Here is a 57,671-nt window from a genome sequence, read left to right as displayed (position 1 = left end):
CTGCCTGTATTGATTTACCCTTAAATAATAATGAAAGTGTGAAGCAAATCAGCATCGCCCTTGAGGGTGCCGCCGATGCAATTCAATATTTTCTTTGGTGTGAAAGAATGAGCCTATTTAAAAAATCGCCTAAAAAGGGAGATAATCAAGGTGCATTGAAAGATTTTGTGAGTGGCGAAAAACTTGCCTATTTTCGACCGCACTTTTCTTCCCCGCCCAGAATTTTAAACGCGAATAAAATGCCTAAACTTTATTGGTTTTCAGATTCACAAGCAGAGGTTGAAATTAATGGCACCGTATATGCCGTATTAATTGCAGAGGGCGATTTAAAATTGACTGGCAAAGGGAGGATTAGTGGTGCAGTGATTACCAGCGGGAATTTAACTTTAGATGGCGTAACTTTAGCTTATGGGAAAAAGACGGTGGTTGCTTTAGTGCAACAATATAGTCAGTGGCAGTTAGCAGAAAAAAGTTGGAGTGATTTTAATGTTCAGGATGAATAAAGGAATGTCTTTTATTACATTGTTATTTTCTTTAACTTTATTTAGCGTTTTATTTCTTGTTTTTAATCAATGGACGGCAAGCCAAAGAAAAAGTGCGGTGAAAACTTATCAAGATTTTCAGGCAATACAGATTGCGGAGAATCAAGCTCAACGCCAATTTTTAGGGTTAGCTTGTGAACAATTGATACAACAAAATGGCTTAACTTTTCGTATTCAATGTGAAAATGAACGTATTATTGTGCGTTATCCTACGAGTGAAATTTTGATAAAAACTCAGTAAAATGGTGTTGTTTTTTCTAGGTTAAATCATCAAAAGGTCGCCATTGTGTTCATTGTTTATTATTCCAATCAGCTTGAAAAACAAAAAGAAATTCTTTCTTCATTATTCAAATCTTTACCGCCTGAAGATCCTTTTCAACAAGATATTATCTTGGTACAAAGCCCTAATATGGCGCAATGGCTACAAATTGAACTTGCCAAAGAAACAGGTATTTCAGCAAACCTAAAATTTCCTATGCCAGCCAGTTTTATTTGGCAACTTTATGCACAAAATTTACCCGCAACGGCATTAGAGAACCCTTTTGATAAAGATTCAATGACATGGCGTTTAATGCGCTTAATCCCAATTTTTCTTGAGAAAGAAAATTTTTCGCCTCTACGCAATTATTTATCATCTTCGCCACATTCTGAACAATATAAACTTTATCAACTCAGCAGTAAAATAGCCGACTTATTTGACCAATATTTAGTTTATCGACCTGAATGGATTTTTGCTTGGGAAAAAGGCGAAGATGAACAAATCACTGATCAAATACAAAAACAACAACCTAACCTAAACGCAACTTTGTTTGCGCAAATTCAAGGCAATACAAAATGGCACGGTGAGTTATGGCGCGCGTTGGTCGTCGATGTTAAATCAGATGTTAATGAAGCCACCCATCGAGCAGCTTTGCATAATCAATTCTTAGCCTTGCTTGCCGATAAAAAAGCACCGAAAAAATTACCTTCACGCATATTTATTTTTGGTATTCCTGCGCTTCCAACTGCTTATCTTAATATTTTGCAAGCGATATCCTCTGAAGTGGATATTCATTTATTTTTTAATAATCCTTGCCAAGAATATTGGGGAGATATTAGCGATTTACGCCTTGATTATTTGCGTTCTCGCAAACGTTATCAACTCAATAAACAAGATGAAAATCAACCGCTCTTTTCCGAGGATCAACTTTCTCAACTAGAAAACGCTCAGTTTGACGTCACTTATCAAAAAGAAAACCTTCAACTAGGCAATCTATTACTGGCGGCTTGGGGAAAAATGGGGCGAGATTTTCTCTATACATTGGTGAGAGATGAAGAACATATTCCAACTTATCCCGTCAATGCCTATCAAGAAATTGAGTCGAACAGTTTACTCGGACAATTGCAGTCTCAAATTCTGCATTTAGAAAATAAACCGTTAAATATCGCAAAAAATGACCGCACTTTAACCCTACATTCTTGCCACAGCGCTATGCGGGAAGTAGAAGTATTGCACGATTATTTACTGGATTTATTCAATCAAGATCCTAGCCTTACGCCAAAAGATGTCGTTGTTATGATGGCAGATATTAACCAATACACACCCTATATTCAGGCAGTTTTCGGGCAAAAAAATGGGGATGCACCACAAATTCCATTTTCACTTTCGGATAATAAACTTTCAGAAAGCGATGCGTTGGTCTCAAGTTACTTAACTTTATTAGGCTTAAAAGAAAGCAATTTTAGTGCAGAGGATGTTTTAGCATTGTTGGATATTCCTGCGATGCGAGAGCGATTTAATATTTCCCTTGCTGATTTACCATTAGTTCGAGAATGGGTGGCGGATTCAGGGATTCGTGTCGGTTTGCAAAAAAATCAAGATGGCATCAATTTCAATTCTTGGCAGGCTGGATTAGAACGAATGATTTTAGGCTATGCGATGCGTGAAGAACAGGGCATTTGGCAAGATAGTCTGGGCTTAAACAGCAGTTATGGCTTAAAGGGCGAGCTCGCTGGAAATTTATCTCATTTTTTCACCGCACTTTCCGCGCTGCATGAAACGCTGCAACAAGCACATTCCATCGAAAAATGGCAAGAAATTTTAACCGCACTTTTATCGGATTTCTTCGTGCGAAATGAAGACACAAGCGACATGATTTTCTATATTCAAGAGAAAATTAATGAATTAGCTGAGCATCTAAAAACGCTCCATTTTACTGAAAAATTACAAGCAGAAGTGATCGCCGATGTCATCACAATGAAATTGGAAGATGCACCAAATAGCCTCAAATTCCTTGCAGGAAAAGTAAACTTCTGCACCTTATTACCAATGCGTTCAGTGCCATTCAAAGTGGTTTGTTTACTTGGAATGAATGATGCGGATTACCCAAGAACACAAACACCAAACAGTTTTGATTTAATGCAATATCATTATCAAAAAGGCGATCGTGTTCGCCGTGACGATGATCGCTATTTGTTCTTAGAGGCCTTATTGGCAGCACGTGATTATTGCTATATCAGCTATGTTGGCCGTTCCATTACAGATAATCAACCGAAAGAACCTTCTGTATTGGTAAGCCAACTGTTGGATTATATTAATCAAGGGCAAAAGGAAAATGTCCTTACTGTCATTGAACATCCAATGACCGCATTTAGCCCAGATAATTTCAAATATAACGAAAAATTTACCCGCTCTTTTGCGACAAAATGGTTGCCAATAGCGCAATTTGACGCGAGTTCCAACAATTCAGAATTTGCCGTCACTATGACAGAAAACCCAGAAAAAATCGAAGAAGTTGAACTGGATTCTTTAGTCAGCTTTGTGGAAAATCCAGTGAAATTTTTCTTTGAAAAACAACTTGGTGTTTATTTCCGCGATAAAGATGAACGCATTGCTGACAGTGAAAACTTCACTTTAAGTGGGTTAGATAATTATTCTCTCAATAATGACTTAATTTACCTTGATGAACAAAATTTTGCTGATTATTTTAGACAAGCAGAAGTAAAAGGCGTGTTACCGCACGCAGAGTTTGGAAAGGTTTATGCTGAAAATATTCGCGACAATGTTTTAGAATTTAAAGAGAAAATAGCCGATCTTGGTGAGCCTAAACAGGCTTCTATAGATTTTAATATTGCCGTAGATTGGCAAAACGAAAATCAAAAAATCCGTTTATTTGGTTATATGGAGGCTTTATTTGGCGATGATTCACAAGTCATTCACTGGCATTTTGCTAAATACAAAGATCGTTATTGTATTCGTCCTTGGATTTATTATTTAATTCAATGTGTTACACAAGAAAAGGCGGTACCAGCAAAATTAATTACGCAAGATAAGGTTCTCGAATTACCGCCTATTGAGCGTGAAGTTGCGCTTGCTCAATTACAAACTTATGTAAAAGATTATTTACAAAGTCAAATTGAAATCCAATTGGTGCCAACCATAAGAAATATTAATGATTTTATTGTAGACGATGAAAGTGCGGTAGATTTTGACAACGTTTTTGAAAAACTTCAGGCATTAACTGAAAGTAATGGTTTCGGTTCAAAAGCCGATCCATATTGGTCACGAGTATTAGCGCAGACCTCAAGATTTAAACAACCTGAAAATATTGCAAAATTATTAAAACAAACAAAAGCTTGGTTTGGCTTATTATTCGCACAAAAGAAGACAAGAAAGGCACAAAGCTAATCGTCAAATAACCTATTTTTTAGTAGAATAACACCCTTTTATGGAGAATTATCTATGCACTGTCCATTTTGTGATACAGAAGAAACTAAAGTCATTGATAGCCGTTTAGTATCTGATGGTTATCAAGTTCGCCGCCGCCGTGAGTGCGGTCATTGTCACGAACGTTTTACTACTTTTGAAATGGCAGAATTAATTATACCGAAAATTATCAAAACTGATGGTACACGTGAGCCATTCAATGAAGATAAATTGCGCAGCGGTATTCAACACGCCTTAGAAAAACGTCCTGTAAGTGCAGATGATGTAGAAAAAGCAATTAATCACATAATTCTTCAACTGCGTGCAACTGGAGAACGTGAAGTGCCAAGTAAGTTAGTGGGTAAACTTGCGATGAATGAATTAAAAAAACTCGATAAAGTGGCTTATATTCGTTTTGCATCAGTCTATTTAAGTTTTGATGATATTGATCAATTCACTATCGAAATTGAAAAATTAAAGGATTAATTATGCTTGAATTTTCCTCACAAGATTGCGTATTTATGCAACGTGCCTTAGATTTAGCCGCCAAAGGACAATATACCACTACACCGAACCCATCGGTGGGATGCGTATTGGTTAAAAATGGTGAAATTGTGGGGGAGGGCTTTCATTTTAAGGCAGGACAACCTCATGCTGAACGTGTTGCCTTAGCTCAAGCAGGAGAAAATGCGAAAGGTGCGACAGCTTATGTTACGCTTGAGCCTTGTTCTCACTATGGGAGAACACCGCCTTGTGCATTAGGATTAATTGAGGCGGGCGTAGTGAAAGTCATTGCGGCTATGCAAGATCCAAATCCTCAAGTCGCAGGAAAAGGTTTGAAAATGTTGTCTGATGCCGGTATCGAAAGTGCGGTGAATTTATTAAACGATCAAGCGGAAAAAATAAATAAAGGTTTTTTAAAACGAATGCGTCAAGGAATGCCTTTTGTTCAACTCAAACTCGCCATGAGTTTAGATGGACGAACTGCAATGGCAAGTGGAGAAAGTAAATGGATTACGGGCCCAGATGCTCGTTCGGACGTACAAAAAATGCGAGCAAAATCATCCGCACTTTTATCTACTTCCACAACAGTCATTGCAGATGATCCAAGCCTTAATATACGCTGGGACGAATTTCCTGAAAATCTTAAAACAGAATATAAAAAAGAAGGGCTTCGCCAGCCTGTGCGAGTCATTTTAGATTCACAACATCGCATTCAGCCGACTCATAAACTTTTTTTAACCCATTCTCCCGTTTGGTTAGTCTCTAGTGAGCCACGAGATTTAACAGGCTTTCCTGATTTTTGTGAACAAATTATTCTTCCGAAAGAAAATTTACTAAAAGAATTAATGCGAGAACTGGGAAAACGACAAATCAATACCCTTTGGGTAGAAGCTGGAGCAAATTTAGCGGGCAGTTTAATTGATGCGAAATTAGTGGATGAATTGATTATTTACATTGCGCCAAAATTACTTGGAGACAATGCTCGTGGTTTATGCCAATTACCGAATTTAACTAAACTTGCCGATGCACCATTATGGCAACTCAATGAATTAGAACAAATCGGTGACGATATAAAATTAACTTACACACCGAAAGGAGTCTAAATGCTTAAAAAACTTTTCCATTCCGCACTTTGGGGCTTGGCTGCTGCGGGCGTGATTTTGTTTGCGGTTCCAAGACTGAATAACAGCAATATCTTCACTTCAGACGATATTGTATCGTTCAAAAATGCCGTGCGTATTGCCTCTCCAGCAGTAGTGAATGTTTATAACCGCTCTTTTTCTTCCGCCAGCATTAATGATAATGATCAGCTACAAGTGAATAACTTAGGTTCTGGTGTGATTATGAGTAAAGATGGCTATATTCTGACGAATAAACACGTCATCCAAAATGCAGATCAAATTGTAGTAGCGTTGCAAAACGGAAATATTTTTGAGGTCAGTCTTGTTGGTTCAGATGATCTCACTGATCTCGCTGTTCTTAAAATTCGTGCAAATAATCTTTCAACTATTCCACAAAATTCAGCGCGTCAAGCTCACGTCGGCGATGTGGTATTAGCAATCGGTAATCCCTACAACTTAGGACAAAGCGTGTCTCAAGGAATCATTAGCGCAATCGGTCGTAATGCGGTAGGCGATTCGGTGGGCAGACAAAATTTTATTCAAACTGATGCTTCAATTAACCGCGGAAACTCAGGCGGTGCCTTAATTAACTCTGCTGGGGAATTGGTTGGAATTAGCACGCTAAGTATTGGCAAAACCGCCAATGAAATCGCAGAAGGACTAAATTTTGCCATTCCAATAGATATTGCAAATGATGTACTACGTAAAATTATGCGTGATGGACGTGTGATTCGAGGTTATTTTGGTGTACAAAGTGATATTAGTTCAAGTAGTGAAGAAGGCATAGTTATCACAGACGTAAGCCCGAACAGCCCAGCTGCGAAATCAGGTATTCAAGTTGGCGATGTGATTTTGAAATTAAATAATCAAGAAGGGATTTCAGCCCGAGAAATGATGCAAATTATCGCAAATACAAAACCTAATTCAAAAGTTCTCGTCACCATTCTCCGATTAGGCAAAATCTTACAAATTCCAGTTGTTATTGAAGAATTTCCAGTAAATTAAAAATAGCGGTCTATTTTGACCGCTGTTTTCATTATATTTAATACTTTCTTTTCAATTTGAAAATTTATTTGTTCTAACCCCTTTTCTGACATTTCGGGCAAAAGAAACTATTACGCTGTCCAATAATTAAACTTTCAATTTTTCCACCGCACTTTGGACAAGGTTTATCTTTATTGCCATATACCAATAATTCTTGTGCAAAATAACCTGGGCGACCATCGGGCTGTAAAAAATCTTTAAGTGTTGTTCCACCTTGAATAATGGCTTTTCTCAAAACATCTTTAATCGTGTTCACTAAAGAGAAACATTGATTGCGCGTCAAATTTTTAGCGAGTTTAAGGGGATGAATGCCACAAATAAACAAACTTTCATTCGCATAAATATTTCCAACGCCCACTACCACAGCGTTATCCATCAAGAAAGTTTTAAGTGCGGTAGATTTTTGACGAGATTTTTTGAATAAATATTCTGCATTAAATTCATCAGAAAGTGGTTCAGGGCCTAACTTTAAGAAAAGATGAAAGTCATCTAGATTCTCCGTCCACAACCAAGCACCGAAACGGCGAGGATCGTTATAGCGTAATAACTTGCCATTATTCACTACAATATCAATATGATCATGTTTATCTATTGCACTATCCTGTGGCACAATTCGCACCGAACCTGACATGCCCAAATGCCCGATGATATAGCCTTTTTCCGTGTGAATAATCAAATATTTTGCTCGACGAGTGAGATCGACAATTTTTACATTTTTTAGCGTTATCAATTCCTCTGATACAGCCCAGCGCAATTTAGGTTGGCGCACGACAACTTTCTCAATCGTAAAATTCTTAAGATAAGGGCTAATACCACGTAGTGCAGTTTCGACTTCAGGAAGTTCCGGCATAATTTTCAACTTAGTAAGTAGATAGAATAATGATATAAAGTGCGGTTAGTTTTACCATTTTTTATATTCTTTGAAAATTAAAATGATGAATATTTCAAAAATATAGGTAGTTATCTAATGGATAAAATTTATATATCTCGTTTGATCTATGCTAAAAGATTTTTATTTTACAGAATAACCGCCTGTTTTCAGATACAAGCGGTTATTTTTTGTGTTAATTGACTAACTAATTAATTAATTAATTAATCAATGGGTGGTGTGTAAGTGCCATTTTTGATGTCGTCTTTAATACGATTTGCTTCTGTTAGTACTTGAGTTAATAACGCTTTAACATTTTCCAATGTTGCAATCGGGCTTAGGGTAGTCATTTTCAGTGATTGTTTGTCGCCTACTTTAGTCACGCCAATATTCGCTTCTCCTCGAGCAAAGAGTTCATCTGCCACGTTTTGGTTTAGTGCATCAATAAATTCAGCTGGATAGTCTTTTGGTACGACACGGAATAACACCGATGCAAACTGACTTGGCACAAGCATTTCTAAGGCAGGAGTATCGTTGATGTATTGCTCGACTTCTTTGGTCAGTTTTACGCCGTGATCGATCATTGAAGCGTAAAGATCTTCGCCCAATGCTTCAAGGGTAAACCATAATTTTAATGCGTCGAAACGACGTGTGGTTTGTAATGATTTCGCCACTAAGTTTGGCACGCCGTGAGCTTCATCATATTCCGAATTGAGATAATCCGCTTTGTAATCGATAAAGCGATAGTTCGCAGGATCTTTCAACAAGAACGCCCCACACGAGATCGTTTGGAAGAAGTGTTTGTGGAAATCAAGCGTGATGGAATCAGTTAATTCAATACCATCTAAGAAATAGCGATAATCTTTGGAAAGCAATAATGCGCCACCCCAAGCGGCATCAACGTGTAACCACGCTTGATATTCATCGGCAAGTTTGCGGATGGCTTTTAAATCATCAATCGCTCCTGCATCGGTCGTCCCCGCGGTTGCCACGATACAAGCGGCGATTTTACCTTCAGCTTTCAATTGGGCAAGCGTTTGTTTAAGTGCAATAAGATCCATTTGTGCATTGGCATTTGATGGCACGGTCACGACTGATTGGAACCCCATGCCCATCATTGCCATATTTTTTTGTACAGAGAAATGAGCGTTTTCTGAACAAATCACTTTCACTTTTTGCATCGCTTCTGCTGGAATACCATCACGTTGTACTGACCATTCAGAGCCGTCTTCGTTTTTCCAGTGGTTTGCAATCGCCCAATCGCGTGCCAACAATACGCCCATTAAGTTAGATTGCGTGCCACCAGAAGTGAACACGCCTGATGTGCCTTCGCCATAGCCTGCTTTTTGGCGTAGCCAGTTGATCAAATGCTCCTCCATAATTGAACCTGCTGGGCTTTGATCCCAAGAATCCATTGATTGGTTGGTCGCATTAATCAGTACTTCCGCAATTTGGCTTGTTACCATCGTTGGGCAATGTAAATGGGCAAGTGAGTGTGGATGATGTACTTTAAGGCTTGGATTAAGGAAAATTTCTACCAAATGATCGAGTGATTTCTGTACACCCATACCCTCTTTCGTCGGATTAAAACCGCTTATTAAGGCTCGCATTTGTTTGATTGAACCGCCCGTGTACATTTTTTCATTTTTCAGCCAAGCAGAGACTGCTTGCACCGCATTATGCATCGCTGTTTCATAATCGTTAATGGCTTCGTTATCGTTGCAAAACAAAGCTTGTTTGTGTTGTTTGAGGTTTGACATAATTATTCCTAGATATGAATTACACCCAATTTTCTGTACGTAATGCTATAACTCGCTCAAATTCTCTTAAATTGTTACTAACCAGAATTAACCCTTCACTACGAGCATGAGCAGCTATATGAATATCATTTTCGCCAATCAATTTCCCTTGTTTAGAGAGTTCAGCTTTAATATTGCCGAAATGAGCTGCATGCTTTGGTTGGTAATCTAAAATGGTGAGGCGTGATAAGAAATCTTCAATAACCGCAATGTTTCTTTCGGGATATTCGCTTTTTTCAGCTCCATAATAGAGTTCAGCCACAGTAATGCTACTCACGCACATTTTTCCTGCATTTTGATTAAAGCGAGAAAGAATTTCCAATGGCCTACGCTTAATCACGTAAATCACAATGTTAGTATCAAGCATATATTTCAACACTATAAAGCCTCACGCTCTGGTTGAAATGCAATTTCTCGTTCATTCATAAAATCATCGCTAACTGCTTGATCATTCAAGAAAAAACTATCCCAAGATTGGTTGAGAGGCGATAAAATCCGATCACTGCCCGATACACGAACCGATAATTTTTTGATTTCTTCAGAAAAGCGAACTTCAGCGGGCAAACGCACAGCTTGACTTCGATTAGTCATAAAAACAGAGGCTTCAATCATAGTTATTCCTTATGCTTAATTGTATATAGCATAAGTATATCCCAGTTTTATACAGTTGAGTAGAAAAAAGGTGGGATTTCCCTACCATTTTGAATTTACAAGCGGTCAAAATTCGCAAAACATTTGCAAAATCAGACCGCTTTTAATTAACTACGCACCACTTTCAATGCGTCTACAACAGATTGTTTGAAGCGTTTGATGAACTCTTCGCACTCGACTTGGTTGATGTTTACCGCACAAAGCACGCGAACCACGTTGCCACCGCGTCCGCCACGTTCGAGCAAGAGTTTGTTTTTGAAGCAAGCTTTTTGGATTGCTGCCGCTAATTCACAATCGCGCGGGTAAGCCCCTGTCGCATCTTTCGATTGGCGTTCGTCTACAATATCGATCCCCATCATTAAGCCACGACCACGTACGTTGCCGATGCACGGATATTCTTTGCTTAATTCGCGTAATGCGTTGGTTAAGTATTCGCCACGCTCTTGGGCATTTTGTGCGAGGTTTTCATCACGCATAATTTTAAGTGAAGCGTAACCTGTCGCCATCGCTAATTGATTGCCACGAAATGTACCTGTATGTCCTGCAGGTTGCCAAGCATCAAATTCTTTACGAATAGCTAATACAGCTAATGGTAAGCTGCCACCAACTGCTTTTGACATCACAATAATATCAGGCTCAATGCCTGCGTGTTCAAAGGCGAACATTCTTCCAGAACGGCAGAAACCAGCTTGCACTTCATCGACGATCATTAAAATGCCGTGTTTTTGGGTTACTTCACGTACTTTTTGTAAGAAGCTTATTGGTGCTGAAACAACGCCGCCTTCTCCTTGGATTGCTTCTAAAATTACTGCAGCTGGTTTTACTACGCCACTTTCTACATCTTCGATGAAGTTTTCAAAGTATTGTTCAACTGCTTTCGCACCCGCTTCGCCACCAATGCCAAATGGGCAGCGGTATTCGTGTGGATATGGCATAAATTGTACGCCAGGCATTAAATTTTCAACGGCATTTTTTGCACTAAGATTACCCGTTAAGGCTAATGCCCCTTGGGTCATACCGTGAAAACCGCCAGAGAAAGCAATGATATTGCCACGCCCTGTGTAAGTTTTGGCTAATTTGATGGCTGCTTCATTTGCATCTGCACCAGAAGGGCCTGTGAATTGTAAGATATATTTATCTTTCGGGAAGAATGACAATAATTCTTCACTAAACGCATCTTTAAGTGGAGTGGTTAAATCTAAAGTGTGTAACGGCAATCCGCTATCTAATACGTCTTTAATGGCTTGCATTAATATAGGATGATTATGTCCTAATGCAAGGGTTCCTGCGCCTGCTAAAAAGTCTAGGTATTCATTACCTTCAACATCAGTAACCCAACAGCCTTGTGCTTTTGCATAGGCAAAAGGTAATTTGCGAGGATAACTACGTACGTTGGATTCCATTACATCTTGGCGATCTAAAAAATGTTGGTTTGAAGCAAGAATTGCTTGTACAGGGGTAATCATTGTCATTTTTGATTAAAACCTTCTAAAAGAGGTGAAAAAAATAAGTCGGGTGCCTTGCGATAAATTTACTGTTTATAAAACAGACACATAGGGCATTTGACTCGCTACTTATTAAAAAAAGCGTTTCAGCTTTTTTGTTTTTACCCTAGTTTGCCCATTGGACGGGCTAGGTTGGAAACAGGTTTTGATGTAGGGTTACGTCAAAACGGGGACAATTGTATATTTTTTTTGCAATATGAAAAGCAAATTTAGCTTCTTACGAGTCAAACGGCTAAATAAAAAGCAAACGTTTGTGATAAGAACAAATAAAAAACCCGAGTTTCTACTCGGGTTTAAAATAATTAAATCAATATTATTTGATTTTTGCTTCTTTATAGATAACGTGTTTACGCACTACTGGATCAAATTTTTTGATTTCCATTTTTTCAGGCATATTACGTTTGTTTTTATCAGTTGTGTAGAAGTGACCGGTCTCTGCAGTAGAAACTAAACGGATTTTCTCACGAGCACCTTTAGCTGCCATTTTTTAGCTCCTTAGATTTTTTCGCCACGAGCACGGATTTCAGCTAATACTGCATCAATGCCTTTTTTATCAATGATACGCATACCTTTCGCAGTTAAACGTAAGGTTACGAAACGGTTTTCACTTTCAACCCAAAAACGGTGAGTGTGAAGGTTTGGAAGAAAACGACGACGTGCCGCATTCATTGCGTGTGAGCGGTTATTACCCACAGCTGGACGCTTGCCTGTTACTTGACAAACTCTAGACATAATAATCTCCAATAATTAAATATAAGCTCGAGCTTACGGTTCGGATTGTTTAAAGCTGGTTAAACCTAGCTTGCTACCTCGTCAGGTCGCACTAATCCGACCCGCTTACTATATTAAAGGTCGCAAATTATACTGACTTTGTTTTCATTTCTCAAGTGTAAATGCGATTTTCCTGAATGTAATCGGTAAAAAAATGGTCAATATTATAAAAATTTATAATAAACAATTCTCCGCGAAAGAATAACAATCGCTTTTCCCTACAATTAAATGATCAAGCACGCGAATTTCCATTAGTTCAGCCGCATCTTGAATTTTTTTAGTAATAAGTTGATCCGAATAACTCGGCTCCGTTATACCTGAAGGATGATTATGTGCCAAAATTAAAGCTGCCGCATTACAATAGAGCGCTTCTTTAATAATTTCTCGCGGATAAACCGCTGATACATTAATTGTACCTAAAAATAACCGCTCTTTTTTAATCAAACGATGTTGATTATCTAAAAATAAAACCATAAATACTTCTCTTTCCTCGTGTTGCAATTCAGTGAGTAAAAAAAGTTTTACCGTTTCAGGATCATTAATAATCGGCGTACTTAACATATCTTGCTTTAAATAACGCTTAGTCATTTCCGTAATCGCTTGCAGTTGAATAAATTGCGTAATACCTAAGCCTTTTACAGAACAGAAAGCTTTTTTATCTGCGGAAAGTAAAGCGTGCAAGGAGCCAAAATGCGTTAATACATTTTTAGAAAGTGACATAACAGGGCAGCCTTTGATACCAGTACGTAAAAAAATCGCAAGTAGTTCATAATCACTTAATGCTTTTGCTCCGAATGCCAGCAATTTTTCCCGTGGCATTAATTCATCATTGTTTTCCATATATTTATAAAAGAAAAATAAGAAAGATTTTGACCGCACTTTTTAGGTTTGACGAGCAAGTGATTCAAAATCTGCGATGCATATCGTAAAAATAGCGTTGGGCATTCAATAAAATTAAAGTAAAATAACGAAATTGTGGCTAAGTACTAACAAAGGTTGAAACATGAAATTAAACGGAAAGCATATTGTAGTTGGCATAACTGGCGGTATTGCAGCCTATAAAACAATAGAGTTGATTCGTTTGTTACGCAAAGCAGAAGCCGAAGTACGTGTAGTATTAACCCCAGCTGCAGCAGAATTTGTTACATCTTTGACACTTCAAGCCATTTCTGGCAATGCTGTATCGCAATCTTTACTTGATCCACAAGCAGAGCTGGCAATGGGTCATATTGAACTTGCCAAATGGGCTGATGCCATTATTATTGCTCCAGCTAGTGCAGACTTTATTGCCCGTCTTACTATCGGGATGGCGAATGATTTACTTTCAACAATTTGTCTTGCAACTGATACGCCAATTTTTCTTGCGCCAGCAATGAATCAGCAGATGTATTACCAATCCATTACTCAACAAAATTTAACGACTCTTCAAACACGTGGGATTATGCTTATTGGCCCCAATAGTGGTTTTCAAGCTTGCGGCGATATGGGGAAAGGGCGTATGTCAGAACCAGAGGAAATTTTTACCGCACTTTCTGACTTTTTCTCTCAAAAACAAGATCTACAAGGATTAAATGTCGCTATTACAGCAGGCCCAACGCGTGAGGCAATCGATCCTGTTCGTTATATTTCTAACCATAGTTCAGGGAAAATGGGATTTGCAATTGCTGAAGCATTTGCCGAACGTGGGGCGAACGTCACGCTGATTTCAGGGCCAGTGAATTTAACAACACCAAAAAATGTAAATAGAATTAATGTCATCTCAGCACAAGAAATGTGGCAAGCCTCTCTTGAAAGTGCGGTAAAAAATCAAATTTTTATTGGTTGTGCGGCTGTTGCTGATTACAGAGTATCTGAAGTTGCAGAACAAAAAATCAAAAAATCTGGCGATGAAATATCTATCAAATTAATTAAAAATCCCGATATTATCTCAGATGTAGGACATTTAAAAACACATCGTCCCTTTACTGTTGGATTTGCGGCTGAAACCCAAAATGTTGATGATTATGCAAAAGATAAACTTGAACGCAAAAATCTTGATATGATTTGTGCCAACGATGTATCTGGCGGACAAGTTTTTAACGCGGATGAAAATGCCTTGCAGCTTTTTTGGAAAAATGGTCATAAAAAATTATCGCTAAAATCAAAAGTAGAACTTGCCACTGATTTAGTCAATGAAATCATCGAACGCTATCAAAAAACCTTATAATTCCAACCGCACTTTTACCTAAAAATGAATTTCAAACGGAGTATTAAATGAAAAAAATTGACGTAAAAATTTTAGATTCTCGCATTGGAAATGAATTTCCTTTGCCAACTTACGCAACTGAAGGTTCGGCAGGCCTTGATTTACGAGCATTGATCGATGAAAGTTTTGAAATTCAACCAGGCGAAACCAAATTAATTCCGACAGGGCTATCAATTTATATTGCGGATCCCAATTTAGCTGCCGTGATTTTGCCTCGCTCGGGTCTTGGCCATAAACACTGCATTGTGTTAGGAAACCTTGTGGGATTAATTGACTCCGATTATCAAGGACCATTAATGGTATCAATGTGGAACCGTGGAAATGAACCATTCAAAATTGAAGTCGGCGATCGTATTGCTCAACTTGTTTTCGTGCCAGTAGTGCAAGCTGAATTTAATATTGTAGAAGATTTTCAACAAACCGAACGTGGAGAAGGCGGTTTCGGTCATTCAGGTAAATAATAATTTATGGTAGAAGAACAATTATCTTTATCAGGCGTAGAAGAAATTGCGCCTAAAATTGAAACACCGAAAATTGAAAAAAGAACGGTAAAAGAACGTCGTCAGCAAGTGCTTACAGTATTGATACATATGCTTCATTCTGAACGTGGAATGGAAAGAATGACAACCGCTCGTCTAGCAAAAGAAGTTGGTGTGTCGGAAGCTGCGTTATATCGTTATTTTCCAAGTAAAACAAAAATGTTTGAAGCACTAATTGAACATATTGAAAGTACTTTGCTGAGCCGAATTACAGCGTCAATGCGTAACGAAACTCAAACAATGAATCGCATTCACGACATTTTACAAACAATTTTGGATTTTGCTCGAAAAAATCCCGGCTTAACACGTGTTCTAACAGGTCACGCGTTAATGTTTGAAGAAGCGCAATTACAAGCACGTGTGGCACAATTTTTCGATCGTCTTGAGATGCAGTTTGTCAATATTTTGCAAATGCGTAAATTACGTGAAGGGCGTGCTTTCAACGTGGATGAACGTATAATTGCCTCACATTTAGTGACACTCTGCGAAGGACAATTTATGCGCTATGTTCGTACAAATTTCCGTCTGAATTCAAGTCAGTCTTTTGAACAACAATGGCGTTTTATCGAGCCACTTTTTGCCTAATTGACTTTACCGAGTAAATATATGATTATTCCTTGGCAAGAACTAGAAGCAGAAACATTAGATAATATCGTAGAAAGCGTGATTTTACGCGAAGGAACCGATTACGGTATAGAAGAACTTTCACTCAACCAGAAAAAACAACTTTTACTGACTCAAATTCGCAATGGAATTGCGTTGATTGTATGGTCTGAATTACATGAATCCATTGACATCAAAAATAAAACGGAATTTTTGAAACAGGAATGTAAGGAGCAAGAATGTCAAATGAATTAACCGAAATTGATGAAGTTGTAACCTCCTCTCAAGAAGAGGCAACTCAACGAGATCCCGTTTTAGATTGGTTTCTTACTCACTGCCATTTGCATAAATATCCTGCAAAATCAACTTTAATTCATGCTGGGGAAGATGCGACCACGCTGTATTATGTAATTAAAGGTTCTGTAATGGTATCTTCAAAAGATGATGAAGGCAAAGAGATGATCCTCACTTACTTAGGTGCAGGACAATTTTTTGGCGAAGCGGGATTATTTGATGAAGGTTCAAAACGATCAGCTTGGGTAAAAACAAAAACAACATGTGAAATTGCTGAAATTTCCTATAAGAAATATCGCCAGTTGATTCAGGCAAACCCTGAAATCTTAATGTTTCTCACTGCACAATTGGCAAGACGTTTGCAAAATACATCACGTCAAGTCACGAATTTGGCATTTTTAGACGTCGCAGGTCGCATCGCTCAAACTTTAATGAACTTAGCTAAACAGCCTGAAGCAATGACGCATCCTGATGGTATGCAAATCAAAATTACACGCCAAGAAATAGGGCAAATGGTGGGGTGTTCACGAGAAACTGTGGGGCGCATTATTAAGATGTTGGAGGATCAGAATCTTATCCACGCTCATGGAAAAACAATCGTTGTATATGGCGCAAGATAATTTTTCATCATAATTTATTCAAAATAAAACCATCCGAAATTAATTTGGGTGGTTTTTGTTTAATTGGAAATAATATTCAAAACATTAATTGACAATTAATATAAAGGATTTTATCATTGCCCCACTTCTTACGGATATTGTAGGAAGACAGGATTGGTCTCCTGATATAGTGGCTTTAAAGGTTTAAACCTTATTGCATAGTTTTATGCTGCAAAAGCTAGAACACCGAGATGCATTTTTTTATCTATGGTGGGCTGGGTAGAAATCCCGCAGGGATGCGTGCAGTAAGCCACTTGCTGTTAAGACCAATTCTGCTTAGTTCCACCACCCTTCTTTCAAATTCCCTAGCCTTTTCTAGCTTACCTTAATTAATCTTTTTTCTTTCTAGTAAAACTAATACTTCATAGTGAGATGTTTGCGGAAACATATCAAAAAGTTGAATTTTCAATGGCTTATAACAAGTTAGATGCTGTAAATCTTTACCCATTGTCATGGCATTACAGCTGGAATACAAGATAAAGTGCGGTTGAATTTGGTTGAGAAATTCACTTAATTCCTTTCCAATTCCACGACGTGGCGGATTTACAATCACAAGATCTGGCTTATTTTCATTTTTATTTTCAATCACGCTTGCTGCATCTAGAGATTGGAAATTTACATGTTCTAAACCTAATATTTTCGCAGAATTACTGGCTGCCAAAATAGCAGAGGAAGAAATTTCAATTCCTGTTAATTTAATGGGTTTTCCCCATTTTTCCTGCAACGCTTTAGCACAATGTAAGCCAAATCCCCCTACGCCACAAAATAAATCCCACAGGTTATAAATAGGGAATTCAGCTACCCATTGTTGAGCGGTTGCATATAAACCTGCAGCCACTTTAGGGTTAGTTTGAAAGAAGCCTTGTGGACGAATAAAGAGTGGAATACCGTTAAAATTTTCAGGCAAAAATTGTTGTTCTGTCAGAAAAATTTCTTGTTCGCCCTCTAAAATAGCCGCGTGCTGTGGTTGTAAATTAATACTAATCACTTCTAAGTGCGGTAATTTTTTCAATAATTTGGGCAATTCTCGACGAATTAATGGCAATTTATTTTCTGTACGTAACACAAAACGCAACATCAATTTTTCCGTCGCAATACTTTCTGTCAGCAAAATATATTTAAGCTCGCCTTTTTGTTTAGCAATGTTATAAGGTACTAAACCTGCACGACCAATAAAATCTTTGAGAATTGAAAAAATTGCTGAAAAATGTGTAGGATAAAGAGGACAATCACACAAATCAATCGCACTTTGTGGATCATTAGGATTTTTTAAAATGCCAAGTATCGGGCGTTCAACACTACCACTCACAACCATTTTAGCTTTATTACGAAAGCCTTGTTCATTAGATTGAAAAGGAGCTACCCATTGAGCTTCATCGTAATTAATAGAAATCAGTTGCTGCTTTAAATGATATTGTTTTTCAGTTAGCTGCTGACTATAAGGTATTTCAAGCCATTGGCAAGAACGACATTCATTTTGTTGATAGTATCGACAATCAATCATTTTTTTGCTGCCTGAATGTCTAACCAACGATGTTGAATATCAGCTAATTTTTGATAATTAAGTTTCCAACGTTGATCTGAAATTAAGTCGTTCCAACTAATCACTCTACGTTTGAATAAACTTTGTAAGCGAGCTTGACGAGCCATAAAGTGCGGTTGATTTTTAGCCAGTTTTAGGTTATCCACCACTTGAATTACGCCCTCACGTTCATTACACAGTAATAAAAGATCGCAACCTGCATTGAGTGCTTTTTTACTACGCTCTACAAAATTCCCCATTACTCCCGCGCCTTTCATTCCTAGATCATCGGAAAAAATTGTACCTTGGAAATTTAATTTCTTGCGTAAAATTTCTTTCAACCAATATTTTGAACCACTTGCAGGCTGACTATCACATTGCGAATAAATCACGTGAGCAGGCATAATCGCATCGAGTTTATTTTGTGAAATCAACTGTTGGAAAGGTTGGAGATCGCCACTAAAAATTTCGTCTTTTGTACGATCATCATAAGGTGTTTCTAAGTGAGAATCGGCTAATACATGACCATGACCGGGAAAATGTTTACCTGTAGATGCCATACCTGCTTGATGCATACCATCAATAAAAGCGGTGGCTAAATTTACCGCACTTTTTACATCAGATGAAAAACTGCGATCACCAATCGCTCGACATTCATGCCCCAAATCCAACACAGGAGCAAAACTCAAGTCAATATCCAAGGCAATCATTTCTGCTGCCATTTGCCAACCTGCTTCTTTAGCAAAACTCACTTGTTCAGTTGCTGACAGTGTTTCTTGAAAAGCCTGCATTGAAGGCAACATTGTAAATCCATCACGGAAACGTTGAACTCGTCCACCTTCTTGATCCACCGTAATTAATAAAGGCTTTTTCACTCGTTGGCGAACAGAACGAATTAATTCTTGAATTTGTTCTCTGTTTTCAAAATTTCGAGTAAATAAAATTAATCCTGCAACAAGAGGGTGAGAAAGTAACTCAACTTCCTCTTGTTCCAACTCTTTTCCGTTTAAATCAATTAACAACGAGCTCATAAATTATTTTAAATAAAGGCGATAATTTTTACTTTCTACAGTAGGTTTAGTTAAATCAATTGATTTTTGCTCTTGTGGTTTTAGCAAAAATTGAGCGGAATAGCTTTCTTGCTGATTTTCCCAAATTTGGGTTACCCCTAAATGATCGTACCAATACAAATGGTAACTTATATTCAAAAGTTGCTGACTTTTATTTTTTATAACCGCTGATTTTTGAGTCGTTTCAACTTGAATCAAAGGCGAAAGAGACGACGTAATATTCAAAATCGGCTTTGTTGAATAAGTTAAGTTTTGTTCTGAACTTGAACAAGCCACGAGCATAAAGCTCGCTAAAATTAGAAAATATTTTTTCATTATTTCGCTAACATTCTACCTAAAGGTTCTCCACCAACTAAATGCATATGTAAATGGAATACTTCTTGCCCACCATGTTTATTACAATTCACAATTAGGCGGTAACCATCTTCCGCAACACCTTCTTCTTTAGCGAGTTTAGCTGCTACGCTAAATAATCGACCTAGCGCTACTTCATCTTGCTCCGTCACATCATTCACTGTTGGGATTACTTTATTTGGAATAATCAAAATATGTGTTTTAGCTTGAGGGGAAATATCACGAAATGCAGTGACTAATTCATCTTGATAGACGATATTTGCCGGAATTTCTTTACGGATAATTTTACTAAAAATTGTTTCTTCTGCCATTGTTTGCTCCCTATAAAAAAGTGCGGCGAATTAATCTGTCCATAATTGTTGCTTATTTAGTCTAACTTTTAAGGACAGAGCAAATCAATCGCACTTTTTGTTTTACAATGAATTTAATTATGCAAAGTGTCGAACTTCTCCATTGCCCACTACATTTTCTACACAACGTGCACAAAGTGTTGGATGTTCTGGGCTTACCCCAATTTTGTCAGAATAATGCCAGCAACGAGGGCATTTTTCTGCGTTAGAACGTGTTACGCTTACTGCAATACCCTCTAATTCGCTGTCCGCTAAATCAGCAGGTTTTTCCGATAAAGATTTTACATCTACTTTTGAGGTAATTAATACAAAACGTAATTCATTGCCTAATTGTGCTAATAATGCACGATATTCGTCATTAGCATAAACGGTCACTTCTGCTTCTAAACCGCCGCCTATTTCTTTATTGTTACGAGAAATTTCTAATACACGGTTTACTTCTGAACGAACTTTAATCAGTTGTTGCCAGTAAGCATCATCTAATTTTTCATCCTCGCCTAAACCAAATAAGCCTTGATAGAATTCTTCAGTAAATACGAATTCCGCACGAGCACTTTCAGTTTGTGGCAAGTGTTGCCAAATTTCATCGGCAGTGAAAGATAAGATCGGTGCCATCCAACGAACTAATGCTTCAGCAATATGCCATAACGCAGTTTGGCAACTACGACGCGCAAGGCTGTCTGCTTTGGTTGTATATTGACGGTCTTTGATAATATCTAAATAGAATGACCCCATTTCTACCGAACAGAAACGCATTAAACGTTGTACCACAGTGTGGAATTGATAGTTATCGTATGCATCTTTAATTTCATTTTGTGCATCTAATGCACAAGCTACCGCCCAACGATCTAGGCTAATCATTTCTTCTGGTTTGACTAAATCACGTTTTGGATCAAAACCATTCAAGTTTGCTAATAAGAAGCGCGCGGTGTTACGAATACGACGATAGCTATCCGCTGCACGTTTTAAGATCTCATCAGAAACGGTCATTTCACCCGTATAATCAGTAGAAGCAACCCATAAACGTAAAATGTCGCCACCGAATTTATCCATTACTTCTTGTGGTGTCACGATGTTACCGATAGATTTTGACATCTTACGGCCTTGACCATCCACAGTGAAACCGTGAGTTAATACTTGCTTGTATGGTGCTTTGCTGTCTGTTGCAGTAGAAAGCATTAAAGAAGACATAAACCAGCCACGGTGTTGGTCGGAACCTTCCAAATACATATCAATATTTTGACCATTAAATTCTGGGCGATTTGCAACAACAGAAGAATAGGTTGATCCTGAGTCGAACCATACGTCAAGGGTATCTGGCACTTTGCGATAGGTTTCTGCGTCCGCACCTAATAATTCTTTTTCGTCTAAATCCCACCACGCTTGAATACCCGCTCTTTCTACACGTTTCGCCACTTCTTCAAGTAGATCCAAGGTACGCGGATGAAGTTCTTCGGTTTCTTTATGCACGAACAAGGTCATCGGCACACCCCAAGTACGTTGGCGTGAAATACACCAGTCTGGGCGGTTTTCAACCATTTTCTCGATACGTGCTTGACCCCAATCTGGAATCCAGCGAACTTGTTTGATTTCGCCTAATGCTTGTTGGCGTAAACCTTGCGTTTCCATGCCGATAAACCATTGCGGTGTTGCACGGAAAATAATTGGCGTTTTGTGACGCCAGCAGTGTGGATAGCTGTGTTTGATTTTTTCAACTTTTAATAAGTTACCTACTTCTTGTAATTTTTCTATCACAAGTGGATTTGCTTCAAATACGCCTTTGCCTGCAAAGAATTCGGTCGTTGAAATAAATTTACCATCATTCGATACAAGACCCGCCATTGGTAAATCATATTGTTTACCCACGATAAAGTCGTCTAAACCGTGATCAGGTGCGGTATGTACTAAACCCGTACCGCCATCAGTGGTTACGTGATCGCCTAAAATCACTGGCACAGTAAAATCATAGAATGGATGATGGAAACGGCTTAATTCAAGATCAGCACCTTTTACAGAACCCAGAATTTCAATGTGCTCAATACCCACCGCTTTTGCCACTGACTCAACTAATTCAGCAGCTAAAATTACACGCTCATCGCCAAGTTGGACTAAGTTGTATTCTAAGTCTGCATTCACCGCAATCGCACGGTTAGATGGCATCGTCCAAGGTGTGGTAGTCCAAATGATGGCTGATAATTTACCTTGTCCTCTACCTTGTGCAGAAAATTTAGCTTCAATTTCATCCGCACTTTCCGCAGGGAAACGAACGTAAATTGACGGAGAAACTTTGTCTTCATATTCCACTTCTGCTTCTGCTAAAGAAGAACCGCAATCCAAACACCAGTGAACTGGTTTTGAGCCTTTATACAAATGACCATTTTCAATCACTTTACCTAAAGTGCGGATAATATTCGCTTCGGTATCGAAATTCATCGTGAGATATGGATTATCCCAATCGCCCAACACACCTAAACGGATAAAGTCTTTCTTTTGACCCTCGACCTGTTCCGCCGCGTATTCACGACATTTTTGACGAAATTCTGCCGCAGAAATTTTCTCGTTTGGTTTACCCACTAAACCTTCTACTTTTAATTCAATTGGCAAGCCGTGGCAGTCCCAACCCGGGATATAAGGCGAATCAAAACCTAACGCCGTTTTGGATTTAATAATAATATCTTTCAGAATCTTGTTTACAGCGTGACCAATATGAATGTTACCATTCGCATACGGAGGACCATCGTGCAGAATAAAAGATTTTTTGCCTTTACTCGCTTCACGAATTTTTTGGTAAAGATTTTTCTCGTACCAATTTTTCAACATATCAGGTTCGCGCTTAGCTAAATCACCGCGCATTGGAAAGCTGGTTTCTGGTAGGTTAAGAGTGTTTTTGTAATCGACTGTCATTTTATTTTCCAATTTTTACATTTTAAAATTAACTGTTAAGAAACGCTTTCGCAGTTTCTACATCTTTCTCAATTTGCACTTTCAAATCATCAAAAGAGGGGAATTTAATCTCGTTTCTAATCTTGTGGCAGAATTCCACTTCCACCATTTGGCCATAAATATTCTGAGAAAAATCAAATAAATGGACTTCTAATAATTGCATTAATCCATTTATAGTTGGGCGTTTTCCCATGTTTGCCACGCCGTTAAAAATCTCCCCCGATTTTAACCGCACTTTTACGGCATAAACGCCTTTGATTGGATTTACTTGTCTATGCAAACGAATATTTGCCGTTGGAAATCCTATTGTTCTGCCTAATTTATTCCCATGAATCACACGCCCGAAAATACGATAAGGTTTACCGAGTAAATTTTCTGCAAGTTGTAAGTCATCATTCGCTAACGCTTCGCGAATTGCAGTGCTACTAATTCGCTGTGCATCTAGACAAAAACTACGGTTATCTTCAACAATAAAACCAAAACGCTTACTAGCTGCTTGCAACATGGCAAAATTACCTTGGCGTTTTGAGCCGAATTTGAAATCATCGCCAATGCTTAAAAATTTCACATGTAGATGATTAACAAGCGTTTGTTCAATAAAAACATCGGCTGGTTGCTCGGCAAAAGTGCGGTCAAATTTCGCCACAATTACGACATCAACCTTAGCCTTTTCGAGATAATAAATTTTGTCACGCAAACGCATTAAACGGGCTGGTGCATTTTTCCCCATAAAATATTCACGTGGCTGTGATTCAAATAACAATACCGCCATGGGTAAATTTAATTCGTCAGCTTTTTGACGCAAATGGCGAAGGACGGTTTGATGCCCTAAATGCACGCCATCAAAGTTGCCGATCGTTAGCGCACAACCTTGTAAAACACGATTTGCATTATGAAGCCCACGAATTAATTGCATGTCCTTATCCATGAAAATAAGAGAATTTCGGCATTATAGCGAGAAGTTAGTTTTTTGTCAGCAAATGGTGCTTGCGAACGCCTAATAAAATCAACGTTGCACCATAAACTATTGCGGCTAAGACAATCAACCAAACAAGCCAATAAACACGCATAAAGAAATCCATTTTTGCCCATTGGTTGATTTCAGGCACGTAATACCAAACTGCTGCCCCCATTGCGATTGCCGCCAATAAAACTTTGACAAAAAAGACCGCACTTTTACGTGAAAAATGGTACACATCCGCTTTGGCTAAGCCGCGATAGAGCAAATAGGCGTTAAGAGTTGCGGACATTGCTGAAGCAATAGCTAAACCCACATAACTGAAAGGAATTGCCAATAGGTTAAAGCCCATATTACTCACCATGGCAATAATGCCGATTTTTACTGGGGTTTTGGTATCTTGGCGAGCGTAATAGCCATTGGCGAGGATTTTAATCAACATAAAGCTAAGCAAACCAGCATTAAACGCCCATAAAGAATAAGAGGCGGCATAAACATCATTTAGCATAAAATTTCCACGCATAAAGAGCGTAAGTAACATTGGCTGAGCCAATACAGCAATACCAATGGCAGCAGGAACGCCAAGTAATAAAATCATTCGCACGCCCCAATCCATTGTATTACGAAAATCAACCGCACTTTTAGCTGAATCGCCTTCACGATTAACGTGGTGGCGAGCAAGCGTTGGTAAAATTACGGTAGAAATCGCAATGCCAAATAAACCGAGAGGAAATTCCAATAAGCGGTCGGAATAATACAACCAGCTAATAGAGCCCGTCATTAAGAAGCTCGCAATCACTGTATCCAGCAAAAGATTAATTTGACTTACCGATACACCAAATAACGCAGGGATCATTAATTTACGAATTTTGGTTACGCCTTCATCTCGCCAAGCCCATTTGGGTTTCACCAGCAAACCTGCTTGTTTCATAAATGGAATTTGGAATAAGAACTGTAATAATCCGCCAAGAAAAATCCCGATAGCCAACGCAAGATCTGGGCTATCCATTTGTGGCGCAAGGAAAAGTGCGGTGGCAATCATCGCTATATTTAATAACACGGGTGAAAAGGACATCACGCCGAATTTTCCAATCGTGTTAAGTACAGCGCCAGAAAATGCCACAAAAGTAACAAACCATAAATAAGGAAAAGTTATTTTAAGAAGAAGAGAGGCTTGTTCAAATTTATGTGCATCAGGGCCATCATTCATCCAATCGGTAAACCAGCCCATCCCAAATAAAGCGGCAACGACAGGCGAACCAACCATTGCGAGGATCGTAACAATACTCACCAATCCCCCAAGGGTACCAGAAACTTTTCCAATAAATTCACGGGTTTTATTAATATCACCAGATTGTTGATATTCTGCGAGAACAGGGACAAAAGCCTGTGAAAAAGCCCCTTCAGCAAATAAACGGCGAAGAAAATTTGGGATACGATTAGCAAATAAAAAGACGTCCGCTGCGGCGCCAGCCCCAATGAGATGAGCGATAACTACATCGCGCACAAGACCTAACACTCTTGATAATAAAGTCATAGAACTAACAACAATGCTAGATTTTAAAAGTCGTTTACTCAAAATATTCTTCTCAAGCCTAAAATTTTTGCCTAATTGTATAGAAATTTTGTTTTTACGCTATATTCCGTGAAAAAAAACTGATAAAATCCGCCACACATCGTTTGTGTGAGCCCATATTGAAAGAGCTTGTAAAAATAACGATACTTACTTTCGGTTGTGTCTCACCGAAATCAACACAAATTTTCCATTGACAAAAGTATAAAAAATCGGCATATTGACGCCCTTTATTTTGTCTATCAATCAACAGAAATTTTAGGAGTTTGACCTTGGCTAATATCAAGTCAGCAAAAAAACGCGCGGTTCAATCTGAAAAACGTCGCCAACACAACGCAAGCCAACGCTCTATGATGCGTACTTATATCAAAAAAGTATATGCTCAAGTAGCAGCAGGCGAAAAATCAGCAGCTGAAGCAGCATTCGTTGAAATGCAAAAAGTTGTAGACCGTATGGCTTCTAAAGGCTTAATCCACGCTAACAAAGCAGCAAACCACAAATCTAAATTAGCTGCACAAATCAAAAAATTAGCGTAATTTTTAGCTAGAAAGAATGAAAAAATAAAACCGCACTTTAAAGTGCGGTTTTTTATTGCATCGAATGTTAGACTAAAGTAACAACATCGATCCCCATTTGATAATATCAAAGAAGAATTTATTTTGATTGGTTGCAATGCCATCAGAATTTTTTGGTGTGCCATCTTCATTTTTTTGCACTTCCACCATGCCATTTTTATATTGACCTTTCACGACAGCCAAATCATCGCGCGCTTCGTTACGCAACTTCAAACAAGACTGTTTAGTTAAGGGTTCAACATTGCTCACTCTGGTACGGAATTTTTTAAACTGATAGCTTGCATAATGCATTGATTTTTCATCGGCTTGGATAATCTTCACATATTGTTCGCCAATAATTTTTTCCAACGGATAGAAAAAGACATATTGTGAGTGAATATAGCTATCTTCTTTTGAAAAATGCTGTTGCAAAATTCGAGTTAAATTTGGGTAAACGCATTGTTCTACTTGCTTACTTGCAATCGCCCATTGTTTTGCATGTTGATCAGACAGTTGATAATCAGCTCCAGCAAATTCTGCTGGAATTGCGGATTGTTGGCTATCAAACATTGAGCAGCCAGACAGCAATGCTGCCATACCTAAGGTTGCAATTAATTTCACATTTGATCCTTATAAAAGTGAGAATGTGCAAAATTCTAGCAATATCTTCACAACAGATAAAGCAGCAAATGAATTTAGTTTTCCTGATCTGAAAAACTTCCGCTATAATGACCGCACTTTTTTACGTTAATTAAAAGGAATTCTTATGCAAAATCCAAAAGATGATGTGTTATATGCGCCTGTTGAATGGGTCGATCACAGTGAAGGCTATAGCGATATTCGCTATCATAAATCCACTGATGGTATTGCAAAAATTACCATTAACCGCCCTGAAGTTCGTAATGCGTTCCGCCCACAAACAGTGAAAGAAATGATCACTGCATTTTCCGATGCACGTTTCGATGAAAACATTGGTGTCATTGTATTAACTGGCGAAGGCGAAAAAGCATTCTGTTCTGGTGGTGACCAAAAAGTGCGTGGCGATTACGGTGGTTACAAAGATGATAGCGGCGTACATCACTTAAATGTATTAGATTTCCAACGCGATATTCGTTCTTGTCCAAAACCAGTTGTAGCAATGGTGGCTGGTTATGCAATTGGTGGTGGTCATGTATTACATATGCTTTGCGACTTAACCATTGCTGCTGAAAATGCCATTTTCGGGCAAACTGGGCCAAAAGTTGGTTCATTCGATGGCGGTTGGGGCGCAAGCTATATGGCTCGTTTAGTGGGGCAGAAAAAAGCGCGTGAAATTTGGTTCTTATGCCGTCAATATAATGCACAAGAAGCATTAGACATGGGCTTAGTGAATACGGTTGTGCCTTACGCTGATCTTGAAAAAGAAACCGTACGCTGGTGTCGTGAAATGTTACGCAATAGCCCAATTGCGATCCGTTGTTTGAAAGCGGCATTAAATGCGGATTGTGATGGCCAAGCAGGTCTTCAAGAATTAGCGGGTAACGCAACAATGTTGTTCTACATGACTGAAGAAGGTCAAGAAGGCCGCAATGCGTTTAACGAAAAACGCGCCCCAGACTTCAGCAAATTCAGACGTAACCCTTAATTTATCGTTCTAAAGTGCGGTTAAAAATCTTCATGAATTTTGACCGCACTTTTGTATTGAGAGCAAGCATGGCTGAAAAATCATTTAATCTTTACCGTTATTCAATCCCCGTTGATAGCCAACTTATTCTGCGTGATCGTTTTTTAAAACGCCGTGAAGGCTTAATCGTAAGAGTGAGTTGCAGCCGAGACGGTTGGGGAGAAATCGCTCCGCTACCTGGTTTTAGCGAAGAAACCTTAGACCAAGCTCAAAAACAAGCAATTGAATGGCTAACGACATGGTGCTATGCAAGCTGTGACGCACCTCGCGTACCATTAGATGGTACCTATCCCTCCGTTGCTTTTGGTATCAGTTGCGCAATGGATGAAATGAAAGGTTATTTACAAGCTGTAGGCAATTACCATACAGTACCACTTTGTTATGGCGATCCAGATGAACTGTACGCCAAACTTGCGAGCATAGAAGGCGAAAAAGTAGCAAAGATGAAAGTGGGCATATACGAAGCCAATCGTGATGGATTAATTGCCGATATGTTTTTAGAAGCGATTCCTGATTTACAATTACGACTGGATGCAAACCGCCATTGGTCGTTAGAAAAAGCCTTACAATTTGCCGCTAAAGTCAAACCGCAACATAGAAAACGTATTCAATTTTTAGAAGAACCTTGTAAAACACAAGCACTCAGCCGTGAATTTGCAGCTCAAACCGATATTGCAATTGCATGGGATGAATCCGTGCGAGAGCCTAATTTTTGTCTAGAAAAAGAACCGCACTTATCGGCTGTCGTCATCAAACCCACTTTAATTGGTTCAATTCAACGTTGTGCTGAACTCATTAACCAAGCACATTCGTTAGGCCTAAAAGCGGTTATAAGTTCAAGTATCGAAAGCAGTTTAGGGCTCTCTCAGCTCGCGCGAATTGCACAACAATACACCCCGAATGTGACTCCAGGCTTAGATACTTTAGATTTGATGGAATATCAAGTACTACGCGCTTGGCCTAGTTCTGATTTACCTATTGTTGATTTAGAATCTGAATTTATCACTAAAATTATCTGATTCGACCACCCAAAATCGAAAAACCAGTATAATGCGCCACACAAAAAGGATTAAAAATGTCGCAAACACACAGAATTTTGCTGTTAAATGGCCCGAACTTAAATATGTTAGGGGCTCGCGAGCCAAAACATTATGGCAGTATTTCTCTTGAATCCATTGAAGAGAAAATACAAACTTTAGCCACTCAACACAATGTAAAAGTGGAATGTTTTCAAGCTAATAGTGAAGAAAAATTAATTAATAAGATCCACGAAAGTTTTCAACAAGTCGATTTTATTTTAATTAATCCTGCGGCTTACACCCATACTAGTGTAGCATTGCGCGATGCACTTTTAGCTGTCTCAATTCCTTTTGTAGAGATTCATTTATCTAACGTGCATAAACGTGAACCATTTCGTCATCATTCTTATTTTAGCGATGTGGCTGAAGGCGTTATTTGCGGTTTGGGCGCGAAAGGTTACGAGTTTGCCTTTTTATTTGCTATGGATTACCTTGCTAAAAAATAAGAAAATCGAGTATTTTTGGCGAAATTCACAGAATTTTATCGCAAATTTGAAAAAATTAAGGTAATCTTTGCAACACAAAAGTAAGTTTATTCATAACCGCACTTTTTCCTTTAAAAGTGCGGTTAAAATTTCAATCTTTTTAGGAAGAACGTATGGACATTCGTAAAATCAAAAAATTAATCGAATTAGTAGAAGAATCGGGCATTACTGAATTAGAAGTGCAAGAAGAAGAGGGTACAGTACGTATTAGCCGTGCTGCACCAGTAATTGCTCCAGCAGCCGTTCAATATGCTGCAGCACCAGTAGTAGCACCGACTCCTGCAGCTGCACCAGCTCAAGCACCAGCAGTAGCGACAACCGCACCAGCCGCATCGGATGAGTTATCAGGCCATCTTGTACGTTCACCAATGGTGGGAACGTTCTATCGCAGTCCAAGCCCAGAAGCAAAAGCATTTGTTGAAGTGGGGCAATCAGTGAAAGTTGGCGATGCGCTTTGTATCGTTGAAGCAATGAAAATGATGAACCGCATTGAAGCGGACAAAGCTGGCATTGTAAAAGCTATTCTTATCAACGACGGTAACGCCGTTGAATTTGACGAACCATTAATCGTTATTGAATAATTTCCAATATTTTTGTCGGGCGGACTTTAGTCCGCCTATTTCATATACAAACAATTAGAGCGAATTTATCGTAGGCGATATAAATTGAAATCTGTTCACGCCAAATTTTATAGGGAGAACAAATATTTCAAGAGCCTACATAAAAATTCACGTCTATCTGACTAAACGGACTCTTTTATGTTAGAAAAAGTTGTGATTGCTAACCGCGGTGAAATTGCACTACGCATTTTACGTGCTTGTAAAGAATTAGGTATTAAAACTGTGGCGGTTCACTCCACTGCTGATCGTGATTTAAAACACGTTTTACTCGCTGATGAAACCGTTTGTATCGGTCCAGCACCTTCCGCAAAAAGTTATTTAAATATTCCAGCTATCATTGCTGCCGCCGAAGTAACAGGTGCGGATGCAATTCATCCTGGATACGGTTTCTTATCTGAAAACGCTGACTTTGCTGAACAAGTTGAACGTTCAGGTTTCACTTTCATCGGCCCAACAGCAGATGTTATTCGTTTAATGGGCGATAAAGTTTCAGCTATTAAAGCGATGAAAAAAGCAGGCGTGCCTTGTGTACCAGGTTCGGATGGCCCTGTAAGTAATGATATTGCTAAAAATAAAGAAATCGCCAAACGTATTGGTTATCCAATCATCATCAAAGCATCAGGCGGCGGCGGTGGCCGAGGAATGCGTGTTGTTCGTAGCGAAGACGCATTAGAAGAATCTATTGCGATGACCAAAGCAGAAGCGAAAGCGGCATTCAATAATGATATGGTTTATATGGAAAAATACTTAGAAAATCCACGTCACGTGGAAATTCAAGTATTAGCAGATACCCATGGAAATGCGGTTTATTTGGCTGAACGTGACTGCTCAATGCAGCGTCGTCACCAAAAAGTTGTGGAAGAAGCACCAGCTCCAGGTATTACAGAAGAAGTTCGCCGCGATATTGGCTCTCGCTGTGCAAATGCTTGTGTAGAAATCGGCTATCGCGGAGCGGGAACCTTTGAATTCTTATATGAAAATGGCGAATTCTACTTTATTGAAATGAATACCCGTATCCAAGTAGAACACCCAGTAACAGAAATGATCACAGGTGTAGATTTAGTGAAAGAGCAATTGCGTATTGCAGCAGGCTTGCCAATTTCCTTTAAGCAAGAGGACATTAAAGTTAAAGGTCACGCAATGGAATGCCGTATTAACGCAGAAGATCCCAAAACATTCTTACCGTCTCCGGGCAAAGTAAATCACTTACATTCGCCTGGCGGTTTGGGCGTTCGTTGGGATTCTCATGTTTATGGCGGCTATACTGTGCCTCCACATTACGACTCGATGATCGCAAAACTTATCACTTACGGCGATACACGTGAAGTGGCAATCCGTCGTATGCAAAATGCCTTATCTGAAACAATTATTGATGGTATCAAAACCAATATCCCACTTCATGAATTAATTCTTGAAGATGAAAATTTCCAAAAAGGTGGAACAAATATCCATTATTTGGAGAAAAAATTAGGTATGAATGAATAATTAAACGTTAATGGCTAACAAAGGTTAGCCATTTTTTATATATTCCGATATTTATTTAATGATAATAAAAACTAAAACGAGCAAAACATTTTGAATTATTCAAAAAAGTTGTAAGATTAGCAAACACAAGGGACGTATGAAATATATGCCCCTTATACCATTCAAAAAATATACTTTCACTTATAAAAAATTTAAGGAAGAAACATGACATTAAAACAACGTTATCAACAAGCGGCCAAGGAAGCCAGTTGGGCATTGAGCCTATCTATTTTATATGTGATAGGTTGGTGCTTATGTGCTTATTTGCCTAAAGAAACTCAAGGGCCGATTGGTTTCCCCCTCTGGTTCGAACTCTCTTGTATTTATTTGCCTATTCTGTTTATTGTAATTGGTCATTGGATTATCAAAATTATTTTTCAGGATATTTCTCTTGAAATTAACGATCAGGAGAGTCAGAAATGAATTTAGGTATTATTCTTCCTTTAATTATTTATCTCACTTTTGTTTTTGGTGCGGCAATTTTTGCCTATGTAAAACGTACAAAAGGCGATTTTTTAACAGAATATTATGTGGGAAATCGTTCGATGACTGGTTTTGTGCTCGCAATGACAACTGCATCAACTTATGCCAGTGCAAGTTCTTTTGTCGGAGGACCAGGAGCTGCTTATAAATACGGATTAGGTTGGGTATTACTTGCGATGATTCAAGTGCCAGTCGTATGGCTTGCATTAGGTGCATTAGGTAAAAAATTCGCGCTATTATCAAGAGAAACCAATGCTTTAACTATTAATGATCTTTTCTTTTATCGCTATAAAAACAAATATTTAGTTTGGCTATCAAGCCTTGCTCTTCTTCTCGCATTTTTTGCGGCTATGACCGTGCAATTTATTGGTGGTGCGCGTTTATTAGAAACAACCATCGGCATTTCTTATACTCAAGCATTACTCTTATTTGCTTTAACGGTAGGTATCTATACTTTTATCGGGGGCTTCCGTGCCGTCGTACTGACGGATACCATTCAAGGTACCGTCATGATTTTTGGGACTATAATTCTCCTTATTGGCACGATTTATGCCCTCGGTGGTGTAGAAAGTGCGGTTAATAAATTAACTGAAATTGATCCTGACTTAGTCACGCCTTACGGGCCAAATGGAATGTTAGATTTCCAATTTATGGCTTCTTTCTGGATACTTGTCTGTTTCGGGGTAGTTGGTCTTCCACATACCGCAGTTCGATGTATGGCATTTAAAGACAGTAAAGCCTTGCATCGCGGTATGCTGATTGGAACCATTGTACTTTCAATTATTATGTTGGGTATGCACTTGGCTGGTGCGCTTGGCAGAGCGGTTATTCCAAATTTAACGGTATCAGATCAAGTAATTCCAACATTAATGATAAAAGTATTGCCGCCTATTGTTGAGGGGATTTTCTTAGCTGCACCGATGTCTGCGATTATGTCCACAATTGATGCACAACTTATTCAATCTTCTTCTATTTTTGTCAAAGATTTATACCTTTCTGCGAAACCAGAAGCCGCAAAAAATGAGAAAAAAGTGAGCTATTTTTCATCAATTATTACGCTGATTTTGACCGCACTTTTAATCTTTGCCGCACTCAATCCACCAGATATGATTATTTGGTTAAACCTATTCGCCTTTGGCGGACTGGAAGCCGCATTTTTATGGGTGATTGTGCTGGGTATTTACTGGGATAAAGCAAATGCTTATGGTGCGTTAAGCTCAATGATTATCGGCTTAGGAAGCTATATCTTGCTCACTCAACTTGGCATAAAATTATTTAACTTCCATCAAATCGTGCCATCATTAGTATTTGGATTAATTGCCTTTTTAGTGGGTAATAAATTGGGCGAACGTCGTATTGAAAAAACTCAATTAAAAGTTACCGCACTTTAAGTATTAATCAATATGCTGTCACCTTCTTCTAAATGAGAGGAAGGTGATATTTAATTTTCTCACTTTCAGCAATTTCTACGCTAAAACGTAGAATTGCAACAATTCACAGGGATACATCAATGCTCTATCAAATTCTTGCGCTACTTATTTGGAGCAGTTCATTAATCGTCGGTAAGCTCACTTATTCGATGATGGATCCTGTGCTTGTTGTGCAAGTGCGGTTAATTATTGCAATGATTATTGTCATGCCACTCTTTTTACGTCGTTGGAAAAAAATTGATAAATCAATGCGTAAACAGCTTTGGTGGTTGGCATTCTTTAACTATACCGCCGTATTTTTATTGCAATTCATCGGACTAAAATATACATCCGCCTCCAGTGCAGTCACCATGATTGGGTTAGAACCGCTGCTCGTTGTATTTGTCGGGCATTTCTTCTTTAAAGACAAAGCAAAATGGTTTCACTGGCTATTCGGTGCAATGGCATTTATTGGCGTGGCAATTTTAATTAATGGCGGAAAAAATAATGAAGTTGATAACATCAGTTTATTCGGCTGTTTATTAGTACTAAGTGCTGGGATCATTTTCGCTGCCGTATTACGTTGGACACAGCGAGTTGTTGCCAAAGTTTCAACGCAAGCCTATACCTCCGTCAGCATTGTACTTGGCACCATCACAACGTTGCCATTTACGCTATTACTCACAGAAAACTGGCAAATATCATTAAATTCTACGGGTATTGCAGGTTTATTATATCTTGCCATTGGCTGTAGCTGGCTTGCCTATTGGTTATGGAATAAAGGTCTTAATAGTGTGGATGCCAATATCTCTGGTGTTTTAGTCGCACTTGAACCGCTATTCGGCATCTTATTTGCCGTATCATTACTTGGTGAAACACTGTCATTTTCAGCCGCACTTGGCATAACAATCATCATGCTCGCCACACTTGGCTCGACTTTACTGCCGAAACTTTTAAAAAAATCGGTATAATATGCCCTCAAAATTTTGGATTATCATCATTGTGAAAAAAATTGATCAACAAAGTTTAGAAAATGCCTACCGTTTATTTGAAAGCGGTGATATTCATCAAATTGAAATTGGTTCAACAAAAGGGCTGCAACAAATTCATCATTACCTATTTAATGGTGTTTATGAATTTGCTGGTAAAATTCGTGAACAAAATATTTCAAAAGGTCATTTTCGTTTTGCTAATGCGCTTTATTTAAAAGAAGCATTAGGAAAAATAGAGCAAATGCCAGAAGATACTTTTGAAAATATTATTAATAAATATGTAGAAATGAATATTGCGCACCTTTTTTTAGAAGGTAATGGTCGTTCAACTCGCATTTGGTTAGATTTAGTTTTAAAGAAAAATTTAGGTAAAGTTGTCAATTGGTAAAATGTGGATAAAACTCAATACTTACAAGCAATGGAGCGTAGCCCAATTAACGATTTAGAAATTTGTTTTTTATTACAAGCGAATTTAACAGATGATGTAAATAACCGAGAAATTATTTTTAAAGGTATTGAGCAATCTTATTATTACGAAGGTTACGAGAAAGAATAAAGTGCGGTAAAAATACGCAAAATTTTGAAAGGAAAAAACAAATGGCTTGGGTTCAAATTCGCCTGAACAGCACCAATGAAAAAGCAGAACAAATAAGTGATTTTTTAGAAGAAATCGGATCCGTTTCTGTGACTTTTATGGATAGTCAAGATACCCCGATTTTTGAGCCTTTACCGGGCGAAACGCGTTTGTGGGGCAATACGGATGTAATTGCGCTATTTGATGCAGAAACAGATATGGCAGAAATCGTCCGCTTATTAAAAGAAGTAAAACACTTAGATAGCAATACGGCATACAAAATTGAACAAATAGAAGATAAAGACTGGGAGCGTGAATGGATGGATAACTTCTACCCAATGCAATTTGGTAAGCGTTTATGGATTTGTCCAAGTTGGTGTGATGTACCTGATGAAAATGCCGTCAATGTTATGCTCGATCCAGGTTTAGCATTTGGGACAGGCACGCATCCTACAACCGCACTATGTTTAGAATGGCTAGATGGCCTTGATTTAAAAGATAAAACCGTCATTGATTTTGGTTGTGGTTCAGGCATTTTAGCTATTGCCGCATTAAAACTTGGTGCAAAAAGTGCGGTGGGAATTGATATCGATCCACAAGCAATTCTAGCCAGTCGCAATAACGCCGAGCAAAATGGCGTTGCAGATCGCCTACAGCTGTTCTTATCTGATGAAAAACCCTCTGATTTAAAAGCTGATGTCGTGGTGGCAAATATTCTTGCTGGCCCACTCAAAGAACTTTACCCAATCATTAGCCAACTTGTTAAACCGAATGGCAATCTTGGTTTATCAGGCATTTTAGAAACTCAAGCTCAATTTGTCTGTGATACTTATGCACAAACATTCTTGTTAGAACCAGTTGCGGTAAAAGAAGAATGGTGTCGTATAACAGCTAAATGTGGTGATTAATTCATGATGGGGGTATATTTTGAACAGAACAGAACAGAACAGAACAGAACAGAACAGAACAGAACAGAACAGAACAGAACAGAACAGAACAGAACAGAACAGAACAGAACAGAACAGAACAGAACAGAACAGGACAAAAGTTGAATTTATAACAAAGGAACAATCATTTTATATAAGAGGTTGTGCGGTAATTTTGATGTTAATTCATCATCTTTTTACATTTTCAGACCGCATACCAAAAACGGCTGAAATAATTTGGCTATTTGGAGATAATCAATTTGAAGTTTCATTGGGAGCATGGGGTAAATATTGTGTTGCTATATTCTTATTTATAAGTGGATATGGCTATTCTTTTTCAAAAGATAAGCCTATGAAATATTATACCAATAAACTCGTTGCTCTTTATCGAACTGTTTTTATTATATTTTTAATATATATTCCAATTGATATTTATTTTAATGTGGAAAGGGTCGTGTCTGATCTTAGTTTGAAGTCTATTTTAATGAATTTAATAGGGTTTCATTTTAATTATAATGGAGAATGGTGGTTTTTATTTCCTTATGTTTTATTTGTTTTAATTACACCAATATTAAATAAATTTCGTTATTATTTAGCTTCTTTGTTTGCAGTTGGAATTATACTTCATAATATGCAGGGAAATGGAATTGTAGGGGAATTTTTCACTTGGTCTGTTGCCTATATACTTGGCTTTATTTTTGGCGTACTATCCCCAAAACTCGCTCACTTCAAATCTAATGCTATTATTTCCTTATTTTTATCTATAGTTTGTTATTTTATCATTAAATATGGAATGGATAATTTTGGGATTGAAAGTAGTTTGTTTCTTGTACCATTTGTGATTTTTATCATAAAAACATTATACAATATAATTCCGCTAATATTGCGTAAAGGTATTAGTAGCATAGGTAAAAAATGCCTAATAATTTGGCTTGTACATTCATTTTATTGTTATCATTTCGCTGGAGAATTTATATATTCTCCAAAATACTCAATTTTAATTCTACTTAATTTACTATTAATTTCATATTTAAGTGCAGTGTTGATTACGTTTATAGAGAAAAAACTTGTGATTGTTTTTGTTAAAATAAGAAATATTATTTTTCAGAAAGTTAATAAAGTCAGTACTATGTAGATAATCTTTTGTCAATCAAAAAAAGTGTATTTTTTAAACAAAATTCACTTTGCAAAGTAAGGCAAAATGCGTATTATAGCGAGCCTTGTCGGTTGTCGAGCAGTTCGATATAAATTAGATTTAGGCTTGCTAGGAAGGTAACGTAAAATGCGAATCGGTTCATACCAATTAAAAAATCGTGTTTTACTTGCACCAATGGCAGGTATTACCGACCAGCCTTTCCGCCGTCTTTGTGCATATTATGGTGCGGGGCTTACATTTTCAGAAATGATGTCCACAAATCCGCAAGTTTGGCATACCGAAAAATCCAAATTGCGTTTGGCACATAGCGAAGATTTAGGTCTCAATGCGGTGCAAATTGCAGGTAGTGATCCACTCGAGATGGCGCAAGCCGCTGCTATCAACGTGGAATATGGCGCTCAAATCATTGACATTAATATGGGATGCCCTGCCAAAAAAGTAAATCGCAAACTCGCAGGCTCTGCGTTGTTGCAATTTCCAGATTTGGTGGAAAAAATCTTGCGAGAAGTCGTGTCCGCCGTCAATGTGCCAGTGACCTTAAAAATTCGTACAGGCTGGGATAAATCTAATCGAAATTGCGTTCAAATCGGCAAAATTGCAGAACAATGTGGCATACAAGCATTAACGGTACACGGTCGTACACGCGCTTGTCTTTTTGAAGGCGAAGCGGAATATGACAACATTAAAGCCGTTAAACAAGCGATTGCTATACCAGTTATAGCTAATGGCGATATTGATTCTGCTCGGAAAGCAAAATTCGTTCTTGATTATACTGGAGCGGATGCCATTATGATCGGTCGTGCTGCCTTAGGTAACCCTTGGTTATTTCAAGCTGTGGAAAACCTAATTGAGCATAACTCGATAAGTCAAATGCCAAGTTTAAAAGAAAAGTGTGGTCAGATTTTGCGTCATATTCAAGAATTACATCAATTCTATGGCGAACAAAAAGGCTATCGCATTGCGCGTAAACACGTAGCTTGGTATTTACAGGGAATTCAACCTGATTCCGTTTTTAAACAGACTTTTAATGCAATTAGTGATCCGAAAGAGCAGCTCATTGTATTGGAAGATTTTTTCAATTTAATTTTGGATAAAGAAAAATGTTAGAACAACAACGTAATTCTGCCGATGCCTTAACGGTATCAGTATTAAATGCGCAATCACAAGTGACCAGCAAACCATTACGCGATTCAGTCAAACAAGCGTTGCGTAATTATTTAGCACAATTAGAAGGTCAAGATGTGAATGATCTTTACGAGCTAGTATTAGCGGAAGTTGAACACCCTATGTTAGATATGATTATGCAATATACTCGTGGTAATCAAACCCGTGCAGCAAATATGCTTGGTATCAACCGTGGTACATTACGTAAAAAATTAAAAAAATACGGTATGGGATAAGGCGATATTCTTTTATTAACAAAAAGATTGAATGTTTTTCATTCTATTTTAAAAATTAGCCCCAAGTAATTTGGGGCTAATTTATTATTACAATTTAAGATCTTCGATGTGCATTTTTCATAATGCGATCTTTTGTTACTTTCCATTCACGTTCTTTAATATCATCACGTTTATCCTGCTGTTTTTTACCTTTGGCTAAACCGATTTTGACTTTTGCCCACGCACTTTTCCAGTAAAGAGAAAGTGCAACTATGGTAAAACCGTCTCGGTTTGCTTTGCCAAATAGGGATGCTAATTCGCGTTTATTTAACAATAACTTACGAGTGCGAGTTGGATCACAAACAATATGCGTTGATGCAACATTTAATGGCTGAATGCTTGCGCCGAATAAAAAGGCTTCGCCATTTTTAAAAATAACATAACTATCACTAATATTTGCCTTGCCTGCGCGCATAGATTTGACTTCCCAGCCTTGTAATTCAAGACCGGCTTCAATTTCATCTTCAATAAAATAATCGTGTCTTGCACGTTTATTCAGTGCGATAGTATTTGAATTGGGTTTTACTTTTTTCTTTGTCATAATTTTATCCCTTATTTTGCCTGAGGCATTTTATCGGATCTCTATTTTGATAGCAAAAAGATCATCTAGGTAGAACTGGCAGTCGCATTTATTTTCAATCTTTAAAAATAAATGATTTGTAGAAAATAAGAGAAAAACTGACCGCACTTTTTAAGAAAAAACAGACACATTGTTGTGTCTGTTTGAGAGAGATAAAAAGATGAATTAAGTGTTAGCGATTTATATAGTGAATAAAGGATTATTCCAAACGTTTTGCCACTTTAAGCCAATCAGCCTTAAATACACGCTGCATATTATTAATGGCATCAATAATATCGTGATGAACGAGTTGTTCATTTTGGATACCTACGCAATAGCCGCCCTTGCCTTGTAGCAATAAATCTACTGCGTATGCGCCCATACGTGAGGCAAGAATACGGTCAAAAGCACAAGGAGAACCACCACGTTGAATATGCCCTAAAACAGTTGCGCGAGTTTCGTGACCTACGCGAGCTTCAATTTCTTTTGCCAGAGAATGAACATCAGTTAAAAGTTCAGTGATAGCAATAATAGCGTGGCGTTTACCGCGAATAATGCTACGTTCAATTTGTTGCATTAATTCTTCGCGATTAAATTCAATTTCTGATGCGACGATATATTCACAACCGCCAGCAATGCCCGCAGAAATGGTTAAGTCACTACAATGGCGACCCATAATTTCAACGATAGAAATACGTTGGTGTGAGCTTGATGTATCACGTAAACGGTCGATTGCATCCACTGCAGTTTGTAATGCGGTTTGATAACCGATGGTATAGTCAGTACCTGCAACATCATTATCAATAGTACCGGGTAAGCCAACACAAGGGAAACTATGTTCTTCGGTTAATAATTTTGCCCCCATATAAGAACCGTCACCACCGATAACCACAAGTGCATCAATGCCGTGAGAACGTAAAATTTCCGCACATTTTGCCCGAATATTAGGATCTTTAAATTCAGGAAAACGTGCAGAACCTAAAAAAGTACCGCCACGATTAATCACATCAGATACGCTATAGCGATTTAATTGTTTGATTTTATTATTGTATAAACCTTGATAACCGTCATAGATACCAAATACTTCTAAGCCTTCTGCAAGTGCAGAACGTACTACGCCACGAATTGCGGCATTCATACCAGGCGCATCGCCACCACTTGTTAAAACTGCAATTTTTTTAATCATAATTTACCTACTTTTAACCATAATTGAAAATGGGCATAAGATTACATCATTCAAAGAATCTGCTCTAGCAAAATTTGACGAGATTTTGATCTACATTATTTTTCACAAAACAGTTGCCATTTCAAATTTTGTAAATGCTTTCTTTCTATATCCACAATGTATTTTTGCAAATGTCGTTGTACTTTATTGACAGATAAATGTTTAGAGCGCATTGGTTGCTGTATTTTTTGCGAATATTGAAATTGCACAAAGCCACATTGGGACAATTGTCGTCCTTTCATCACATTGACTTGCCAAGATGGATTTTCTTTCGTTGGCGAATAGATAACATATCCATTTAATTCATTTGGATTGGTCGAATTTTTTGGAATAGCATCGAAATGGAAATCTTTTACGCCTGTATTGCGATAAATGCGTTCTCTTAATGCAATACGTTCTTTAATAGAACGTTCGGATTGATTGCGATCAAAGAGAATTTCAATTTCAGATTGCCAATTTTCCAGCGTATCTGGTTTAGCAATATACACATAGCGTGCAATGGTTTCGAAATCTTGGCTGCCAGTAAGTACATAATGTTTTCCATTATATTCTAACTGGGTAGGCACATTTAATTGCGTCAGCTTAGTTGCACAGCCTGAAAGTATAAGTGTGGTCAAAATAACAAAAATTTTATTCATTAATATCTCGCTTAAAGACAAATTCGGTTTCAGTGGAGGATGCTGAATCAAACCAATAACCACCTAAATCAAATTCTTTTAACTGTTCAATGTTGGTTAAACGATTTTGAATAAGATAACGGCACATTAAGCCTCGCGCTTTTTTCGCATAAAAACTAATTACTTTATATTTGCCATTTTTATTATCTAAGAAAATTGGCTTGATTATCTTGGCTTTAAGTTGGTTTTCTTTAACAGATTTATAATATTCATCAGAGGCTAAATTTATCAGAACATTATCGCCTTGTTCATCTATAGCTTGTTGAACCGCTTGGGTGATCACATTTCCCCAAAAGGCATACAGATCTTTTCCTTTCGGATTGGCTAATTTTGTCCCCATTTCTAATCGGTAAGGTTGCATTAAATCAAGTGGTTTTAAAAGCCCATAAAGACCAGAAAGCATACGTAAATGGGATTGCGCAAAAATGACATCATCTTCCGAAAGGGAAGCAGCATCTAAACCAGTATAAACATCGCCTTTAAATGCAAAGAGTGCAGGGCGGGAATTGTTTTCATTGTGAATTTTTGTCCATTCTGCAAAGCGTGCAGCATTTAAACCAGCCAACTTATCGCTGATAGACATTAATGATGAAAGATCTTGTGGAGAAAGTTTACGACAAACCTCAATAAGTTGTTCGCTGTAATCGGTAAAGTGCGGTTGAGAAACAGGAAAATTTTTTACCGCACTTTCAAAATCAAGAGTTTTCGCAGGGGAGATAATCGCTAACATAATCGTCCTTTTATGAAAAAAGAATGGGCGTATCTTAGCATAAAAATTTACACTAAACGCGTTTATATAACCCATTTTCACTCATGATGAGATCTTGCAACTCAAGATCGAGCAACTGAACAAGCAAAACATCGACGCTTAAATTAAATTCTTCCGCTAAATCATCAATGCTCACAGGCGTGTAACCAATACGCGAATAAAGTTTCGGGTGGCTTGGCGCTTCTAGTAATCGACGAGGATCAGGTGGTGGCATGTAATTAGGCACGGCGATCTGGTCAAAATCGATTTCAGTTTGGCTATGGATAGAATGTTGGTAAAGGGTTTCCAAAATATCTTTAGCATTTTCTACTAACATTGCACCTTGTTTAATTAGGCGATGACAACCTTGACTTGATTCATTTTGAATGTTTCCCGGCACAGCAAAAACCTCTCGGTTTTGTTCCAACGCATATCGCGCAGTAATAAGCGAGCCGCTTTTTTCTGTGGCTTCAACAACAAGCGTGCCGACTGAAAGCCCGCTAATAATCCGATTACGACGTGGGAAATTAGCGGCAATGGGCGCTTGGTTTGGTAAGAATTCAGAGACTAATGCGCCATTATTTTCGATGATTTGTGCCGATAATCTTTGATGTTTAGAGGGATAGATTTGTTCTAATCCACTGCCTAAAACCGCAATAGTTTGTCCTTGAATATTGACTACAGCTTGATGGCAATGTCCATCAATTCCTAATGCAAGTCCACTAGTAATCGTAAAGCCAGCTAATGAAAGTTCTGTCGCAAAATGTTTTGCCCAATATTCTCCGTAAGTCGTGCAATAACGGCTTCCAACCATTGCCATTTGGCGTTGTGAAAGTGCGGTTAAATTTCCTTTTACAAATAATAGTGGCGGAAAACTTGCGGTTTGTTTCAACAAAAAGGGATAAAAAGGGGAAAAATAATTCACTAAATGATTTCCCTCTTTTTGTGACCACACAAGTGCAGGCTCAATAAATTTTGCTTCAGGCTTGAACCAACGGCGAATTTGAATGGCTCCCCACCCCATTTGTCGGAAAGCAACATCATCATAATTAAGTAATTCATTTAAGGTAATATTGGACAAAATTTTATCAATGCCAACGCCGCCAAGTTTAGGTACTTGCATTAAACGGAGTAATGTGTAGGTAATGTCATTCATATTTTTTCCTTTTTATTTGAAAATCTAGTATGGAAAAAACGAGGGAGAGAAACGATTAATTTAAAATCATTTTGCGATGCAGATCGCAAAAGTTCTTTTTAATGAATAAAAAATTGCAAAATTTTTCTTATTTTGAAAATGTAAAAAATCCAATAAGAAAAATTTGTTGATTAGGATTGTATTGGTTAAATATGCTGATTTTATTAAGTTTATTAGTTAAATGTATATTTTATGAAGTGTAAGTAGGTTTATTTTTAATATAAAATGCCAAAAAAATAGTTTGACAGCCAGTTTTTTTATTCGTAATATGGAAAACGTTTTACACAGAAGGATTTTTATTTATGTTTCGTATTGTTTCCTTATCTCTCAACCTACTGCTCTCACATTTTGTGTGCGGCTAAGTTGTGGATAAAAAAACAGTCAGATGTAAATACCCAATTTTAAACCCGCACTTTATAAGTTGCGGGTTTTTTATCTAAAAAATACAGGAAAAACGCACCGCACTTTTGGCGTGATTTTAGAGGAACTTTTAGTAAGGACATTTAGTAAGGACATTGTTATGACAGATCGCGTTATTATTTTTGATACCACTTTGCGTGATGGGGAACAGGCGTTAAAAGCAAGTTTGACGGTAAAAGAAAAATTACAGATCGCTTTAGCACTTGAACGCTTAGGTGTGGATGTAATGGAAGTGGGGTTTCCTGTTTCTTCTCAAGGGGATTTTGAATCTGTTCAAACCATTGCGCGCCATATTAAAAACGCTCGTGTTGCCGCGTTATCTCGAGCCGTAGATAAAGACATTGATGCCGCATACGAAGCCTTAAAAGTGGCAGAAGCATTCCGTATTCATACGTTTATTGCAAGTTCCGCATTGCACGTTGAAGCGAAATTAAAACGTTCTTTTGATGATGTGGTAGGAATGGCAGTTGCAGCAGTGAAACGAGCACGTAATTATACGGATGATGTTGAGTTTTCTTGCGAAGATGCAGGCCGTACAGGCATTGACAATATCTGTCGTATTGTTGAAGCGGCAATTAATGCGGGGGCAACTACGGTAAATATTCCCGATACAGTCGGTTTTTGCTTACCAAATGAATACGGCAATATCATTGCTCAAGTGCGTAATTGCGTACCGAATATTGATAAAGCAGTGATTTCCGTGCATTGCCACAATGACTTAGGTATGGCAACCGCTAATTCTTTAACGGCAGTACAAAATGGTGCGCGCCAAATTGAATGTACCATTAATGGAATTGGCGAACGTGCGGGCAATACTTCCCTTGAAGAAGTGGTTATGGCAATGAAAGTGCGTCAGGATTTTATGGGTGTGGATACCCGTATTAATACCCAAGAAATTCACCGTGTCAGCCAAATGGTAAGCCAACTTTGCAATATGCCGATTCAGCCGAATAAAGCCATTGTGGGTTCAAATGCTTTTGCCCATTCTTCTGGTATCCATCAAGATGGTATGTTGAAAAACAAAAATACCTACGAAATTATGTCTCCGGAAACCATCGGTTTGAAAAAAGAAAAATTGAATTTAACCGCACGTTCTGGTCGTGCAGCTGTGAAAGGTCATATGGCAGATATGGGCTATAACGAACAAGATTACGATTTGGATAAATTGTATGACGAGTTCTTAAAATTGGCGGATAAAAAAGGTCAAGTGTTTGATTATGATTTGGAAGCATTGGCGTTTATCGATATGCAGCAAGGGGATGAAGATCGTTTGGTATTAGATAAACTTTCGGCACACTCCACCAAAGAATATCCAGCAACTGCGTTTGTTCAATTGAAGTTGGATGGCGAAAAATTAAGTACGTCTTCAATTGGCGGTAATGGCCCAGTGGATGCGGTTTATAACGCCATCTTAAATTTAACGGGTTTAGAAATCAAAATGTCTCACTATAACTTAACTGCTAAAGGCGAGGGCGCAGAAGCATTAGGGCAAGTGGATATTGTGGTAGAACACAAAGGGCGTAAATTCCACGGCGTCGGTTTAGCGACAGACATTGTTGAATCTTCCGCACTTGCTTTAGTCCACGCCATCAATGCCATTTATCGAGCGCATAAAGTGGCAGATATTAAGAATCATAAACAGCATTAATTTATCGAGTTCCCCTTTTTAGCAAAGAGGGGAAAAATACAAAAAAACTAACCGCACTTTTGAAGTAAAAAATAGGAAAAACAATATGCAATCATACAATATAGCAGTATTAGCAGGCGATGGTATTGGCCCCGAAGTCATGGCGGAAGCCATTAAGGTATTAAACAGAGTTCAAGAAAAATTTGGTTTTAAACTTAACTTTAACGAGTTTTATGTGGGCGGTGCGGCTATTGATCATTGTGGTTATCCGTTACCAGCAGAAACCTTAAAAGGCTGTGATCAAGCGGATGCCATTTTATTTGGTTCTGTAGGTGGTCCTAAATGGACAAATTTACCACCAGATCAACAGCCAGAACGCGGCGCATTATTGCCTTTGCGTAAACATTTCAAATTATTCTGTAATCTTCGTCCTGCAACCCTTTATAAAGGCTTGGAAAAATTCTGTCCATTACGTGCAGATATTGCCGCAAAAGGTTTTGATATGGTGGTGGTGCGTGAATTAACGGGCGGGATTTATTTCGGTCAGCCTAAAGGTCGTGAGGGGGATGGCGCACAAACCAAAGCATTTGATACGGAAGTGTATTACAAATATGAAATCGAACGCATTGCACGTGCGGCTTTTGAGGCAGCAATGAAACGCAATAAAAAAGTCACTTCTGTAGATAAAGCGAACGTATTACAGTCTTCTATTTTATGGCGTGAAACTGTGACAGAAATGGCAAAAGAATATCCAGAAGTGACTTTAGAGCATATCTATATCGACAATGCCACCATGCAGTTAATTAAATCACCTGAATCTTTTGATGTTTTACTTTGCTCTAATATTTTCGGCGATATTATTTCTGATGAAGCGGCGATGATCACTGGTTCTATGGGAATGTTGCCATCTGCCAGCTTAAATGAAGAGGGTTTTGGTTTATACGAGCCTGCAGGCGGTTCTGCCCCTGATATTGCAGGCAAAGGCATTGCCAACCCAATCGCACAAATTCTTTCTGCGGCAATGATGTTGCGTTATAGCTTCAACTTAAACGAAGCAGCAGATGCCATTGAAAGTGCGGTTCAAAAAGTCTTGGCAAGTGGTCATCGCACCGCCGATTTAGCTGATACTTCCACACCAGTTTCTACTGCAGAAATGGGTACATTGATTACACAAGCAATTTAATACTTGCCTTCCTCCGTTTACGGGGGAAGATGCCCGAAGCGCGGAAGGGGGCAATCTCCCCCCTTAGTTATTTAGAAATATCCCCAATAAACAGGGGGGACAAAGTATTTAAAGTGCGGTTGAAAAACACATCGAATTTTAACTGCACTTCCCTTAACGAATAGAGAAAAATATTATGGCAAAAACACTTTACGAAAAATTATTTGATTCACACATTGTGTATGAAGCAGAGGGCGAAACGCCAATTTTGTATATTAACCGTCATTTGATTCACGAAGTAACCAGCCCGCAGGCCTTTGATGGGTTACGCGTCGCAAATCGCCAAGTGCGCCAAGTGAATAAAACTTTCGGCACAATGGATCACAGCATTTCCACCCAAGTACGAGATGTCAATAAACTTGAAGGTCAAGCGAAAATTCAAGTGTTAGAATTGGATAAAAATACCAAAGCAACAGGTATTAAATTATTTGATATAACAACCAAAGAGCAAGGTATTGTACACGTTATGGGGCCAGAACAAGGTTTAACCTTACCCGGTATGACAATTGTTTGTGGCGATTCACACACCGCAACGCACGGCGCATTTGGTGCCTTGGCTTTTGGTATTGGCACTTCTGAAGTAGAGCACGTATTAGCCACTCAAACTTTAAAACAGGCTCGCGCAAAAAGTATGAAAATTGAAGTGCATGGTAAAGTCGCATCAGGTATTACGGCAAAAGATATTATTCTTGCCATTATCGGCAAAACTACGATGGCAGGCGGTACAGGACACGTTGTAGAATTCTGCGGCGAAGCGATCCAAGACCTTTCTATGGAGGGGCGTATGACCGTCTGTAATATGGCAATTGAAATGGGTGCAAAAGCAGGCTTGATTGCGCCAGATGAAACCACATTTGCATATTTGAAAGATCGTCCACACGCGCCGAAAGGCAAAGATTGGGAGGATGCCGTTGCTTATTGGAAAACCTTAAAATCTGACGATGATGCACAATTTGACACTGTGGTAACGCTAGAAGCAAAAGACATCGCACCACAAGTCACTTGGGGGACAAACCCTGGGCAGGTAATTTCTGTGAATGAAACCATACCAAATCCGCAAGAGATGGCAGATCCTGTACAACGTGCTTCAGCGGAAAAAGCCTTACATTATATTGGCTTGGAAGCTGGTACTAATTTAAAAGATATTAAAGTTGATCAAGTGTTCATCGGATCTTGCACCAACTCGCGCATTGAAGATTTACGTGCAGCAGCGGCAGTGATGAAGGGGCGCAAAAAAGCGGATAACGTAAAACGTATTTTAGTTGTCCCAGGTTCTGGTTTAGTGAAAGAACAAGCGGAAAAAGAGGGCTTGGATAAAATCTTTATTGCCGCAGGTGCAGAATGGCGTAATCCAGGTTGTTCAATGTGTTTAGGAATGAACGACGACCGTTTAGGCGAATGGGAACGCTGTGCTTCCACTTCAAACCGTAACTTTGAAGGGCGTCAAGGTCGTAATGGACGTACCCATTTAGTAAGCCCTGCAATGGCAGCGGCAGCAGGAGTGTTCGGTAAATTTGTTGATATTCGTGACGTAACATTAAACTAAGGCTCAAAAGAGGAAAAAGAAAAATGGCAGGATTTAAACAACTTTCAGGCTTAGTCGTACCATTGGATGCGGCAAATGTAGATACCGATGCAATTATTCCAAAACAATTTTTACAAGCCATTACCCGCGTAGGTTTCGGCAAACACTTATTCCACGAATGGCGTTATCTTGATGTGGACGGCACCAAGCCAAATCCAGAATTTGTCTTAAATTATCCGCAATATCAAGGTGCAACAATTTTGTTGGCGCGTAAAAACCTTGGCTGTGGTTCTTCTCGTGAACACGCCCCTTGGGCATTAGCCGATTACGGTTTTAAAGTAATGATCGCCCCAAGTTTTGCAGATATTTTCTATAACAATAGCTTAAATAATCATATGTTACCGATTCGTTTAAGCGAAGAAGAAGTAGAAGAAATCTTCCAATGGGTATGGGCAAATGAAAGCAAGCAAATCCACGTAGATTTAGAAGCGATGACGGTCACTGTAGGGGATAAAGTTTATACTTTTGAGCTTGATGAATTCCGTCGCCATTGTTTGCTAAACGGTTTAGATAATATCGGCTTAACTCTTCAGCACGAAGACAAAATCTCAGCATATGAGAAAAATATTCCAGCGTTTTTACGTTAAAAATAAAAAATGCGCTGATTTTTCACCGCACTTAATCACTGAATTTCATTCAAAAATAAAGCCCTGTAATACACAGGGCTTTGTTGTTTATAACGTTAATTCAAACAGGCTTATTAAAAACTAAAACTTAGTTTTAATTCTGCAGTTTTTTGTTTTTCCGCTTGTTTCGCTTTTGTTAATCCGCCTATTAGACTTAATTTCACATTATGATATTTCAATTTAAGTCCTGCGTTATATTGCTGTTGGTTTTCCACGTTGTAAGCAAAATCATATTGATTTACATTAATTTTTCCGCTGCCTTGATTTGCATCATATCGAGCAGACAAAATTGGCGTAACGGAAAACTCGCCTAAGTGATAAGTATAACTTAAATCAACTTGAGCAAAGGCTGTTTTGACAGATATTGGATTTACTTTAATGCGATCTTGATCTAATGCAAAATTAGCGTTTGATAAATAGCTATAACGCACACCTACTATTGGCGTAATACCAAAATTGCCAAGATTAAATGCTTTGCCTGCGGTTAAACCAAATTGTGCAGTATGGCGAGCAAATTTCGCATTATTATTGGTTTGTAGGTTGCTTTGGAACTTGCCGTAGCCTAAATCCACCGCTAAATACCAATGATTATCCGCATAATATTTAGAATAGAAATTAACTTGTGCTAGAGTATTTTTACTGCTTGCCTTATCAAAGTTGTTACTATTGCGAACATAAGTAAACACGCCACCTAACTGAACATTGTTTGAGATTGTTTGATCCCAACCAAGTTGAGTTTGCGTACTTTTAGAACTAAAACGACGATATTGACTTGAGGAATAATTTTCGTTCATTGAAGTATTAGATACCCAAACGTTATATTGCCCCTCGTTATTCATTTCTAACTGGCTAATATGTTGAGAAACTGCTTTCCCCACATTTAATGCAACAAATTGTGCTTTTGCCATTGCATCAGAAATTACCGCATTTGTGTTTGTACTTGTGAGATTGCTCAATGGCATTGCAGAACGATCGCTGCCACTTGTAACAGTTGGTTTCGAGCGAACACTTCTTCTACTTCTACGATTTGGCTTACTGCTTTTTGAATTATCAGCTACTGTTGTTTCATCAGTAGAAGTTGCTGTTGCTTCTTCAGCAGAAGTCACTTTAGGCTGGCTAATACTTCTTCTACGTCTATTATTTGGCTTATTACTGCTTTCTGAATTATCAGCTATTGTTGTTTTTTCAGTAGAAGTTACCGTTGTTTTTTCAGTAGAAGTTACCGTTGTTTCTTCAGTAGAAGTCTCTTGAGGCTGGCTAATACTTCTTTTACGTCTACTCTTTGGCTCACTGCTTTTTGAATTAACCGCAGGTTGAGTTGTATTCTCTGGATTTTCCACTACAGAGTTTCCAGTGTTTACTGTTGTGCTTTCTGTCACAGGTCGTTCAGCTTTTGTGCTTGAATTCTCTGTTGGTTTAACAGATGTTGAATTATTTGCTACAGAATTATCCGCAACAGTATTCGCTTCAGGCTGACGATCATCTTCGGTCGTAGCCACAGTTTCCGTTTTTGGTTTATCGGATTTTTCAGCAGTTTCTTTAATTGCGGTTGCAGATCCAGTATTTATTGAATTCTCTGGTGCAGGTTGTTCAGTGCTTACTGTTGCACTTGGTTGTGTTTGCGGTTGAGCTTCTGCATTATTAACAGTCGGAACCTTTTCACTTTCAAGCTCTGCTTGCGGTTGAACAGTTTCAGACTGTTCCTGTTTCGGAGACACTTGAGAAGTCACTTTAGGGGCTTCTTGAGTTTTCTCTGTTTCTACTTTAGCCGTTTTCTCTGTTTCTGTTGGTTGAGAAACTTTCTTTTCTGCTTGATTTTCTGATACTACAGGCGTTACAGGTTCAGCGTTAGTTTTTTCATTTGGTTGAGTTTCTTCCGCTGGTTTACTGTTTGGCGAAGTTGCCTCTGCCGCAGCAACAGTTGTCGGCTGTGTTTGCGGTTGAGCTTGAACTTGAGTTTCTTCTACTTTCGTATCAGTTGAAACTTTTTCAGGAGCAGGTTCTGCTTGTTTCGGAGACGCTTGAGAAGCCATTTGAGGGGCTTCTTGAATTTCATCTTTTTCTACTGTAGCCGTTTCTTCTGTTCTTGGTTCACTACTTGTCAGACCATTTTCCACTGCTGTTTCTTCAGTAGAATTTATTTCAGGTTGGCGAGCAGTTTCAGTCGTTTGAGTTTCCTCGGTTTCACTTCCACTTTGAGCCACTTCATTTGTTTGAGTGTTAGCTTCTACACTTGGTTTAGCTTCTTGTGCAACTTCTCCATTTTGAGCTGTTGTCTCGGTTGCGTCTTGCTCGTTTTTCGCTATTGTTTTACTTTCTTGCGGACTATTTTCTGACACTGTTTCAGTTGTCTCTGATGGTGTAGCAGGCGCAGGTAGTGGAACTGGTGCTTCAACACGGGCTATTTCTTCATTGTTACTTGGTACGCTAGGTGCATCAGCTTGCATATTATTAGGTGTTGCAATACTTGGCGTATCGACAGTTGTTAGGTTTCTTTTTTCTACCTCTGGGTTATACAAATCGTAACGTCCATCAGTTTCTTTCAAAGTGTAGCTCCAAGCACCTCGATCAACTTTGCCATTTGCTAATGTTACTTTTAAATCATTTCTTGTAGCTTTTGAAGCATCAAAAATCGTGAGTTCATTTTTTGTAGGTTCGCCAGTTTTATCTGCCACTTGTAATGTAAAGTTACCTGTGGCGGATTTGGTTACAACAACTTTGTCATTTTTATTATTGGTAAAATCAACCCAATAATAGAAAGAACCGTTACCTGATAAGCTATTCAGAGTGAGCGTGTTATATTTTGTCACATTGTTTGAATTGTCTGCTGAATTTAAATGAATATGCCCCTTGTCTAAATTTAATTGATTAACATTGCTATCGCCTGTTAAATACCAATGGCTATTTTCGGTTAAACGCACTTGGCTATTTCCCGTGCTGCTAATTGTGCCGAATAAGTTAGCTTTGCCTAAGGTAAAGCTTGCACTTTCGGTTAAGTTTACATTACCGCGCAAATTAGTTGGATTAAAACTATTGAGTGCTTTTGTAGATAAAGTACCATTATGGCAAGTCACATAGCCCGTATAGTCAGAACGTACACAAACGGTATCGCCTGTTTTATAGCCGATATGAACTTGTGCTTTATTAGAAGCTGTGATATTTGAAGTAATGTTTGCAACATTGCGACCTGAATAAAGGGTTGCGTTATTGGTTACATTAATATTTGTTGCTTTAAAATTGCGGTTAATCCAGTCATCTTCTACTACCACTTCATTATTTTCAGCAAAGTGAGGATCTTTATTTGTCGAAGAAATACCTGCAATATTTCTTGCGTGCGGTGTTGGTCTGCCTGAAAGGAATAAGGTGCCTTTTTCAACTTTTAATTCACCATTAAGGTTTGTACCGCCTGTTAATAAAAAGCGATTTTGATCGGTTTTGCCACTAAAGGTAACGTTTAATTTGCCGTTTTGATCTGCCTTATTTTCTTCCTCGCCAAAATAACCGTTAAAGCCATTCATACGCTCGTTGTTGATATGGTTCATTACATTTTTTTGAGCGTCTAGTTTCTCAGTTCCCATATATAGCCAACTATCATTGCTTTCTCCTCTGTTTTGAGGAAATTCTGAGCGAATGCTAGCACCTTTTTTTAACGCATAATAAGTTCTATTTTCTTCATTAAAATAGAGTTGGTATCCATATTGTATTTGTCGAAAGGTATAATAAGGAGCATCTTCATCTCGTGGTTTTACATAATATATAGAAACCGTATTTGGATCTGTAATCAAATTATCCCCAGTAATTGTTACAGTAGAGGATTTACTGGTATTGTGATTAACTAATCTAGCCCCCTCATCAATATTTCTAATGTGATCAAATTTAAGTGAATTACCATTTAAATCTAATCGACCGCCTCTAAAACCAAAGTAAATTGAATTTGGATCTACTTGCTTATCATCATTAAGTACAACAGTTGAGCGACCACTCACTATACCTACTTGTGAAAAGGCTTGAACTTTATTATTGGCATCAGCTTGTTGTTTTAAGATAACAGTACCGTCACCTACTTTAAGCAATCCTTTATTTTCTCCCTTTCCTTCTACAATTAATGTTCCTTTGCCGATTTTAGCTAAACGATCAGATTGTGGGTTATGTACTTTCCATGTTACTGTTTTTCCATCAGCAACAGAAACGCCCGCTCCTTTCCAAGTGGTACTATCAGAAGTGCCTTTAACTTCATAATCTCCTTCAAAGAACAAGCCACCTGCACCTTGATCGATATTATTATTTAAGGTAAGAGTACCACTTCCTCTAAGAATCACACTTTTTCCGTGATTGTTCTTCTTAGAGTCAGTATCCTGACTACTATCGAATAAATCAACATTTAGAGATTCAGAACCATTAGAAATAACGCTTGTTTTGCCAGTAGGATTCCAATTGTATTGGGTGTTAGAACCAGTTAAAGAACCTGCACTATATTGTTGATAAATTTTTTCTGCAAATTCAGGTTTATAAATATTCCATTCTTGCCAAGATTTTTTGTTATAACCTGCCCAAAAATCATAAGACCCAAGAAAAAGCCATTTTCCTTTTTCTCTATCATATACAAATAATGGGGAGCCACTGTCGCCTAAAACAGCATAATTGGTAAGAGGATCTTGAGATAATATTCCTTTTGGATCGCTGTGTTCCTCTTTTGAATTGCCAAAACCAATTAGTCCATTATTTTCGTGGTTTACTTTATAAGGCGTACCTGCAATACCATAGGTATAGGCATCGCCCACCAATTTAAGATTATTGCCTCCAACCTCATGATTATTTAAAATTAAGCTGTAATTATCTCCTTTTTTATAAATAAATTGACTACCACTTCCTAGTCTTACAAAAGCAGGATATTTATTCTGATCATTATATGTGCCAGCATCACTACTTGCAGTTGAAGCCTCTATTGGTGCAACTTCGGTAACAAATTTATCAAGACGTGGCATATAGTAGTCTTCACGGCGTTTTTGAGTTTGATCTTCCGTAGTTACTGCTTTTCCATTCAATTTAGTTGGATACTCATTTTTCTCAACGGAAAAATATCTATTTTCTTCTGAAGATACATCTCGGTGTGCCTTGGCATTGCCATTATTCATATTGCCGTTTAAGTTACCAAAATGTAGTTCACTCACGCCGTTACTAACGTGTTTTACACCTACTACATATTGTGGATTTATCAATGTGGCAATGCGTTTATCTACATCCACAACACTAAAATCAATCATCGGAATGCCATTAGGTAAAGCATTGCCTAAAGAGTGGTTATCTTTATCTCTCACTTCCACATTTGTTGCACCAACAGAAAATCTCCCTTTATTTTCTGCAAAATCACGAAATATTTGATAATCCACATCGTCTCTCACTAACGCGGCTTCTGTATAAGGGGTTAATGCGTAGGCGACAGTAAGCGCAATAAAATTGAGTTTGAATTTTTTATTTAGCATAGAAGCTGTCCTTATTAATTAAGTTTAAAAAGTAGATTTGATAGGACACAATTTGATATACGGTTACAAGTTGATTCAAATCTTGGCTGTGTTGCGTCGATAGTTTGCAAGTTGTCTTCATTTTTATAATGAGCGAGCTTTATAGCATAAATCACTCAAAACTTGAATTACATTTACGAGGTAATGATAATAATTTTTGATATTTTTTAAAAAATTGGCGTATTTTCCACCGCACTTTTGGCTAATTTAAGGCGTTAATGATGCCATTATGAACAGAAAACATTTTTTTATTTTCCACTTGCATTTCTTTTAGTTGTCTTTGCGTAATGGCGGTAACAAACACTTGTGAACCGCTTTGTTGTAATCGTTCTGCCAACAAGGCACGTTTGTATTGATCTAATTCCGAGGCAAAATCATCGATCAAAAAAATACAATGGCGTTGCTTTTCTTTCATTAAATGCTCGCCCTGCGCTAGTCTTAATGCACACATTAAAAGTTTAAGTTGTCCACGAGAAAGCACATCTTCAACAGGCAATCCTTGTGCTTTGAAACGAAAATCCGCTTTTTGAGGGCCAGCAAAGGTGTAATTTAAGGCACGATCTCGTTCAAAATTTTGTTGAAGAATTTCATAATAATCAGCATTTTTTTCCCACCCTTGATGAAAGCTGACATTAATTTCTAATTCAGGCAGAAAAAGTTGGCAAGTTTGCTCAATTTCAGGGCTCAGTGCTTCTGCATATTCGGCACGCCATTGACTTACTTGATGGGCAAGTTTAGCAAGTTCAACGTCCCAAATTTTTATGGCAGAGTAAGGCTGATTTTGTGCAAGGGCGGCATTTCGTTGTTTGAGTAATCGATTGAGATTGCTCCAAGCGGAATAGAAACTTGTTTGGTGATGGAATAATCCCCAATCTAAAAACGCGCGGCGATAACTTGGCCCGCCGTTGAGTAAGGTTAAGCCCTCTGGCGTGATTAATTGCATTGGCAAAAGATGAGCAAGATCGGAAATTTTATTGCCATCTTCGCCGTTAATTTTTACTAAGGTGTTGCCTTGACGAAGTTTTTGTAAGCCGACAGACCATTGATGTTGGCTTTCTTGGATTTGTCCAAATAGGGTAAAGTGCGGTTCGTCGTAAGAAATGATGCGATTTGTGACCGCACTTTTAAATGAACGTCCGTGACCAAGATAAAAAATAGCTTCTAATAAGCTGGTTTTTCCGCTGCCGTTGTTGCCGATTAAAAAGTTAAAGCAGGGATCAAAATCAAGATCCACTGCTGTTAAATTACGAAATTTTTCGACCAGTAAACGAGAAATCGCCATATTATAAACGCATTGGCATAATGACGTATTCGCAGCTGCTGTCTTCACAGTTTTCAATTAAGCAACTGGAGAACGCATCAGTTAAGCACATTCGCACTTGATTACATTTAAGTGTATTCAGCACATCAAGAATATAGGTTACATTAAAGCCCACTTCTAATTCTTCGCCATTGTAATTGACATCGACAATTTCTTCTGCTTCTTCGTGTTCTGTATTTGAGGCAGTAATTTTAAGCTGGTTTTCCTTTAAACTTAAACGTACGCTGCGTGCGCGTTCATTAGATAAAATAGACGCACGAACAAAAGCCTGTTTCAGCATTTCCCAATTGCCTTCGACAATTTTTGTGGCATTACGAGGCAATACTCGGCGATAGTCAGGAAAGCGACCATCAATTAATTTTGATGTAAATACTGTGTTTTTTAAATGGACACGTAAATTGTTGGTGCCAATTTGTAAACGTGCTGGTTCATCGTTTGTTTCTAATAAACGAACAAGTTCTAACACGCCTTTACGCGGTAAAATCACAGAATGATTTTGTAATTCTTGTTCAAGTGAGATAGTACAGACCGCAAGTCTATGACCATCTGTTGCCACAGTTCGCAATAAATTGCCCTCTGTTTCAAACTTCATACCATTTAAGAAATAGCGCGCATCTTGGTTTGCCATAGAAAATTGAGTGGCTTCAATTAAACGGCGTAAGGTATTTTGCGGTAGTTCAAAATCCACTTCAGACTGCCAATCTGTGAGGTTGGGATATTCTTCGGCAGGTTGGGTTGTTAGTGTAAAACGGCTACGCCCAGACTGCACTAATGCACGATCTTGTTCAAAAGTCACTGTAATTTCTGACTCATCAGATAAAGTGCGGCAAATATCTAAGAATTTTTTTGCTGGAATGGTAAAAGTGCCATTTTCAGAAGATGATGAAAGCTGAGTTTGACTAGAGAGTTCAACTTCTAAATCTGTCCCTGTGATAGTCAGACGATTGTCTTCAATTTGCAATAATACGTTGTTTAATACAGGAATATTTGGGCGATTACTCAATACGCCACATACTTGTTGCAACGGTTTTAATAAATTTTCTCTTGAAATACTAAATTGCATTACGTTCTCCTTTTATGCGGACAAAGTGCGGATCAAATTCGCCCAATCTTCTTGAATGCTATTGTCTTGCTCACGGAATTTTGGTACTTCTCGGCAAGCGTTTAATACGGTCGTGTGATCACGGTCAAAGGCACGACCGATTTCAGGCAAACTGCGATTTGTTAATTCTTTTGCTAAGGCCATAGCAATTTGGCGTGGACGAGTCACTGAACGTGCACGACTTTTTGATTTTAAATCTGAAACCTTAATTCGATAATATTCAGCCACCACTTTTTGAATATTTTCAATGGTAACCAAGCGTTCTTGCAGAGCCAAAATATCTTTTAAGGTATCTCGCACGAAATCAATATCAATATCGCCACCTTTGAAGTCTTGCATTGCTTTCACTCGATTTAATGCACCCTCAAGTTCACGCACGTTGGTACGCAAGCGTTGAGCAATGAAGAAAGCGACTTCTTCTGGCAAGTTCATATTATGTTCTTCCGCTTTTTTCAATAAAATCGCTACACGGGTTTCAAGATCGGGCGGCTCAATGGCTGTTGTTAAGCCCCAGCCAAAACGTGATTTTAAACGTTCTTCAATTTTTTCAATTTCTTTAGGATAACGATCCGAAGTTAAGATAATTTGGCGACCCGTTTCAAACAAGTTATTGAAAATATGGAAGAATTCTTCTTGGGTTTTTTCTTTTTCAGCGAAAAATTGAATGTCATCCACTAAAAGCGCATCAAGAGAACGATAGAATTTTTTGAACTGATCCATTTTATTATCACGCACAGCTTTTATCATATGTTGCATAAAGTTGTTGGCGTGAATATAAAGCACTCGCGCATTCGGTTTATCGGCTAAAATGCCGTTGCCAATAGCGTGTAACAAGTGAGTTTTCCCTAAACCAGTGCCGCCATATAAAAAGAAAGGATTGGCTGATGGTTCGCCTGGTGCTTGAGCAAGTTTTTGACCGACTGCGCGTGCGAGTTGGTTCGATTTACCTTCAACAAAGTTATCAAATAAGTGTTTAGTATTGAGATGAGATTCAAATTTTACTGAAGCACTAGATTCAGCTTGAAAATCTACCGCACTTTCTGTTTTAGGCGTGTCACTTGGTGCATTTTCTACTACTTTAGGTGCAGGCTTGACCCCTTCCTTTAAAGAAATACGCAGTTCAGGATTTTGTGCAAGTGTTTGACAAATTTGCTGGATTTGTGCGAGATAATGGGTTTCCACCCAACCTTTCACAAACATATTAGAAGCATATAAAACAATGTGGTTATCCGCCACCACATCAGCCTGTAAAGGACGAAGCCAAGTGCTAAGATCGCTGGCTGAAACTTGATCTTGAAGTTGTAACAGGCAACTTTGCCAAAGATTTGAGAGATTCAC

Annotated in this window: 53 protein-coding genes and 1 pseudogene (1 of these 54 running past the window's edge); 29 read left to right on the top strand and 25 right to left on the bottom strand. The window is 38.3% G+C overall.

The annotated features are described in order from the left end of the window. The 6 genes in view from DQN49_RS00275 to degS are tightly spaced (at most 54 nt apart) and all read left to right on the top strand, a layout consistent with a single transcriptional unit that may run on beyond the window. On the top strand, positions 1–503 hold the 3' portion of the coding sequence (locus tag DQN49_RS00275; protein WP_032826264.1) for a DUF2572 family protein. 181 nt of this gene lie to the left of the window's left edge; only the last 503 of its 684 coding nucleotides appear in the window; its start codon lies off the left edge, out of view; the stop codon is at positions 501–503. After that, positions 496–783, top strand: a complete 288-nt coding sequence (locus DQN49_RS00270; RefSeq protein ID WP_006995601.1) for a DUF5374 domain-containing protein — start codon at positions 496–498, stop codon at positions 781–783. Before DQN49_RS00275 ends, DQN49_RS00270 begins: the two co-directional genes overlap by 8 nt. 45 nt (positions 784–828) lie before the next feature. Continuing rightward, complete coding sequence (gene recC / locus DQN49_RS00265; protein WP_006995602.1) at positions 829–4,209, top strand: exodeoxyribonuclease V subunit gamma; 3,381 nt, start codon at positions 829–831, stop codon at positions 4,207–4,209. 54 nt (positions 4,210–4,263) lie between these two features. Next, positions 4,264–4,713 (top strand): transcriptional regulator NrdR, encoded by a 450-nt coding sequence (gene nrdR / locus DQN49_RS00260; protein WP_005648026.1) that lies wholly within the window; start codon positions 4,264–4,266, stop codon positions 4,711–4,713. Positions 4,714–4,715: 2 nt separating this feature from the next. After that, entirely contained in the window at positions 4,716–5,834 is a 1,119-nt protein-coding gene (gene ribD, locus DQN49_RS00255) for a bifunctional diaminohydroxyphosphoribosylaminopyrimidine deaminase/5-amino-6-(5-phosphoribosylamino)uracil reductase RibD (protein ID WP_006995603.1), read from the top strand. Then, entirely contained in the window at positions 5,835–6,857 is a 1,023-nt protein-coding gene (degS, locus tag DQN49_RS00250) for an outer membrane-stress sensor serine endopeptidase DegS (RefSeq protein ID WP_065246977.1), read from the top strand. Between the two features lie 73 nt (positions 6,858–6,930). Here degS and mutM read toward each other — a convergent pair whose 3' ends face one another. From mutM to radC, 8 genes are all read right to left on the bottom strand, one after another. Continuing rightward, positions 6,931–7,746, bottom strand: a complete 816-nt coding sequence (gene mutM, locus DQN49_RS00245; RefSeq protein ID WP_005648023.1) for a DNA-formamidopyrimidine glycosylase — start codon at positions 7,744–7,746, stop codon at positions 6,931–6,933. A 242-nt stretch (positions 7,747–7,988) separates the two neighbouring features. Next, a complete protein-coding gene (gene ddc / locus DQN49_RS00240) occupies positions 7,989–9,524 on the bottom strand; it encodes an L-2,4-diaminobutyrate decarboxylase (protein ID WP_006995605.1) in 1,536 nt (511 codons plus the stop codon). 19 nt (positions 9,525–9,543) lie between these two features. Beyond that, positions 9,544–9,942, bottom strand: a complete 399-nt coding sequence (gene vapC / locus DQN49_RS00235; RefSeq protein WP_005651560.1) for a type II toxin-antitoxin system tRNA(fMet)-specific endonuclease VapC — start codon at positions 9,940–9,942, stop codon at positions 9,544–9,546. Beyond that, the gene (gene vapB2, locus DQN49_RS00230) at positions 9,942–10,175 is read right to left on the bottom strand and encodes a type II toxin-antitoxin system antitoxin VapB2 (protein ID WP_005648011.1); all 234 of its coding nucleotides are present in this window, start codon (positions 10,173–10,175) and stop codon (positions 9,942–9,944) included. The genes vapC and vapB2 overlap by 1 nt, the downstream gene beginning before the upstream one ends. 146 nt (positions 10,176–10,321) lie before the next feature. After that, positions 10,322–11,686 (bottom strand): diaminobutyrate--2-oxoglutarate transaminase, encoded by a 1,365-nt coding sequence (locus DQN49_RS00225; RefSeq protein ID WP_006995606.1) that lies wholly within the window; start codon positions 11,684–11,686, stop codon positions 10,322–10,324. 346 nt (positions 11,687–12,032) lie between these two features. Further along, positions 12,033–12,203: a 50S ribosomal protein L33 gene (gene rpmG / locus DQN49_RS00220; RefSeq protein WP_005613503.1), complete on the bottom strand. Its 171-nt coding sequence runs from the start codon at positions 12,201–12,203 to the stop codon at positions 12,033–12,035. A gap of 11 nt (positions 12,204–12,214) precedes the next feature. Next, entirely contained in the window at positions 12,215–12,451 is a 237-nt protein-coding gene (gene rpmB / locus DQN49_RS00215) for a 50S ribosomal protein L28 (RefSeq protein WP_006995608.1), read from the bottom strand. A gap of 213 nt (positions 12,452–12,664) precedes the next feature. Continuing rightward, positions 12,665–13,330: a RadC family protein gene (radC, locus tag DQN49_RS00210; protein WP_013527272.1), complete on the bottom strand. Its 666-nt coding sequence runs from the start codon at positions 13,328–13,330 to the stop codon at positions 12,665–12,667. A gap of 163 nt (positions 13,331–13,493) precedes the next feature. On the opposite strand from radC, the gene coaBC reads away from it, so the two are divergent. The 5 genes from coaBC to crp are packed head-to-tail and all read left to right on the top strand — an operon-like array spanning position 13,494 to position 16,791. Then, the gene (coaBC, locus tag DQN49_RS00205) at positions 13,494–14,696 is read left to right on the top strand and encodes a bifunctional phosphopantothenoylcysteine decarboxylase/phosphopantothenate--cysteine ligase CoaBC (RefSeq protein WP_006995609.1); all 1,203 of its coding nucleotides are present in this window, start codon (positions 13,494–13,496) and stop codon (positions 14,694–14,696) included. Between the two features lie 47 nt (positions 14,697–14,743). Beyond that, positions 14,744–15,196 (top strand): dUTP diphosphatase, encoded by a 453-nt coding sequence (gene dut, locus DQN49_RS00200; protein ID WP_006995610.1) that lies wholly within the window; start codon positions 14,744–14,746, stop codon positions 15,194–15,196. A 6-nt stretch (positions 15,197–15,202) separates the two neighbouring features. Next, positions 15,203–15,859, top strand: coding sequence for a nucleoid occlusion factor SlmA (gene slmA / locus DQN49_RS00195; protein WP_005648000.1), 657 nt, complete (start codon positions 15,203–15,205; stop codon positions 15,857–15,859). Positions 15,860–15,880: 21 nt separating this feature from the next. Next, positions 15,881–16,132 carry a YheU family protein gene (locus DQN49_RS00190; RefSeq protein ID WP_005647999.1) on the top strand — a complete coding sequence of 84 codons (252 nt, stop codon included), beginning with the start codon at positions 15,881–15,883 and terminating at the stop codon, positions 16,130–16,132. Continuing rightward, positions 16,117–16,791: a cAMP-activated global transcriptional regulator CRP gene (gene crp / locus DQN49_RS00185; RefSeq protein ID WP_005647998.1), complete on the top strand. Its 675-nt coding sequence runs from the start codon at positions 16,117–16,119 to the stop codon at positions 16,789–16,791. The genes DQN49_RS00190 and crp overlap by 16 nt, the downstream gene beginning before the upstream one ends. Positions 16,792–17,155: 364 nt before the next feature. Here the strand turns inward: crp and rlmC are convergent, their stop codons facing one another. The 7 genes from rlmC to murJ form a co-directional block, all read right to left on the bottom strand. Then, on the bottom strand, positions 17,156–18,334 hold the full coding sequence (gene rlmC / locus DQN49_RS00180) for a 23S rRNA (uracil(747)-C(5))-methyltransferase RlmC (RefSeq protein ID WP_006995611.1): 1,179 nt from the start codon (positions 18,332–18,334) through the stop codon (positions 17,156–17,158). After that, positions 18,331–19,383, bottom strand: coding sequence for a beta-N-acetylhexosaminidase (gene nagZ / locus DQN49_RS00175; protein ID WP_006995612.1), 1,053 nt, complete (start codon positions 19,381–19,383; stop codon positions 18,331–18,333). The genes rlmC and nagZ overlap by 4 nt, the downstream gene beginning before the upstream one ends. Before the next feature lie 3 nt (positions 19,384–19,386). Continuing rightward, a complete protein-coding gene (locus DQN49_RS00170; RefSeq protein WP_005647993.1) occupies positions 19,387–19,737 on the bottom strand; it encodes a YcfL family protein in 351 nt (116 codons plus the stop codon). After that, positions 19,737–20,087, bottom strand: a complete 351-nt coding sequence (hinT, locus tag DQN49_RS00165; protein ID WP_005627389.1) for a purine nucleoside phosphoramidase — start codon at positions 20,085–20,087, stop codon at positions 19,737–19,739. The genes DQN49_RS00170 and hinT overlap by 1 nt, the downstream gene beginning before the upstream one ends. A 117-nt stretch (positions 20,088–20,204) precedes the next feature. After that, a complete protein-coding gene (gene ileS, locus DQN49_RS00160; protein WP_006995613.1) occupies positions 20,205–23,030 on the bottom strand; it encodes an isoleucine--tRNA ligase in 2,826 nt (941 codons plus the stop codon). 28 nt (positions 23,031–23,058) lie between these two features. Next, positions 23,059–23,985, bottom strand: a complete 927-nt coding sequence (gene ribF / locus DQN49_RS00155) for a bifunctional riboflavin kinase/FAD synthetase (protein ID WP_013527269.1) — start codon at positions 23,983–23,985, stop codon at positions 23,059–23,061. Between the two features lie 46 nt (positions 23,986–24,031). Beyond that, positions 24,032–25,606, bottom strand: coding sequence for a murein biosynthesis integral membrane protein MurJ (gene murJ / locus DQN49_RS00150; RefSeq protein ID WP_032826265.1), 1,575 nt, complete (start codon positions 25,604–25,606; stop codon positions 24,032–24,034). Positions 25,607–25,872: 266 nt separating this feature from the next. Between murJ and rpsT the strand changes: the two genes are divergently transcribed. After that, complete coding sequence (gene rpsT / locus DQN49_RS00145; RefSeq protein ID WP_005651580.1) at positions 25,873–26,136, top strand: 30S ribosomal protein S20; 264 nt, start codon at positions 25,873–25,875, stop codon at positions 26,134–26,136. A 72-nt stretch (positions 26,137–26,208) separates the two neighbouring features. On the opposite strand, the gene DQN49_RS00140 is transcribed toward rpsT, so the two are convergent. Then, positions 26,209–26,775, bottom strand: coding sequence for a DUF5358 domain-containing protein (locus DQN49_RS00140; protein WP_006995617.1), 567 nt, complete (start codon positions 26,773–26,775; stop codon positions 26,209–26,211). Between the two features lie 145 nt (positions 26,776–26,920). On the opposite strand from DQN49_RS00140, the gene menB reads away from it, so the two are divergent. The 13 genes and pseudogenes from menB (at position 26,921) to fis (ending at position 38,465) form a co-directional block, all read left to right on the top strand. Beyond that, positions 26,921–27,778, top strand: a complete 858-nt coding sequence (menB, locus tag DQN49_RS00130; protein ID WP_005630980.1) for a 1,4-dihydroxy-2-naphthoyl-CoA synthase — start codon at positions 26,921–26,923, stop codon at positions 27,776–27,778. Positions 27,779–27,846: 68 nt separating this feature from the next. Next, on the top strand, positions 27,847–28,836 hold the full coding sequence (gene menC, locus DQN49_RS00125) for an o-succinylbenzoate synthase (RefSeq protein WP_013527267.1): 990 nt from the start codon (positions 27,847–27,849) through the stop codon (positions 28,834–28,836). Between the two features lie 56 nt (positions 28,837–28,892). Next, entirely contained in the window at positions 28,893–29,342 is a 450-nt protein-coding gene (gene aroQ / locus DQN49_RS00120; RefSeq protein WP_005655954.1) for a type II 3-dehydroquinate dehydratase, read from the top strand. Positions 29,343–29,494: 152 nt separating this feature from the next. Beyond that, positions 29,495–29,962: an acetyl-CoA carboxylase biotin carboxyl carrier protein gene (gene accB / locus DQN49_RS00115; protein ID WP_006995619.1), complete on the top strand. Its 468-nt coding sequence runs from the start codon at positions 29,495–29,497 to the stop codon at positions 29,960–29,962. 177 nt (positions 29,963–30,139) lie between these two features. Beyond that, on the top strand, positions 30,140–31,486 hold the full coding sequence (gene accC, locus DQN49_RS00110) for an acetyl-CoA carboxylase biotin carboxylase subunit (RefSeq protein WP_005664198.1): 1,347 nt from the start codon (positions 30,140–30,142) through the stop codon (positions 31,484–31,486). Between the two features lie 204 nt (positions 31,487–31,690). Beyond that, complete coding sequence (locus DQN49_RS00105; protein WP_006995620.1) at positions 31,691–31,948, top strand: YhdT family protein; 258 nt, start codon at positions 31,691–31,693, stop codon at positions 31,946–31,948. Next, positions 31,945–33,399, top strand: a complete 1,455-nt coding sequence (panF, locus tag DQN49_RS00100; RefSeq protein WP_006995621.1) for a sodium/pantothenate symporter — start codon at positions 31,945–31,947, stop codon at positions 33,397–33,399. The genes DQN49_RS00105 and panF overlap by 4 nt, the downstream gene beginning before the upstream one ends. 119 nt (positions 33,400–33,518) lie before the next feature. Beyond that, positions 33,519–34,388, top strand: a complete 870-nt coding sequence (locus DQN49_RS00095; RefSeq protein WP_006995622.1) for a DMT family transporter — start codon at positions 33,519–33,521, stop codon at positions 34,386–34,388. A gap of 31 nt (positions 34,389–34,419) precedes the next feature. Next, positions 34,420–34,965: pseudogene (fic, locus tag DQN49_RS00090) on the top strand (protein adenylyltransferase Fic). A 41-nt stretch (positions 34,966–35,006) separates the two neighbouring features. Further along, positions 35,007–35,891: a 50S ribosomal protein L11 methyltransferase gene (prmA, locus tag DQN49_RS00085; RefSeq protein ID WP_006995625.1), complete on the top strand. Its 885-nt coding sequence runs from the start codon at positions 35,007–35,009 to the stop codon at positions 35,889–35,891. 19 nt (positions 35,892–35,910) lie between these two features. After that, positions 35,911–37,044 carry an acyltransferase family protein gene (locus DQN49_RS00080; protein ID WP_050789035.1) on the top strand — a complete coding sequence of 378 codons (1,134 nt, stop codon included), beginning with the start codon at positions 35,911–35,913 and terminating at the stop codon, positions 37,042–37,044. Between the two features lie 147 nt (positions 37,045–37,191). After that, positions 37,192–38,172, top strand: coding sequence for a tRNA dihydrouridine synthase DusB (dusB, locus tag DQN49_RS00075; RefSeq protein WP_006995627.1), 981 nt, complete (start codon positions 37,192–37,194; stop codon positions 38,170–38,172). Continuing rightward, positions 38,166–38,465: a DNA-binding transcriptional regulator Fis gene (gene fis / locus DQN49_RS00070; protein ID WP_006995628.1), complete on the top strand. Its 300-nt coding sequence runs from the start codon at positions 38,166–38,168 to the stop codon at positions 38,463–38,465. Before dusB ends, fis begins: the two co-directional genes overlap by 7 nt. A gap of 94 nt (positions 38,466–38,559) precedes the next feature. On the opposite strand, the gene smpB is transcribed toward fis, so the two are convergent. The 5 genes from smpB to dprA all read right to left on the bottom strand — a co-directional run bounded on the left by smpB (position 38,560) and on the right by dprA (position 42,869). Then, a complete protein-coding gene (smpB, locus tag DQN49_RS00065; protein ID WP_005647965.1) occupies positions 38,560–39,045 on the bottom strand; it encodes an SsrA-binding protein SmpB in 486 nt (161 codons plus the stop codon). A gap of 238 nt (positions 39,046–39,283) precedes the next feature. Beyond that, complete coding sequence (gene pfkA / locus DQN49_RS00060) at positions 39,284–40,249, bottom strand: 6-phosphofructokinase (protein WP_006995629.1); 966 nt, start codon at positions 40,247–40,249, stop codon at positions 39,284–39,286. A 95-nt stretch (positions 40,250–40,344) separates the two neighbouring features. Further along, entirely contained in the window at positions 40,345–40,926 is a 582-nt protein-coding gene (locus DQN49_RS00055; RefSeq protein WP_006995630.1) for a hypothetical protein, read from the bottom strand. Further along, positions 40,919–41,695, bottom strand: coding sequence for a peroxide stress protein YaaA (gene yaaA / locus DQN49_RS00050; protein ID WP_013527264.1), 777 nt, complete (start codon positions 41,693–41,695; stop codon positions 40,919–40,921). Before yaaA ends, DQN49_RS00055 begins: the two co-directional genes overlap by 8 nt. Positions 41,696–41,747: 52 nt before the next feature. Next, positions 41,748–42,869: a DNA-processing protein DprA gene (dprA, locus tag DQN49_RS00045; protein ID WP_006995632.1), complete on the bottom strand. Its 1,122-nt coding sequence runs from the start codon at positions 42,867–42,869 to the stop codon at positions 41,748–41,750. Between the two features lie 559 nt (positions 42,870–43,428). On the opposite strand from dprA, the gene leuA reads away from it, so the two are divergent. The 4 genes from leuA to leuD all read left to right on the top strand — a co-directional run bounded on the left by leuA (position 43,429) and on the right by leuD (position 48,349). Beyond that, a complete protein-coding gene (gene leuA / locus DQN49_RS00040; protein WP_013527262.1) occupies positions 43,429–44,976 on the top strand; it encodes a 2-isopropylmalate synthase in 1,548 nt (515 codons plus the stop codon). An 85-nt stretch (positions 44,977–45,061) separates the two neighbouring features. Continuing rightward, the gene (gene leuB, locus DQN49_RS00035; RefSeq protein ID WP_006995634.1) at positions 45,062–46,138 is read left to right on the top strand and encodes a 3-isopropylmalate dehydrogenase; all 1,077 of its coding nucleotides are present in this window, start codon (positions 45,062–45,064) and stop codon (positions 46,136–46,138) included. A gap of 175 nt (positions 46,139–46,313) precedes the next feature. Next, the gene (gene leuC / locus DQN49_RS00030; RefSeq protein ID WP_006995635.1) at positions 46,314–47,723 is read left to right on the top strand and encodes a 3-isopropylmalate dehydratase large subunit; all 1,410 of its coding nucleotides are present in this window, start codon (positions 46,314–46,316) and stop codon (positions 47,721–47,723) included. 23 nt (positions 47,724–47,746) lie between these two features. Beyond that, positions 47,747–48,349, top strand: coding sequence for a 3-isopropylmalate dehydratase small subunit (gene leuD / locus DQN49_RS00025; protein ID WP_005664229.1), 603 nt, complete (start codon positions 47,747–47,749; stop codon positions 48,347–48,349). A gap of 113 nt (positions 48,350–48,462) precedes the next feature. On the opposite strand, the gene DQN49_RS00020 is transcribed toward leuD, so the two are convergent. From DQN49_RS00020 to dnaA, 4 genes are all read right to left on the bottom strand, one after another. Continuing rightward, positions 48,463–53,871, bottom strand: a complete 5,409-nt coding sequence (locus tag DQN49_RS00020) for a S6 family peptidase (protein WP_006995636.1) — start codon at positions 53,869–53,871, stop codon at positions 48,463–48,465. A 241-nt stretch (positions 53,872–54,112) separates the two neighbouring features. Beyond that, positions 54,113–55,192 carry a DNA replication/repair protein RecF gene (gene recF, locus DQN49_RS00015; protein ID WP_006995637.1) on the bottom strand — a complete coding sequence of 360 codons (1,080 nt, stop codon included), beginning with the start codon at positions 55,190–55,192 and terminating at the stop codon, positions 54,113–54,115. Position 55,193: 1 nt separating this feature from the next. Continuing rightward, positions 55,194–56,294 (bottom strand): DNA polymerase III subunit beta, encoded by a 1,101-nt coding sequence (dnaN, locus tag DQN49_RS00010; protein ID WP_006995638.1) that lies wholly within the window; start codon positions 56,292–56,294, stop codon positions 55,194–55,196. 12 nt (positions 56,295–56,306) lie between these two features. Continuing rightward, positions 56,307–57,671, bottom strand: coding sequence for a chromosomal replication initiator protein DnaA (gene dnaA / locus DQN49_RS00005; protein ID WP_006995639.1), 1,365 nt, complete (start codon positions 57,669–57,671; stop codon positions 56,307–56,309).

The sequence above is a fragment of the Haemophilus aegyptius genome (genome assembly GCF_900475885.1).
Taxonomy (GTDB): Bacteria; Pseudomonadota; Gammaproteobacteria; order Enterobacterales; family Pasteurellaceae; genus Haemophilus; species Haemophilus influenzae.
The sequence above is the reverse complement of the archived record's forward strand: the minus strand, read 5'-3'. Positions and strand labels throughout refer to the sequence as shown.

Coding starts and splice junctions, on each gene's coding strand:
- DQN49_RS00270 (WP_006995601.1), top strand. CDS start 496: ATGAATAAAGGAATGTCTTTTATTACATTGTTATTTTCTTTAACTTTA.
- nrdR (WP_005648026.1), top strand. CDS start 4,264: ATGCACTGTCCATTTTGTGATACAGAAGAAACTAAAGTCATTGATAGC.
- ribD (WP_006995603.1), top strand. CDS start 4,716: ATGCTTGAATTTTCCTCACAAGATTGCGTATTTATGCAACGTGCCTTA.
- degS (WP_065246977.1), top strand. CDS start 5,835: ATGCTTAAAAAACTTTTCCATTCCGCACTTTGGGGCTTGGCTGCTGCG.
- mutM (WP_005648023.1), bottom strand. CDS start 7,746: ATGCCGGAACTTCCTGAAGTCGAAACTGCACTACGTGGTATTAGCCCT.
- ddc (WP_006995605.1), bottom strand. CDS start 9,524: ATGTCAAACCTCAAACAACACAAACAAGCTTTGTTTTGCAACGATAAC.
- vapB2 (WP_005648011.1), bottom strand. CDS start 10,175: ATGATTGAAGCCTCTGTTTTTATGACTAATCGAAGTCAAGCTGTGCGT.
- DQN49_RS00225 (WP_006995606.1), bottom strand. CDS start 11,686: ATGACAATGATTACCCCTGTACAAGCAATTCTTGCTTCAAACCAACAT.
- rpmG (WP_005613503.1), bottom strand. CDS start 12,203: ATGGCAGCTAAAGGTGCTCGTGAGAAAATCCGTTTAGTTTCTACTGCA.
- rpmB (WP_006995608.1), bottom strand. CDS start 12,451: ATGTCTAGAGTTTGTCAAGTAACAGGCAAGCGTCCAGCTGTGGGTAAT.
- radC (WP_013527272.1), bottom strand. CDS start 13,330: ATGGAAAACAATGATGAATTAATGCCACGGGAAAAATTGCTGGCATTC.
- coaBC (WP_006995609.1), top strand. CDS start 13,494: ATGAAATTAAACGGAAAGCATATTGTAGTTGGCATAACTGGCGGTATT.
- dut (WP_006995610.1), top strand. CDS start 14,744: ATGAAAAAAATTGACGTAAAAATTTTAGATTCTCGCATTGGAAATGAA.
- slmA (WP_005648000.1), top strand. CDS start 15,203: ATGGTAGAAGAACAATTATCTTTATCAGGCGTAGAAGAAATTGCGCCT.
- DQN49_RS00190 (WP_005647999.1), top strand. CDS start 15,881: ATGATTATTCCTTGGCAAGAACTAGAAGCAGAAACATTAGATAATATC.
- crp (WP_005647998.1), top strand. CDS start 16,117: ATGTCAAATGAATTAACCGAAATTGATGAAGTTGTAACCTCCTCTCAA.
- rlmC (WP_006995611.1), bottom strand. CDS start 18,334: ATGATTGATTGTCGATACTATCAACAAAATGAATGTCGTTCTTGCCAA.
- nagZ (WP_006995612.1), bottom strand. CDS start 19,383: ATGAGCTCGTTGTTAATTGATTTAAACGGAAAAGAGTTGGAACAAGAG.
- DQN49_RS00170 (WP_005647993.1), bottom strand. CDS start 19,737: ATGAAAAAATATTTTCTAATTTTAGCGAGCTTTATGCTCGTGGCTTGT.
- hinT (WP_005627389.1), bottom strand. CDS start 20,087: ATGGCAGAAGAAACAATTTTTAGTAAAATTATCCGTAAAGAAATTCCG.
- ileS (WP_006995613.1), bottom strand. CDS start 23,030: ATGACAGTCGATTACAAAAACACTCTTAACCTACCAGAAACCAGCTTT.
- ribF (WP_013527269.1), bottom strand. CDS start 23,985: ATGCAATTAATTCGTGGGCTTCATAATGCAAATCGTGTTTTACAAGGT.
- menB (WP_005630980.1), top strand. CDS start 26,921: ATGCAAAATCCAAAAGATGATGTGTTATATGCGCCTGTTGAATGGGTC.
- menC (WP_013527267.1), top strand. CDS start 27,847: ATGGCTGAAAAATCATTTAATCTTTACCGTTATTCAATCCCCGTTGAT.
- aroQ (WP_005655954.1), top strand. CDS start 28,893: ATGTCGCAAACACACAGAATTTTGCTGTTAAATGGCCCGAACTTAAAT.
- accB (WP_006995619.1), top strand. CDS start 29,495: ATGGACATTCGTAAAATCAAAAAATTAATCGAATTAGTAGAAGAATCG.
- accC (WP_005664198.1), top strand. CDS start 30,140: ATGTTAGAAAAAGTTGTGATTGCTAACCGCGGTGAAATTGCACTACGC.
- DQN49_RS00105 (WP_006995620.1), top strand. CDS start 31,691: ATGACATTAAAACAACGTTATCAACAAGCGGCCAAGGAAGCCAGTTGG.
- panF (WP_006995621.1), top strand. CDS start 31,945: ATGAATTTAGGTATTATTCTTCCTTTAATTATTTATCTCACTTTTGTT.
- DQN49_RS00095 (WP_006995622.1), top strand. CDS start 33,519: ATGCTCTATCAAATTCTTGCGCTACTTATTTGGAGCAGTTCATTAATC.
- prmA (WP_006995625.1), top strand. CDS start 35,007: ATGGCTTGGGTTCAAATTCGCCTGAACAGCACCAATGAAAAAGCAGAA.
- dusB (WP_006995627.1), top strand. CDS start 37,192: ATGCGAATCGGTTCATACCAATTAAAAAATCGTGTTTTACTTGCACCA.
- fis (WP_006995628.1), top strand. CDS start 38,166: ATGTTAGAACAACAACGTAATTCTGCCGATGCCTTAACGGTATCAGTA.
- smpB (WP_005647965.1), bottom strand. CDS start 39,045: ATGACAAAGAAAAAAGTAAAACCCAATTCAAATACTATCGCACTGAAT.
- pfkA (WP_006995629.1), bottom strand. CDS start 40,249: ATGATTAAAAAAATTGCAGTTTTAACAAGTGGTGGCGATGCGCCTGGT.
- DQN49_RS00055 (WP_006995630.1), bottom strand. CDS start 40,926: ATGAATAAAATTTTTGTTATTTTGACCACACTTATACTTTCAGGCTGT.
- yaaA (WP_013527264.1), bottom strand. CDS start 41,695: ATGTTAGCGATTATCTCCCCTGCGAAAACTCTTGATTTTGAAAGTGCG.
- dprA (WP_006995632.1), bottom strand. CDS start 42,869: ATGAATGACATTACCTACACATTACTCCGTTTAATGCAAGTACCTAAA.
- leuA (WP_013527262.1), top strand. CDS start 43,429: ATGACAGATCGCGTTATTATTTTTGATACCACTTTGCGTGATGGGGAA.
- leuB (WP_006995634.1), top strand. CDS start 45,062: ATGCAATCATACAATATAGCAGTATTAGCAGGCGATGGTATTGGCCCC.
- leuC (WP_006995635.1), top strand. CDS start 46,314: ATGGCAAAAACACTTTACGAAAAATTATTTGATTCACACATTGTGTAT.
- leuD (WP_005664229.1), top strand. CDS start 47,747: ATGGCAGGATTTAAACAACTTTCAGGCTTAGTCGTACCATTGGATGCG.
- DQN49_RS00020 (WP_006995636.1), bottom strand. CDS start 53,871: ATGCTAAATAAAAAATTCAAACTCAATTTTATTGCGCTTACTGTCGCC.
- recF (WP_006995637.1), bottom strand. CDS start 55,192: ATGGCGATTTCTCGTTTACTGGTCGAAAAATTTCGTAATTTAACAGCA.
- dnaN (WP_006995638.1), bottom strand. CDS start 56,294: ATGCAATTTAGTATTTCAAGAGAAAATTTATTAAAACCGTTGCAACAA.